Raw genomic sequence first — 42023 nt, forward strand, 5'->3', positions numbered from 1 at the left:
TATCCGAACCATCATGCAATTTATTGGTGTCGTTGATATACAAGCCCTTTTTGTTGAAGGAATGGCAGAAATGCCAAGCCGGGCTGATGCTATTAAACAGGAAGCTATTATGAAGGCAAGGGAATTGACTAAGCAATTCTAATTCACTTCTTATCGAATTCGTAGCTTTGTGAACGATCACCTGTTATCACGGAGGGTGGAGACGGATCGGGTGCCGATCGCGTTTTGAAACGCGCAGAACTGGACGGCACGAAACCAGAAACCGCCGCAAAGCCCTGTAGATGTGCGGATGTGCAGGGCTTTTTTTGCCTTTTTGACATGCAATTCATGCAATTTCCATAGGTCGGACCGGGCAGAGATTTCGTAAATTTAAATCCGGGTCACGGCCCCGCGGCAGTGGCACCTCCTAGACGCAGGGCCTCCATGCCCGGCTGGGGCACCACAGACAATGAAAATTGTGTTTCAGACGATATATTTTACCCCAAGGGAACCGTTTAATCTGCACATCGAGAGGAAGGAGGGCATCTTACATGGTATTTGGTCACCCTCAATTCGGGCCGACGAAGGAGTGCCATGCGTATAACCATCCCGAGTGGGACCGTTAGGCCGTCCAGCGGCCGTGAACTTGAACCGCCAACGCCGATTGAGGTGCGATTCTCTTGTGTTCAGAAATTTTTCGATTGCCGTGATATACGAAAGCAAATCGGCGCAAACTTGTATAAAACGCCAATTCCGTGAGGTGTATATCCTGGTGAACGAAGAACTCATCCTGCAATGCATTCGCAAACTAGCCCAAAAGTATACGGGAGCGGAAGACGCTAACGCGTTAATCGATCGAGCCAGCAGTGCCAAATTCGTGCTTCTTGGAGAAGCATCACATGGGACTTCAGAGTTTTATACCGACCGATCGGCTCTGTCAAAGCGGCTTATAACTGAATATGGATTTCGATTTATTGCTGTAGAGGGCGATTGGCCGTCTTGTTACGCCCTAAATCGTTATGTAAAAGGTTACTCGGATGCAGGAAAGGACGTACGTGAGGCATTGCAGGATTTTTCCCGATGGCCTTCTTGGATGTGGTCGAATCGCGAAATCGCGGAGCTGGCAGAATGGCTTCGACGATATAACGCCGATAAATCGGATACGGAAAAGGTCGGATTCTATGGGATCGATATTTACAGCTTATGGGAGTCAATGGACGAAATCCTGAAATACCTGGGGACAAAAGAGGGGGCGGATTTAGAGGCGGCTAAACGGGCTCTCGAATGCTTCGAGCCGTATGACGGAGACGAGCAGCGCTACGGAGTCTCGGCAGCCCTATATGGAGAAGGCTGCGAAGAAGAAGTGGTTGACCTGCTGCGCAAGCTCCAGGAAAAGTGGAAAAAGCGAAACCGGACGATCGAGAAAATACGTTAAGCGCGGAGATGAACGCCATGGCGGTCAAAGGTGGGGAAGCTTATTATCGCACTATGATCCGCCACGACGCCGAATCTTGGAACGTTCGAGACCGTCACATGGTCCAAGCGATTGAGAAATTGGCCGAATTTCATGGGCCGAAAGCGCGTGCGATCATCTGGGAACATAACACTCATATCGGAGATGCGCGGTATACGGATATGGCGGCGGACGGCATGATCAACGTGGGACAGTTACTGCGCGAAAAGTACGGCAAAGATGTATATGCCATCGGCTACGGCACTTACCAAGGAACCGTTATCGCCGGGCGATCCTGGGGGGCGCCTTCCCAAGAGATGAAGGTGCCGAAGGCGATGGTAGGTAGTTGGGAAGAGTTGCTTCATCGCAGCGGAGGGGAAAACAAATTGATCTTATTCGAAGAAGAACAGCAGGCACTGGACGATGCCATTCTAGGAAACAGAGCGATAGGAGTTGTGTATCATCCGGAGCGTGAACGTGGCAATTACGTGCCGACAGCAGTTTCCAAACGTTACGATGCATTTATTTTCATCGATGAAACAAAGGCGCTTTCTCCATTGGAATCAGCGTTCGTCCAATAAGTCGCCCGAAAGGGCGGCTATTTTTATCGTTTGTTTCGTTTCCTTTTATCTTTGCGCTCGCCATCATCACCGAGCGAGCAGCTGCGGACGATAACAAGCCGAACACGAAGCGGAGGATGTGATGGAAGAGCCAACGCACAGTCTTCAAGGTTGGCAGATAATAGAGCTTATTGCCCATTTAAACTACTCTAGAGCTGCAATCGGGAAGGAACGAGTCTATGTCAGATGTAGAAATCTCGGACCACTCAATTTGGAATTCGAGACCCCTGAAACTTATTATCTTTTGTGCGTAACGGGACGATCGGGCCGAAACTGAATGTATGAAAATGCGTTGTCGTCTCCTCCCTAGTTCATGGGGAGGAAGCCTTAGCGTGCGTCGTTGAAAAATGGGCACCGCAAAGGAATGATAGATCTTCCATACGTTTTGGAGCTAATGGTCTTCTTCTGATGCTACACGATTAAAGTCTCGCCAAGAAGAAGTGTGTGTAGTCTGTCAGCTTGAAGATCGAGTCTCCTCCATTCTTGATGCAGACGCGAAAGCGCCTCGTCTGCTGTATCGTCAGCCAGCCTGAAAGCCCCATAGTGCATGGGGATGAAGACTTCCCCCTTAACATCCAAAAATGCTTGTATGGCCTCCTCGGGTGTTACATGTTGCATGGACATGAACCACTCCGGCTCATAAGCGCCAATCGGCATCAGCACATACTGCAGCTTGCCGTAACGCTCGCCTATCTGCTTGAAGCCGTCAAAGTAGCCGCTGTCGCCGGCGAAATAAATGCTGCCGCCTTTGTCCGCGGCGGAGCTTCTCCCGTCTTCCGCGCCTTCAATGATCCACCCGCCCCAGTGAGAGGTGTTGGTGTCCCAGAGCGTACGGCGCGTCCAGTGCTGTGCGGGCACAAAATGAAACACTGCTCCACCGACCACAATGCTTCCCCACCAGGGAAGCTCTGTTACGGTCGTAAAGCCCTTGCGCCGCATCATGCCTCCGAGTCCCTCGGGCACTAGCAATTGCGGGCGGCCCGGCATGGCCCGCAAGGAACTGACATGCAGGTGATCGTAATGGCCGTGCGACAACAGGATTACGTCAATCTCCGGCAACTGGCTGATCGAGAGGCCCGGGTCCGTGAGCCGCTTGGCAAAGCCCATGCGCGAAGCCCAGACAGGATCGGTCACGATATTGAGACCTGCCCTCTGCAGCAGGAAGGTCGAATGTCCGATCCAGGTAATCGTCGTTTCTTCACGGTTCGTTCGCAACAAATCAAGCTGCTTGCCCGGGCTTTGCGATACAGCAAAGCTGAGATCCTTTACCTTCGTCTTCCGCTCCTTTTGCCACTTGCGCACATCTTGCAAAGAATTAACCTTCGCCGCGGCATTCATATTGACATATCTTTTTCTGGCCACGCTCCGAGCCTCCCAAATAAGTATATACAACAGTATATAAAAGCATCATAACATGACCTTCTCTTGGAGGAAAATTCGGTATACGCGCCTGCTGCACGCCTTGAATTGCGAAGGATCCGGACATGCCGACAGCGAATTGAAACTGCTTCTGCGTTGAGAGGAACTAGAATAGGATGGAAACGTATTGATCAAGGGCCAGGGGGATCAATCGACTTAGAACTACCTGAAGCTTGAGCTCAGCAGAATAGCTTCGGTTACGTGTACGACTCTCCAGCCCTTCATATCCATAGAGCTTGTACCGACGCTGCCATTTCATCAGAGTCGTTTTATTAATCCCATATTTCTTCGCTGCGGCAAGAAAACCAATCTCCCCGCTTGATACTTCATCGAGAATTGTAAGTTTCTCCAAAGCACTATATTTTCCTCTAGACATGAAAAAATGCTCCCCTCGCAGTAGCAGGTTTTATTATTTCACCTGTCTACCGTATGGGGAGCATATCACATTTTGGGACAGCCCCTTCGATTTATTTCAATAGCGTCAGCGAGAAGCGAGTCGTCCCTTGCGCAATAGATTGGCTTGTCGGATTGGCAAGATAGAAGGAGATGACGCCCTTGCTCTTCACATATCCGACGGCTGTTAATCCTTGCAGCGCAATATCGGTGCCGATCGTAACCGCGTCGCCGGGCACAGCTTCCGGATGGGAAATGTCGGACGATGCTTGCGTACTGCCTGCAGAGATGGCCGGGACGTTCCATGTATGGTTTAACGTCAGCAGGGGGACGCCTTCGGACAAGTTCGTATGATCCGCGCTGTAGACATTGCTGAGGCCGTTCGGGTCAGAACCGTTTCCATAAAAGGTCGGATTCGGCATGCCGAGGAAGCTGTTCCCGATAAGCCTCGGCCTTTCTACCAAACCTTCGAACAAGACCGTCCAGCCCCATCGCCACGTCATCCCCGATCCATTTTTACCGACGAACCTGTTGTTGATGAGACGGATATTTGTAAAGCCGTCATTCACAGCTGTAGTCATGTTCTGGGACGGATGACAGTAAAACAATGTATGGCTGTGGCTCATGCTGCTGTTGCGCACCTCCAGTCCATCGATCGCATTGATTTGGAACACATGCGAAGAAGCAATGGTAGGATGCAATCGGACCGATTCTATCACCGAATCGTGAAACTTCATAACCCTGGCATGATACGAACGGACACCCTCAAATGATATTTTGCTCCACCAGCAATGGCTCATAACGTGACTCATCGAATCAATACCATAATGCTGCACGGAAGGGTCCGCCTTCAGTATCAGATCCTCAAATCGGCAATTAACGAGCGAGGCGGCATAATAAGACGTTCCGTCCGTATGGGTAAACGTTTTCAACTTTCCGCTGCTATTGACAAGATGGCTTGCCTTCATATCCGGCGGAATCAGCACTTTTATACAAGCTTGCGAAGCCGGCGATCCTGCGGCAATTTCCAACGTCGAACGTTGAAGTGTAACACCATTTGCCTGCGGCAAGTAGGAATGCTCAAAGTATCGCCATTGACTGATGCCCCCGCTTTGCACTTGTTGTTTCGAGTCGTAATCGCCGTCGTAGGTCCATCCTGCCGAGTTGGGAACCAGAGTCGTATCGTCGCTGCCTTCCCGATAAAGGATGTATGTCTTGCCGCTTTGGAAAACGACCGGTATTTGAGATACGATATGGCACCGGTCCACTACGGCATAACGGACCCGGTTGAATACTAAACCATTGGTCGTACCATGGAAATAACTGTCCACGACATGCAAATGCTCGCTATACTCGTATTCGTCGCTGCTCCTCAGCCAAATCCCGGTCAAGTAGCCGCGTACATCCGCCCGTTCGATTTGAATGTAACGGCTCCCGTAACCGACGTTGATCCCCCGGGCGCCGAGCACTCCGTCGCTTGTCACCCTTATGTCACGGATGCTGCACTTAACACCGTGTTTATATTCGAATCCAATCGTATTCACCTTGCCGATGCGGATTCTCCGATCGTGGATCGCATAGCTCCAGTAGACGAGTGCACCATAAGTCACATTTGCATTATCGTGAATGTGAACATTGTCCCAACTGCCGTCCGAGCAGAAAAAGGTGCGGATCGCATTGCCTGTAATCGGCAGCTGTCCGGCTGAGGTTTGAGCGAAAGTGATGCGAAGATTAGAGTTGGAAAATCCGTCTACTTTGCGCATCGTGATGACCGCTCCTGTCCTTCTGGCAAGGCAAATCTCGAGATTGGCTATACCGACATTCGCAATGCGGTAGTCGTCACCGCCGTACTGCCGAGGGTCGAAATAATCGATGTTCTCGTAGTAGGGAAGGTTGCTGGCGTTCGTCATCCCAAGCCCGCCCCGATTGTCCCATACATGAATACAGCTATCGCCCGCCCCCGGCTCCAGAAACAGCAGCTTGGAGTTGCCCTCGCCGCTCAAAAACACGTTGCTCCGCCGAATCGCCAATTGATTGCCGCGGATCGCATAGGTGCCTTCCGGAAAGACAACCGTTCCGCCATCGGACGTATACGCGGCATCGATTGCATTCTGAATGGCTGCCGTATCGTCAGCTATGCCATCCCCTTTGGCGCCGAACCAGCCGACACGGAGCGTCCCGTCATACTTTCTCTTGAATCGGGCTCCGGAAACGGACACGAGTACCGTGCCTGTATTATCCGTGGAAGTCGTATCCGCAGGATCGAAGCCGAAATGTCCTTCCTGGCCGTAATCCGTGACATAGTAGGTCGCGCCCGCTTCGGGCTCCGTTATCGCGCGAAGCCCGGAGATTGTAGATACCAAGACGCACTCGCAATCGCTCGGTGTCTCTCCATACACGGCCGAAGTTACGCTAAGCGCGTGAGACTGCTTCGTCATAGAGACGGGAAGCATGCTTCCCGCGGTGAATGCGGCACCGGCCCATCCGGCTGTGGCCAGCAATTGCCTTCTGCTTACTTTCTTTTCCGATTCAGACATCGTTTATCTCCTCCACAAAATAGGTTGTTGCACCCCATATCCGTTAACGGACCGTTCGGTGAATATACGGCAGCGGTGAACGGCTCACTTGTTCGCCGCCTCCAAAGCTTCGATCTGTTTGTTGGCCCGTTCTTCCGCCGCCTTCAACGCTGTATTGTAATCGCTTTTGCCCGTAACCATTTCGCTGAATGCGTTGTTCATTTCCGAGATGGAGATGCCGTTATACTTCGACATGTACGCAGGAGGGGCGAACGTTTCCGGTAGAAATGCCTGCAAATTTTTCCCTTTGTACTCCGGCGCATCTTGAGCGAAAGCTTGCCGAATTTCTTTGCTCTTCAGCACGGTCAAAATGCCGGCGCGCGACTTCTGCATCTGGAATTCGTCCGAAGCCAAGTAAGCCAACGCTTGAAACGCTTCCTCCTTATGCTCGCTCACGCTCGTCAAATAGAAAAACAGCGGCCATGATTGCGGTCCGACGCCGGGCGAATCTTTAAACGACGGGATTTGCGCGAAATCGTAGTTGATTCCTTCGAACGACAAATCCCCGATTCCGGTTCCGGATACCGGAAGCCACATCGCTAGCCGCTGCTCCTTATGGAACAAGGTCCTCGTCGTTCCGCCGCCCAATTGATTGACCGTCACTTGGTTGCCCGGTATTTCATAGAAACGGAGCATATTGCCGATGTAGTCTTTCCATTTGGGGCTTGTAAAGTCGGCTTTGCGCGTCGTCGGATGAATGAAGCCGAGCGAGAACGAATTGCGCAGCATGGCATCGACCGGCGAGATGATCGTGCCGTAATACTGGATACCGCCTTCGCTGCGAGATAACTTTTTGGTCGTCTCGTAGAGGTCGTCCCACGTCATCTTGTCGCTCGGATAGGCGACGCCGAACTTGTCGAACAAATCTTTGTTGTAAACGATCGGGGAAGCGGCGCCGTTGACGGGCATCCCGTACATCCCTCCACCGGCCAGCTGCTTGGCGAGGGCGACGGTCGTCGGATCGATGCGCTCCAGGTCGAACTGATGTTTTTTGATAAAAGGCGTCATATCGAATTGCAGCTTGTTGTCTTCGATATTCGCGTAGAAGCCGGACAACGCTACGATGACGACGTCGAGCCGGGATTTCGCGGCGATCATTTCCTTAATAGGCGCGGCGCTCTTGGGTACGAACGTAATTTTCATATGCGGATACTTTTTCTCGATCGCCTTGCCGTAGTTCTCCATGAAGTTTTCCGCGCTCCAGCCGAATGTCGCATCTTTAAATACTAGCTCGACCGGCTCCGGCGGTTTTGCGGCATCTTTGTTAACCGGGTCGGCACCGTCGCCGCTTCCTTTTACGTCCGCCTTTCCATTGTTTCCCCCACATGCGGATACCAGCATCGCCACCGCCAACGCGGTCGCCAGGGAGCTATGATTCCAAATGCGTTTCATTTCTTTGCCCCTTCCCATTCGTGATTGTTCACGCTTACATTGTCTATTATTAACGGGGACATGAACAGGGCAAATGTTTTGACAATTGTGCCGAATATTTGTCCGCGGGCTTTGTTCTTTTGCCGCTGTGCAAAGATATGGCCCGACGGTCTAAAAAACGGAATCCCGATAACAAATAAACGGTATCCATCATAACGATTTGGCATATTCAGGTCCAGCCTTGGGGTGGACAATGAAATAGCACCGCGTAAACGAAATGGGAAAGGGGGCGCGATCTATGAACTACGCGGAGAGATTGGATGATGCGGGAACGAAAAAAATGAAGAAAGGGGGAGTTGCGGCGAATGAACGATCAAGGGAACCTTTCCGAATCCGGATTGTGCTGCCACGGTACCCCCGTACAGGCTGACGAGGGGAGAACCGCTGCGATTTGTACGAATAATCGGGGAGATACGCGACTGGTAATCGCCGCGCGCGGATATGTAGTGATTGTCGATCCGCAGGAGGGGACCAGCAAGCAAGTCCACTTTCCGGCAAACAACAAAGATTATCCGTACACCAGCTTAAGCAGTCGCAGCGGCATGTTTTATGTGGGGGCGGGAAACTTGCTGATGGCGCTGGACCCGTTCGCAGGCCGCTTCGTTGATTGCTGCGAGACGGGGCATTCCGGAGAGGCAGTCGGATTCAGCCTGGCGGAAGATTCGAACGGTACCATCTATGCGGCTTCCTACCCGACATGCCGGTTGTTTGGATACGCGCCAAGCTCGCGGACTTTGACAGAGCTTGGTCGGCTCGACGTTCAAGAGGATTACCCGTTTCATCTGGCGGTGGATCGGGATGGATGGGTCTATGCCGGAATCGGCACGGAACGGTGCGTCATTTCCGCTCGCGACCCGGAGAATGGAGAAGTCCGCTCATTGGTTGTCGGCGAGGATCGCGTAAGCGGCAAGGGCATCGTGAGACTCGGGTCCGATGGCGAGGTATATGGTCGACTGGCGCCATCTTCGATTTCCGAGCCGCAGCCGTGGTTTCGCTTGAAGCGGGGGGCGACGATCCCGGTTCCGGATCACGAGATTGCCGATAGCGATTATACCGGCACGGGGTTCCAAACCGTGCATCGCCGTTTTCCCGCTCCATGGCGACTAATGCGCTATAGCTTGCCGAACAGGGAAGCGGTCGTGCTGAACGAAGCAAGCGACTGTGAACTTCTGATTCCGCTGTCTTATGAATCGGAAGGGGCGGACCTGTCCCCTCTTGCAGCCGGGCCGGACGGAAACATATACGGAACTTCCAATCATCCGCTCCATTTGTACCGTTACGATCCGCAAGCCGATGTCCTGCAAGATCTAGGGGGGAGATGGACCGAGAAAAACGGAAATATTTGTGCTTATGCGATTCAGGGAAATTTGATCGCAGGTGCTGCCTACGCAGGCGGGCATGTGTTTATCATCGATACGTCCCGCCCCTTTCATAAAGAACCCGGGAAAGCGGGAAACCCGAGGCTGGTCGCCTCCGTGCCTGAAATTTACCGTCCTCGCTGCGCGTTGGCTCATCCGGATGGGGAGCATGTGATTTTCGGCGGATTCGGGAATTATGGCGTGGTCGGAGGAGGACTATACATCCGCAACCTGGCTGACGGAACCGAACGAGTGCTGACGCCTGATCACCTTATTCAGCATCACAGCACGATGTGCATCGTCCCGTTGCCTGGCGGCGATCTTCTATGCGGTACGAGCGTCGAGGCACCGGGCGGCGGCAAACCGAAAGATACGGAAGGACGGCTTTACCGGTTGGACTGGCGAACCAAAGAAGTCGTTTATAGCGAAGCGCCTATCCCGGGAGCTCGCGAGATCGCTTTGATGGAGATAGACCCGGCTGGCCTGGTACATGCTTTTACCGAGAAACAGTATTTCGTCTATGACCCGCAGGCCCGTCGTGTACTCCGCCGGGAAGAAATCGCCGATTTGGGCGGATTGGTGCGGCAAGGACTCGTCAAGAGCGAGGCGGGTCGGATCTACGGAGTGCGCGGACAGGCGATCTTTACAATCGACACGGATACGTGCAGACCGGTCTGCTTGTTCAAGCCGCCACACAAGATTACTTCCGGGCTCGCCCTGCTGAACGACCGCTTGTATTTTGCCTGCGGGAAGCAATTATGGAGCATGCAGCTCGGGACGTCCGAGCACACCTGAATGGAGGGGAGGCGTGTATGGTATACGTATTACAGCAGTTAAATGACAACGGAGTGCCGCCATTGCTTCCAGACACTGCTTCTGTGGAGCAGTGGCAGATGAAGCGGGAAGGGATTCGGCGTATATGGATGGAGTATTTGGGATAGCATCCGAATCGGCTTCCTGCCGGCTATGAAGTGCTGTCGAAGGCGGAGTTTGCCGACCATTCCCGGCTTCATATCCGCTACGGAACCGCAAACGGAGATGAGGTCACTGCTTATCTGCTTCATCCAAGCGACCTGAGAGCCGAGCCTCTTCCGGCGGTGTTGGCGCTTCACCCGACGGTCGGGAACGGCAAGGAGGATACCGCGACAGTTCAAGGGCGGAACAATCGGCGATATGGGCTTGAACTGGCGCAGCGCGGATATGTCGTTCTTGCGCCGGATACGATTACTGCAGGCGAGCGGGCCTCTTCGCTATGCGCTTTGCCTGAGGTGGACCCGGGGCGCATCGGAGCGATCGGGCATTCGCTCGGCGGTTATAACAGCTTCTTTCTGGCCGGTCTGGACGATCGGGTCCGGGCCTTCGTCAGCAGCTGCGGTTTTTGCACCTTCGCGGGCGATCCGACGCCGAATCGATGGGGGCACCGGGATTGGTTCTCGCATATTCCCCGCCTGACCGAGGATTTGAACAGAGGCGAAGTCCCTTTCGAATTTCACGAGATTGCCGCACTAGCCGCGCCAATCCCGGCATTTTACTATAGCGGCCAGCAGGATCTGATTTTTCCGAATTGGCAGTCGTACTCGCAAGGAATGGAACGGTTGTTCGAGCTGTACCGGTTGTTGGACAAGGCCGATTCCTTTCATTATGTGATGACAAACGGCGGACATGATTTTCCCGACGCTGTTCGGCAGATGGCCTATGCCTTCTTGGACAGGCATCTGGGAAAAGAGTAATCCTACTAAATGGAAAGAGGGTCGATTCCGAATGTATAAGTATAAGAAGCTGTTCCATGGTCTGATCGGTTCGTCATTAGTCGTTCTGCTTGCCGCTTGCGGCGACGGAGGAAGTAGTCCAAACCAAACCGTCGGGCAGAAGCCCGCGGACAAAGCAGAGAAGCCTCCCGAACCGGTCGAATTGAAAATTCATGCCGCTGGAGTAGCGGAACAGGAGTTCAATACCCGCTTCAAAGACGTGCTACATAAAAAGTACCCGCACATCACGATCACCTGGCTGCCGTCCAGCGGAGCTTCGAACTCGGTTGCCGAGTACGTTGCCCGCGGCGAGATTCCCGATATTATACGCAATATTTCCAGCACGATCCGCACCAACTACTTGGATCTTGGGCTCGGATACGACCTGAACGAGATGGTCATGAAATACAAGTACGATTTGGCCCGCTTCAATCCGATCTTTATTGACGGCTTGAAAAATTTGACTTCTCCAAACGGAGAGCTGTATGGCCTCCCGGTGTCGCCGTTCTTTTCGCGTGTACTGTATTACAACAAAGATTTGTTCGACAAATTCGGCCAGCCTTACTTGAAAGACGGCATGACCTGGGAAGAAGTGTACGACGCGGCCCGCAAGATGACCCGTGTGGAGAACGGAGTCGTTTACCGCGGGTTCAGCGCCAATGTCAGCTCTTTATTGACGTACAATGAATATTCTCTTTCCACTTTGGACCCGGCCAAGGACGAGCTGTCCAGCTTCGAGACGTGGAAAAAAATATTTGACAACTATATGCGGTTCTATCAAATACCGAACAATACGATCGGCAAAACGGTAGCCGAGGAAAGCGCCATGTTCCAGAAAGGGACGGTCGCCATTCATTCCGACATTTACTCGCCGTATCTCAACTTGAGCATGCTTCCCAATTGGGACATGGCATCGATCCCGATCATCGACGGAGCGCCCAAAAAAATCGGCATATTCCCGCCTGGATATTTGCTCATTACGAAGCAAAGCAAGCACAAGGACGAAGCGTTCAAGGTCATCATGGAAATGCTCGACAACGACGTTCAAATGAACGATGCCCGCAACGGATTTTTGCCGACGTTGGCCGACAAAAGCGTGTTGAGCGTTTTGAGCCAGAACAGCGACGCGTTCAAGGGCAAGAATATGAAAGCAGTCAGCTACTACGAATTCGCTCCGCTTCGTCCGGCACGCGCGAAAGGGATGACCGTTATCGATACGAATACGGCGGACGCCATGCTGCGGGATGCTTTCATGAATTCGGCGCTCGGCAGCGAGGACGTTAATTCGGCATTAAGGAAAACGGACGAGCTGCTGCGCAAAGAAGTGGAGAAGGAGAAAAGCAAAACAAAGTGAACGGCGTTTCGGTTGGACGAAAATGAAGAGAGGGGCTGTCCCGATAAAGGGGCAGCCCCTTGTTCCGCGTCGATCGGGGTGTGGGCTTATGGCTCGGAGAAGGCCGACTCGGCGAAAGGCATTTTGCGATACTGCATCGGGGTTACGCCGAACTTGCTTTTGAAGCGGGCGCAAAAATAGCGGGCGTTGCTGTAACCGACCTTCTCCGCAATATCTTTGGTCGACAGGGCGGTATGGCGCAGCAGCTCGCAGGCGCTGTCCAAGCGGGCATTGGTCAAGTAATCGATAAAAGGAACTCCGATCCGTTCCCTGAACTGCCTGGATAAATAAGAAGTCGATAAGCCTGTCAGCGCGGCCAACTGATCGAGCGAAATATCTTCATGCAGATGGTCCCGAATATACGCCGTCAAGGTGGAGGCCAATTCGTGCTGGGATCGCCGCATGATGTGCTGCTCGATATGGCCCGTCACTTGAATGCTCAATGTGCGTATCGCCTCGAGCGAATCGTGCCAAGTATCCGCCCGAACCAATTGAGTCGACAGCGCTGCGGGGAAAAGACGTTCCTTCATGTTGACGTCGAGAACGACTTTCGATACGACCATCGCAAGCTGCATGAGACAAAACTGGACGGCCTCCAAAGGAACGGAGCGGCTGCCCGCAGCTATCGCGAATTGCTCGAGGAACCGCTCCACGGCGGCCCGGTCGCCTGCGCGCATCGCATTTTCCAGCGGCTCATATTGAATTTGCGGCATCTCGTCGCGCTCGCTCAATTCGTCATGATCCATAATCGTATTCATGCCGAACAGAAACGTATAGGCCAAAGCGGCTTCGGCCTGCTCGAACGACTTGGCGATTTCCCCGGGCGACCGAGCCGTGCCGCCCATGCCTGCGGCGAACGAAGCTGTTTCTCCCGCATCATGCAGCACGACATGAAGCTCTGCCAGTATTTGCTCTCTCAACGATGCGCAATCGTCGGCGTAATACAGAACGCTCCATTCGCCCGGGCGGTTCTCCACGGCTAGATGCGCGAGGGACAGCTTGTGAGTCGCCAGCACCGCCGTTTCCTTCGCTTTATCGCCGCGCCATATCACGTTGACCGCGATGTATGCGGAAGCGGCGGGAACCGCTTCGACGGCTTCATCTTCGGTCATTCGTCCGTGCAGCAAGTCGAGCAGCTTGCTGCCACTCAGCTTTTGGGACAAATATTGGATCGTATGATGCAATTCCGTCATGACGTAGTCCAAAGCCTGAAGCTCGTTGCGCTGCTGCTTCGGGTACAAGCCGGCGTTCCGTTCCTTCAAGCGCTGGATCAAATGCTGAACCGGCTTGTATGATTTGAAAGCGAGGAAGTAGGCGAGTACGATGCCGATTGCGATTGTCCCCAAACCGATCCATACGATGGTGCTCCTCATGTTGGTGGAGGCGGGCGCGGAAATGTCGGGCGGAACCATCGCCGCATACGCCCATTGTTCCCCTTCCCGCTGTAAGGAAAGAAAGTGTACGTCGCCATTCATTCGCCGATTCCAGCCGGCTTGCACCTCGGACCTATCCTCGGCAAACGCATTGCTCGATCCTGCCATATAGCCGTCCGGGATGGAATACATAAACAGTTTTTCCCGCGAGTCTGCGAGAAACCGGTCCATGACGGTGTGGAACAGGTCGGCGCGAATATCGATCAGCAGGTATCCTTGAATATCTTTGCCCGCAGCCCGCTCGGGGAATGATATGACATAGGTCATCAAACGATCGCGAACGCCGAGTCCGTAATCGACGTCCCGCAGTATCCAACGGTTCGTCCATGAATTGTCGGATTTCAGCAAACGAATCAACTCGGCTCCGGGAGTTCGGTCGCCTAACGGGAAGAAGGCGTGCTTGTCGACCATGAAATCCGTGTTTTTGAAATAAAAGGTTACATTTTCGGCTTCCGGATGATCGGCCACAATTTCTTTGAGATAGTTCGCCAGATGATAAATTTGATACATGCTTTGTCCGTATTCCTCGTAAAACACGGAAAACGGGTCGCGCTGAGACGTATCGACGGCAGACAGCAGCTTGCCGAAGAAGGCGTTTTTATAGACGCCCGGATACGTATGCTCCAACTGCTCCTTTAACGCGGTCAAACGGCTGTTGCTGTATTGCGCCTTCTCCTCGGCCGCGGCTCTTCCGGTCCGCTCGAGCATGAGAAAGACGCATACCGCGGAAATCAGCAGGGCGATCAACGTATAGGACAGGAACAACCGCCTGAAGTAAACGCTTTCCAAATAGCGGGCGGATGTTCGGACAAAAGCGAGCTTCATTGCGACCAACTCCTGAGGCGATGTCGGACTTATCGCCTCGATCATATCATGCGGCTGCGCCAAAAGTAAATGTATACCGGCAAGCAACAGCGGGGGTTTCCCTTTCTGTTTTGCCGATTTATTTGCATTTGCCATACACAACCGGTAAGGAAATCCGGGAATTATTTATACGATCGTATAATACCGGGAAACCGTATCCGATGGTAATTTATAGAAAGCGACAACAAAGTGAATAGAGAACAAGGCAGATGACCAGTTCAGGTCGGATCGGCTGCGCTGCGGGAGGCATTTTTAACAAAGGACCTTAAAGCAACAAACAACAAGAATGAAGGAGGCAATCATGGATGGCTAAGCTTGTCATCTTATTTGAAGAACCTACGGATCGGGATGGCTTTGAGGAGTATTACATGAACACCCATCTGCCGCTCAGCCGGCATGTGCCTTATGTAAGCAAAACGTCCGTCCATCAGGTGGTACAGATCGGGCAACTGCCTGAGTTTTACGGAATCCCTTACAAGATTGCAGAGCTTGAATTTGAAAGTGTCGAATTGCTGCAGCAGGCGTTGGCGAGCCCGGAATGGCAGAACGTACTGGCAGATGCCGTTCATCTGTTTGCTTTTCTGCCCAAGCCGCCGCTTGTCGTTGTCGTTGATTCTTGCCCATAGAAATTCAGGAGGATGAAAGTTAATGCATTATACGATTATTACAGGAACATCGCGTGGAATCGGGGAATCCATGGCCCGGCTGCTGCTGGAACAAGGTCAATGCGTGCTGGGGATAGCAAGGACATTCCATCCTTCGCTTGACGAGGAGTATCCGAAACATTATCACGGCTTCGAAGCCGATCTGACCGACAGTGAAAAACTGGAGCCGCTGATGGAGCGGATCTTCGGGCACATTTCAATCGCTGAAGCGGGAAGTATCCATCTGGTGAACAATGCGGCGGCGCTGCTCCCGCTTCGAGAAATTTCCTTGTGCGAACCGCAAGAGATTGCAAATCATGTCAAGGTAAATTTAATTGCGCCGATGATAATGACTTCCCTTTTCGCAAGACTTACCAAGCCGTACAAAGGCGACAAACGGATTCTGAATATCTCTTCCGCATCGGCCAATATTTTGCTTCCGGATATGAGCTGCTACAGCACAACCAAGGCCGGGCTGGATGTGTTCTCCAAATGCGCGGGTCTGGAGCAGCAGAAACAGGAGGACCCCGTCCGTATCGCATCCGTCTGGCCCGGCATGATTGAGACCCGGATGCAGGAAGAGCTGAGAAACCAGCAGAAAGAAGGTTTTTCGAGCGCCGACATATTCTTGCAGGCCAGGGATAAAGGGATGCTGATGAATCCAATGGATACAGCGAAAAAGCTGGTGGAATTGCTGCAGGGAGACAGCTTCCCACAGGGGCAGGTCGTGGAAAATCTGGATCCTTTGTAACAGGCTAATACGATTATTATACGAAGGTATAATATCCAATCAAAGTAATAAATGGTATTTTATTTCATGTAAATCAAACCCGGCAGTGCTAACTTACATGGTTACGTACTTCCCTGGTAATGAGGAGGTACGCACGAAAGGGGGTGATACAAGTGGAACAACTGACGAATGTAATCGATCATCTGTCTGATGAGGAATTAGCCGAAATCGCAGGCGGAATGAGATGTCAGGACTGCAGCATGACTCAATGCGGATCTGATTTTACCGGCAATGCCGTTTGTCATGGTTAATTGGATTAGTTAGCCGTCTGGCGACTTTGCCGGAAGATGGGTAGCGGGGACGTTTTTTTGACGAAAATGGCGAGCTTCCCTGGTAATGAGGAGGTACGCATGAAAGGGGGTGATACAAGTGGAACAACTGACGAATGTAATCGATCATCTGTCTGATGAGGAATTGGCCGAAATCGCAGGCGGAATGAGATGTCAGGACTGCAGCATGACTAAACAATGCGGAACTGATTTTACTGGAGATTGCGCGTGGAACAACTGACGAATGTAATCGATCATCTGTCTGATGAGGAATTAGCCGAAATCGCAGGCGGAATGAGATGCCAGGACTGCAGCATGACTAAACAATGCGGAACTGATTTTACTGGAGATTGCGCGTGGTCCTTCTAACAATATTAAAACGTAAAGAAGGCAGGGGGAAACCCCTGTCTGTCTTTTCAAATTGGTCATTAAAGGGAGAATTGGCATGATGATTAAAGATTGCAATATCATAAATGCCGCTTATCTGCATGAACGGGAGATCCAGGATACAAATGAGGGAATAGCAGCTGCCTCCGAGAATACAGAGCGGTGGCGCAAGCGTACAGGGCTTGTGTCGGACGATCTGTTCACGCTCCGATTGAATAAAGAGAATCTGAATGAAGCGGAATTTGCCGCCATTCTTGATCATACAAAGTATTTTACGCTCAAGCAGCAGCCCAAATGGGCTGCAACCCTTCAGGCCATTTTGAATGGGAAAGAGGTACAGGACGATGAGGCGGCAAGCTTGCCCATCCTTCCGTTCTCTTCTTTTATACAGCCATTCCTCTTATGGATGAGACGGACGCTGCTCGACCGGTTTCAGCAATGGGAAATGCAGGGTCAATCCGTTCCGGTCAACCGCAGCGCATTGTTGGAGGATGTAGTCTCGTCGCTCAGCCAGACCCTCACGCGGGTTGCGGACAGAACCCTCATTGCGGAGCTGCATCTTGCCAAACAAGCCCATGAGCTGAAGGGAAAGTCGCCCGAGGAGCGTTTTCAATATTTTGTTGCACATCGCTTAAGCGCTTATCCCGATATTCTTGTCATCCTTCATAAATACCCTGTGTTAGGGCGGCTGCTGACCGAGCTGACCGAGAAACATACGGCGCATATTATTGAATTGCTGGAACGTTTCCAGAAGGATAAAGAGGAGCTCGAACGGCTCTGGCAGAAGGATTTCTCATGGATTGTCGGGTGCAAACGATCCGGAGATACGCATCAAGGGGGAAAAAGCGTCACTATCCTGCATTTCGCTTCCGGCTCCCGTTTGCTGTACAAACCAAGATCGCTGGACCTCGATAAGAAATTCCAGGAGCTACTGCAATGGGTGAATCGGCATGGAGCGCAGCCTCGGCTGCCAGTGATGAAAGTGGTAAATAAACATGATTATGGATGGTCGGAATATATTCATCACCAGCCATGCAGCACAGACGATCAAATCAACCGTTTCTACCAGCGTCATGGTCAATATTTAGCATTATTGTATCTGCTGCAGGGAGCGGATTTTCATCATGAAAATGTCATTGCCTCGGGTGAATTTCCTTATCTCGTGGATCTGGAACTTTTATTTCACCGATACAGCGCTTCGCTAGAAAGCAGCGTCAATTCGGATACAGCGGTGCAGAAAGCATCGGATTGGATGGTGGAATCCGTATTGAGAACCGGCCTTCTTCCTTCCTACCGCTTGCGTTTCGGCTCTTTTGAGGGACTGGAGACAAGCGGGATCGGAGCTTATTCCGGCCAGCTGTTCAAGACGGCGACCATACAGTACCAGAATCCGGGAACCGATGAGATGCGGCTGGTTAGGGTCGAAAATGCGAATTTTCAAACCGGGAATAACCGCCCCATTCTGGAGGGAACCGAAGCCAAAGCAGAAGCGTACACCGGGGATATAATCGCTGGTTTTAACCATATGTACTATCTGTTAACCGCTCATCAGGAAAGTATGGGTTCACCCGACGGACCCATAGCCAATTTTGCGTTCTGCCCGGTAAGAGTTTTGCTGCGCAACACGGATGTGTATGGGCAAATGCTGCAGGCTTCGCTCCAACCGGGTCATTTGGCCAACGGCCTGGCGAGAGTCGAATTATTTGATTTTATGTGGAGGATCGTGGAAACGGTACCTGTCTTAGCCGCAGCAGTCCATTCCGAATGTGCCGATTTGCTGGAGCATGATATTCCTTATTTTTCATCTACCGTGAATTCGCGGGATGTATGGGACAGTAGAGGCAATAGAATCAGCGGCTTTTTCCCCAATGACGGCTTGTCGGTTTCCATGGATAGGATCAGGCGGCTGGGGGAAGAGGACAGGAAGAGGCAGGTCGCTATCATCCGCTCCTCCATGCTTACCTTGTTAAGAAGCTGGGAGAATCCTTCTTTTCATAGTCCAGCAGCTTCGGATGAGATTGCCGTATGCCGCCGCGATTCATTTAAAGCGGGAGCCATAGAAATTGCCGACCGGCTGGCGGCTTCGTCAATTTGGGGAGGCCATCGTGATTCCGTAACCTGGATTGGAACGGGCAGAGATTCATCCGGCATGCTGCGTTACGCGCCTATGGATTCGGGTATCTACAACGGGACGCTTGGTATGGCTCTTTTTTACGCTTATATGGCACAGGAAACAGGCGCGTTTCACTATCGTACATTGGCAGAAGGGGCGGTTCAGACAAGTTTGGAATTTCTGAGATTCCCCGGCGCAGTAGCGGGCGGCTCCGTATTTTACGGCCTGGCTTCCTACCTGTATGCTTTCTCGCATCTGGCGCCTCTCATGGGGGATCCATCCCTGCTGGAAACGGCTGTTCAACTATTACCTCGCTTCGACCGGCTTATCGAGGAAGACAAAAAGCTTGATTTGATGTCGGGCAGTGCCGGCATCCTGCTTGGGTGCCTGCGATTGCATGAACGAACCGGCGAGCCGGAGGCCCTGGCTGTCGCCAGGAAGTGCGCCGACCATCTGCTGACACATCAAGTTGCAGCAGCAACCGGAATCGGGTGGAGAACAAGTCTGACGAACCATCGGATGCTTGCCGGATTCTCGCATGGCGCGTCCGGTTATGCCGCTGCTTTGGCGCAGCTTGCCGCAGCGACAGGGGATGAGCGTTACATGGATGCAGCAGCAGGAGCAATCCGCTACGAACGCAGCTTATTTGACAAGCCGGAAGGAAACTGGAGGGATCTGCGTGCCGATGAGCCTTTGGCGGCGAATCCCGTCTATTGGTGCCACGGGGCACCGGGAGTTCTGTTGAGCCGGCTCCTGGTGAATCCCTATTGCCGCGATGCACAGTTCCATGATGAGATCCAGATTGCCCTTCAGACCACATTAAAACGTTGGCGGGGAACAAGCAACTGCCTCTGTCATGGGGATATGGGGAATCTCGATGTCCTGCTCGTCTGTGCGAAAGCCATGAATGATGCGAGCCTCTATGAACAGGTCTATCATCGGGCATCGCAGTCTCTTGATTATGCACGCAAGCACGGATGGCAATGCGATGTTCCAGCTCAGGCCGACGCGCCCGGGTTCATGGTGGGACTTGCGGGAATCGGCTACGCGCTGCTGCGTCTGTCCAATCCCGAACTGCCTTCCATTCTCGCCCTGCAGCAGGCCGAAGCGTCAGTTGCTACAGGAAGTGTCAGAAGATGAGAAAACGGAGACGAGTCCCGTTCATTGAACAGATGGAGCATTCGGAATGTGGGATCTGCTGCCTGGCGATGATTCTGGATTATTATTATTGTTATGTTCCCCTGCTTGAGCTGCGCGAGAAGGGCGGTGCGGGAAGGGACGGGGTAAATCTTCTTTCCCTGCGCAATATTGCCCGCGGTTATGGTCTTGAAGCTTATGGTCAAAGGACCGGAGTGGATGAACGGTCCAAGCTTGCCGAACCGTGCATTCTCCACTGGGAGAACAATCATTTCGTCGTGCTGGAACGACTGACGGGCAGCAGAGCCATTATTGTGGATCCGGCAATCGGCAGGCGCAGCGTTCCGCTAACGGAGTTCAAGGAAAAATACAGCGGTGTGCTTCTGGTGCTTCGTCCGACGGAGAAGCTGGCTAACCGCAAAAAAAGACCGCTGTGGATCGATTACATGAAGCTCCTCAGAGAGCATACCCCGATCGTGACCAAAATCATCGTCTGGTCCTTGTGGATCCAGATGCTTGCGCTTGTCGCACCCATTTCCATCCGGTTTCTGATCGATGAGGTGATTGTCCCCCGGGAAACCGGAATTCTGACTGCGATCGGGATCGGCTTTGCCAGCCTGTCCGTCATTCATGTTGCTTTTCTGCTTCTGCGCAGCAGGACGCTTGTCACCCTGCAAAATCATCTGGACTGGAATTTAATGAGCACTTTTTTTCATCGCATGCTGAGCCTGCCTTACAAGTTTTTTCAGCTGCGTTCCACCGGGGATCTGATTGTCAGGGCGAACAGCAATATGATGCTCCGGGATATCCTATCGACCCGAACCGTAACCGCGCTGCTTGACGGTGGAATGGTCGTGCTTTTTCTGCTGTTTATGCTGGACCGCTCTCCCTCATTAACGGGATGGGTTGTTCTGGCAGGCCTGATCCAAGTCATCATACTCCTTGTGACGAGGGGGAAAATCAAGCAGCTTGCACAGGAACAAATTTTAAAGCAGACGCTCGCATCCAATTCGTTTGTGGAAACGATCCGGGGCATTACGGATGTCAAAGCGGGCGGCATGGAGAAGCTTGCTTATGCCAGGTGGGAACAGCTTTATCAGGAGCAGCTGGCGAGCGTGCGGAAGAGGGGAATTCTGGAAGCGAATGTGGAAAGCCTTGTCGGTGGATTGCGGTTCGCGGCGCCTCTCGTTCTCCTGTGGATCGGGACGAAGCTGGTTATTTCCTATCAAATGACGCTTGGCGAGCTGTTCGCCTTCTTCACGCTGGCAGCAGCGTTCCTTACCCCGCTTACGACGCTTGTCACGACATTGAATCAAATGATAGTCATGGGCGCCTATCTGAACCGCATTCTGGATATTCATGAATCCAAAGCCGAGCAGGATGACAGCGAAGTTCAGAAGCCGCCGGCTCTGAGGGGCAAGGTGGAGCTGCGCAATGTCAGTTTCGGTTATCATGCCGAGAGCCCCGAGGTTATCCGGAAGGTATCGGTTACGATTCATCCCGGTCAAAAAATAGCGATCGTAGGAGCATCCGGCAGCGGCAAAAGCACATTGGCAGGGCTGTTGCTGGGGCTTTATCTGCCTACGGAGGGCGAGGTTTTTTTCGATGACCGGAACCTGACCCTGCTGGATAAACCTGCGCTGCGCAGTCAGATTGGCGTCGTCATGCAAAATACGTTTATTTTCAACCGTTCCATTGCCGAAAATATCGCCATTCATGATCCGCTGCTGATGATGAAGCAGATCGTGGAGGTTGCCAAAATGGCAGGCATTCATGATGAGATTTTGCAAATGCCTTTAAACTATCAGACGCTTATTTCCGAAGGGGGAACGAATCTGTCGGGCGGGCAGAGACAGCGGATCGCGCTGGCCAGAGCTCTCACCAGAAATCCCGCCATTATCCTGCTGGATGAAGCGACAAGTGCGCTGGATACGTTGACCGAAAGAACCATCGAGCAGAATCTTTCCCGGCTGCAGTGTACACGAATTGTTATTGCGCACCGCCACAGCACCATAGTTAATGCCGATCTGATCCTGGTGCTGGAAGGCGGGAGCATCAAGGAGGCGGGCAGCCATCAGGAGCTTCTGGCAGGTGAAGGCTATTATGCTGCATTATACAAACAATTGCAGCCTACCTAGGAGGAGGTTAAAGAAATGCGGAAAGTTGTGATCAAGCTGCTTTTTGTTCTCGCCGCTCTCATTCCATTAGCCGGCGTATATGTTCTGAATAACGCTTCGCTGGTCACGGAATGGTTTACGGATACAGGTGGAATCAAGCAGGGGGAGATGATTCCCTTGGTTTCCGGAGAAGAGGTCAATGGCGGGCAGGTGGATATGAAGCAATACAAAGGAAAGAAATTCATTGCCATGATTGCCAAAATCGATTGTGAATCCTGCAAAAGCTCCTATCCCACCATCAAGAAGTGGAATGAATTATATCCGGACATTCCGCTTGTAATGGTGGGGGTGGGAGGAAAAGAAGAATACAGTCGGGTCAAGCATGAGCTGCAGTTTCCGTTTCCGATCCTCTCGGCCGATCAGTCGATGCAGAATCAATTCCTGATGAAAATCACGCCTGTCTTCTATGCCGTGGATGAAGAGGGCAGGGTAATAGAGCGGATGAACGGGTACCGGGTGAGGGACTTCAAAACATTCATGGAAAAGGCAGAAAGGATATGACCCGCCAGCGGAATACCCTCATCATCAGCATGGCAGCGGCGGGGATGCTGGTCTCTTTGTATTTATTCTGGTCGAAAATCACCAGCCAGTTTTATTGTCCGATTGGCGATTGCAGTGTCGTGAACAACAGCAGGTATGCCTATATCGGGCCATTCCCGGTTTCCTTGATGGGGATCTCCTATTATTGTATCCTCATCCTGCTGATGGCCGCATCCCGAAGAGGAGAGTATGCTTTAAAACCCGTAATTCTGAGACTGTATATTTGGGCAGGCTTCGGCTATTCGACTTATTTAACCGGAGTTGAAGCGTTTGTGCTAAGAACGGTCTGCATATGGTGTGTCATTTCCTATGTTCTGATGATCGGCATTACCGTTGTTTCAAGTTTGAAACGTCCTTTATTTTTTTCATTTACGGAGCATGAAGCCAACCGCTGATTGAACGAATGGTTTCACTTCTGCCGAAGCGAAGACCACACGAGCAGCTTTCGCCGTCCATTGGAGGGTGAAAGCTGTTTTGTGGTTTGGAGCACTTCTTGGCTGTTACATCAGTAATACTCGGTGAACCGTATCACAAGTGAGGCGAAAGGTCTGCAGAATAAGTGCAGGAAGGTGCTAGGGTACAAGGAGTTTTGTTAAAGTAAATTGAAGTGGCGAAAAGCTAAAATTGACGATAAAATGAATCATATGAAGTAGTAGGATGGGGCGGGCGATCCATTTTGTTGAAATATACGGGTGGAACTCATTTAAATGTGAGTATAAATCGATGAATATGACCATTTTAGCCACAAAACTGTTTATCCCCGTGCCACGGACTAAAGTTGTCAAAAGGCCGCGCCTGATCGATCGGCTAAACGAGGGTCTGGACCGCAAGCTGACCCTCATCTCTGCCTCTGCCGGCTTTGGCAAAACTACGCTGGTCAGCGAATGGGTCTCTGGTTGCGATCGACCTGTCGCATGGTTGTCGCTGGACGAAGGGGATATCGACTCTGCGCGCTTACTGTCTCACCTTGTCGCAGCTCTGCAGACGATTGAGGATAATATTGGAGGTGGCACGGTTACTGCACTCAAATCCCCGAATCCGCTATCAATCGAATCGATTCTAACGATCTTGCTGAATGAAATCTCAGCTCTCCCATACAAATTCGTCCTCGTCCTGGACGACTGCCATGTTATTGATGCCGAATGGATCGACGATGCTCTCAACTTCCTACTCGAGCATCTCCCTCCACAAATGCACCTTGTCATCGCCACACGCGAAAATCCGCAGCTTCCCCTGGGCCGATTACGCGCCCGGGGCCACTTGACTGAGCTGCGCGACACCGACCTGCGTTTTACTCCCGGCGAAGCGGCCGCATTCCTCGACCAGGTCATGGGTCTGAGTCTTACGGCCGACGAAATTATGGCGATAGAAACCCGTACCGAAGGCTGGATCGCTGGGCTTCAGCTGGCGGCGCTCTCGATGCAGGGGTGCAAGGATATCCCTACGTTCATTCAGGAATTTGCCGGAGACAATCGGTACATTATGGACTATTTGGTCGAAGAGGTCCTTCAGCGCCAGTCCGACCCGACCCGGAACTTTTTGCTTCAGACCTCCATTCTCGACCGGTTGCATGGACCGTTATGTGATGCCATCACCGGCCAGTTGGATGGCATCGCGCGGCTCCAATCCCTGGAGCGAGGCAACTTCTTTGTCGTCGCGCTGGATGACAGGCGCCAATGGTATCGTTATCATCACCTCTTCGCTGAGGTTCTCTCTGCCCATTTAAGGTCGGATCAGCCCGATCAGGTGGCTGCATTACATCAGCGCGCAAGCATCTGGTTCGAGCAGCATGGCTTGGCGGACGATGCGATCCGGCACACGCTGGCCGCCAATGATTTCGAGCGGGCGGCAGACTTGATCGAGCTGGCAATACCAGCCTTGCGCAGGAGCAGACAAGAGGCCGCGATGTTGAAATGGCTGAAGGCGCTCCCCGACGAGCTGATCCGTTGCAGACCTGTGCTCAGCGTCTGGTATGCAGGGGCGCTGCTGGCCGGAGGCAAATTAGATGCCGTTGAGGTCCGACTGCGAGACGCCGAGCAATGGCTGGAGACAGTGGCAGATCCGGGTGAACGACAGCAAGGCCGTCCGGTCAAGATGGTCGTTGTGGACGAAGAGGAATTTCTCCGTCTCCCGGGTTTGATCACCGTGTATCGGGCCGGACTAGCCTTGGTTCTCGGTGATGTGCCCGCCGCCATGAATTACGCGCGGCGAGCGCTCGACCTCGTGTCCGAGGATGACCATCTTCCGCGCGGAGCGGCGACTGCGCTCCTGGGACTCGTATTATGGAGGAACGGGGATCTCGAGGAGGCGCGTCGGATGTTTGCCGGTGGCATAGCCAGCGTACAGCGGGCTGGGGCTATCTCCGACGCGATCAATGGCTCCATCGCTTTGGCCGAAATACGGATCGCACAAGGCCGACTCCGCGAGGCGATGCACATCTGTGAGCGGGGATTGCAGCTTGCGGCGGATCATGGCGAGCCTGATCTGCGGGGGACGGCAGACATTTACGTAGGAATGAGCGAACTCTGCAGCGAGCATGACGATCTGGAAGCTGCCACACGGAACCTGTTAAGAAGCAAGGAGCAGGGTGAGCACACTGGGTTCCCGCAATACCGGTATCGCTGGCGAGTCGCAATGGCTCGAATACGAGAGGCCGAAGGGGATTTGAACGACGCGCACGATCTTCTCTGCGAGGCGGAGTCCCTGTACGTGGACGATTTCTTCCTAAATGTACGTCCTATAGCGGCGTTGAAGGCGCGGGTGCGGGTTAAACAGGGGAGGTTAAGTGAAGCCCTCGATTGGGCACGGGAGCAGGGCCTGTCCGCCAAGGACGATCTTTGCTACCTGCGCGAATTCGAGCACATCATCCTGGCAAGGGTGATTCTAGCCCAATATAGAAGTGACCGTGCGGATCGAACCGTACTTGAGGCGATCGGTCTCCTGGAGCGCCTCCTTCAAGCAGCCGAAGAAGGAGGAAGGACGGGAAGCGCGATCGAAATTCTGGTGTTGCAGGCAATTGCTCGCCAAATGCAAGGCGACATCCCTGCAGCGCTTTTGCTTCTGGAACGAGCCTTAACGCTTGCCGAGCCGGAAGACTACGTCCGAATCTTTGCGGACGAAGGCCGGCCAATGGAGGTCCTGCTGGAAGCGGCTGCGAAAGAGGGGATAACCCCGAACTATGTCGGGCGCCTCCTGACGGCATTTGGGAAAGAAGAGGGCAGAATGCTTGCCAAACCGGTTATTCGCGAACCACTGAGCGAACCGCTAAGCGGACGAGAGCGCGACGTGCTTCGACTGCTCGGAACCGACTTGAGCGGCCCGGATATGGCCCGCGAACTCAGGGTGTCCCTGAACACCTTACGGACCCATACCAAGAACATTTACGAGAAGCTTAAGGTAAATAACCGTCGGGCAGCCGTCCGCCGCGCTGAGGAACTCGATCTATTAAAGTGAGCTTGAATAATTCATCCCCCACGCCCTGGCAAAATTGTCGGGGTTTTTTTCATTTTCAGCAAGTCCTTTGTTGAAAAAATCACCACGTCAATCACCACATGTGGTGATGCGGTCTCACCCTATGTACGTGTATTTTTGATTATGCAAGGAACACATTTATTCCTTTGCGTTATGTGTTTGCCAACTACGTGAAGAAGCAAGGAAGTCGGAGGCGATAGTTAAGAAACGACGTGGAGATGCTTCCGCGGGAGGAACATGAAGGAGGTAAAAAATGAGTGAAACAACACACGGTTCCAGAGAGGAATATCACAATCCCGATCTGTATGAAATTCGACTCAAGGGTTACCTTGATGACCGGTGGACTTATTGGTTCGAGGGGCTAAGCCTCACCCACGAAAGCGACGGAACTACCATCCTCACTGTTCAAGTGGTCGATCAGCCCGCATTGCACGGCGTGCTTAGGAAAGTTCGCGATCTCGGCTTACCTTTGGTCTCGGTCCTCCAGCTTGATCCCAATCAGGCGAATGGTCCGAATGACAACAAGAACAAAGATCCTAATCATTCGAAAAAAAAGGAGACAAACATATGACAACGAATCAACCTACCGCAGTTCTAAAGGGGAGCGAGCACATACAAACCAATCGGCGAGCCGCTATTACAGCTCCGAATCTTATCCGTTTCGCAGGTATAGCCGCTATGCTGGCAGGGATCCTGTTTATTGTCGTTCAGTTGATCCATCCTGCCGATATTCTTTCGTCAGTCAACACCGGTCGATGGGCCATTGTTCACTACTTGGGCGTCGCCATGTGCTTTCTAGGCATGCTCGGCGTAACGGGGATCTACGCTAGGCAAGTGGAGAAGGCCGGTTGGCTCGGTTTGGCCGGTTATCTCCTGATGAGCAACTTCTATGCGCTCACATTGGCTTTTCAATTCATCGAAGCCTTTGTCTCGCCACCGCTCGCTGCCGAATCGCCAATCTTTGTCGAGGGCATGTTGGGAATTCCAAGCGGCAATGTCGGCGATATCAATGTCGGATACCTCGAAACGATCTATTCGGTAACAGGGGGCTTGTATCTGCTCGGCGGTCTGCTGTTCGGCATCGCTACGCTCCGTGCAGGTATTCTGTCGCGCTGGGCTGCCGGTCTGCTTGCCATCGGGACCCTTCTGCCCCTCCCGCTGTCTTCGCTGATCCATCACCCGTACGATCGGATACTGGCGGTGCCGGTAGGGTTGGGTCTGGCTTGGTTGGGGTACTCGGTCTGGTCAAAACGGCGTGAGAAAGCCTGATATGAGAATAAAAGAACGCTCGGCCAGGCGGCTTGTCGCCGCATTGCTCTTACTGAGCGTCATTCCGCTCGCCGCCGGAGTCTTCCGACTTGCTTCGCTAGCCGGCGGCGCGGAAATAACGCCGGCCAACGCACGGTTCTTTGAGGCGCCTCTGCCGGTGGTGCTGCATATCCTAAGCACCAGCGTGTATGCCATCCTTGGCGCATTCCAGTTCGCACCCGGTTTGCGGCGGCACAAGCCGGGCTGGCACCGCGCGGTCGGGCGCCTCCTGGTTCTATGCGGCCTGCTGGCAGGACTTACTGGGCTGTGGATGACCCTGTTTTATCCCATCCCGTACGGCGGCAAGTTGCTGTTTTCATTGCGGCTCCTATTTGGGTCGTCCATGGTCGTGTCCATCCTGCTCGGCTTTACCGCGATCCTGCGGGGGGACGTGACGCGGCACTTTGCCTGGATGACGCGCGGCTATGCGATTGGGCTAGGCGCGGGCACGCAAGTGCTGACCGAGATGGCTGGGACGTTAATCATCGGCCCTCCGGGCGATTTAAGTAAGGCGCTGTTCATGGGTGCGGGCTGGGTCATCAACCTCGCCGTGGTTGAATGGGCCATCCGCAGAGGTCGCGCCCGTAACAACTCGAAGATACAAAAAGATAAAAGGAAAAATGCATTACACCCGCACGGAACTGGGACCTTAGAAAGGTAGGGTAAGGATGAAAGCAATCGTATACGAGCGGTATGGGCCACCGGATGTCTTGCAGCTGCGGGAGGTCGCCAAGCCGGTAACACAAGACGACGAGATCTTGATTAAGGTTTATGCGGCAACTGCCGCAGCGGGGGATTGGCGATTACGTAAGGCAGATCCTTTCCTGGCAAGGCTGTTCAACGGTTTATGGAGACCGAAACGAATCAAGATTCTTGGATTCGAATTAGCGGGTGTAGTCGAATCGACGGGCAGAAGCGTTACTCGATTCAAGCCAGGAGATGCCGTATATGCCGCCTGTGGTGCCAGTTTCGGTGCGTATGCCGAATACAAATGCCTGCCGGAGACGGGAAGTGTCGCACCGATGCCGGTGAACATGACGTTCGAGGAGGCGGCCGCGGTTCCGGTCGGCGCCTGTACGGCCTTGCATTTTCTCCGAAAGGGCAACATCCGGCGCGGCAGCAGAGTGCTCGTCTATGGCGCTTCAGGCAGCGTCGGGACATATGCGGTGCAGCTGGCCAAGCATTTCGGCGCGGAAGTGACCGGAGTATGCAGCACATCGAATGTGGAGTTGGTAAGATCGCTCGGTGCCGACCGTATCATCGATTATAAGAAAGAACGGTTCTCGGATGGCGGTTCCGCTTACGATATTATTTTCGATACGGTTGGGAAGAGTCCATTCAAGGTTTGCATCAAGCTTCTGACACCTGACGGGTTCTACTTGCAAGCGGTCCAAGTAAGCCCATTGCTAATCGTTCGAGGTTTATGGATCAACTTGACGAGCGGCAAGAAGGTGATTGGCGAAACAATGAAGGAAAGCGCCGAAGACTTGACTTATTTGAAGGAACTGATCGAGGCCGGCACGTTGCGTGCGGTCGTTGACCGCCGTTATTCGTTGGAGCAAGCAGCGGAAGCACACCGCTACGTGGAGCAGGGCCATAAAAAAGGCAACGTGGTTTTAAGCGTTCGGCAGAATATTATAGATGATTTCTAAGTCGCCAAGCTTCCACGATATAAATAAGATTTAACGAAGGGCATTACGAAGGGCACCCTACTGTCGGGTGCCTTTCGATTTCGCTCTATAGATGATACGGTGAACCGTATCACAAATAAGGGCAAGTTTTATTAAAAAGCACACCGTGGAATGGAGTGAAGAGTATGATGCAAGAGGAACGTAATTGGGCGGGGAATTACAGATACGGCGCCGCGGAGTTGTTCGAGCCTGGGCGAATGGAGCAGCTCCAGGAATGGGTGGCGAAACGCCATAAAATCAGAGCTCTTGGTTCACGCCACTCGTTCAACAACATTGCCGATACGCTGGGAAGCCTGGTTTCACTGAAGAAGATGAATCAAGTATTGGAGCTTGACCATTCCCGCGGGACCGTCACAGTGGAAGGTGGCATTCGGTACGGAGAGTTGGCCAGTTATTTGCATGCAAACAAATATGCGCTGCATAATTTGGCCACCCTTCCACACATTACAATCGCTGGCGGTTGTGCAACGCGCACGTGGTTCGGGGGACCGGATTGGTAATCTCGCTACCGCCGTACGCTCCGTTGAGATTGTTACTTCAAGTGGGGAAACGGTCGTTTATACACGTGGTGAACAGCTGGAAGCGGACGGAGCCATCGTCGATCTCGGAGCGCTAGGTGTCGTGTCGAAGCTGAGACTAGTTTCGGGTGACAAGAACATTATCTCATTAGAAGCCGCGTAAATCGCGGCTTCATGTTTTTATGGGATATAGTTCTTGTCAAAACTCAATGACAAGAATTTTATCCCATTCCCGAAATTGACAAGAACATTATCCCATTCCCCACAGATCTCCATAAACGAAATTGGATGGGGTTTAATAAATTGCGTCCCTAGCCAGTTGATTGAACTACCCTGAAAATCAAAATGCACGGAGCAGCTAAAATGGCAATACGAAACAAAGCGCGGCTCGTGTGTTTTTTAAAAAGCTGCGCCCTCATTATAGAGCGCCTGTTTGTCTTAAATAGTTGAAGGCAGAGCAGGAGCATCAGAAGAACCGGCCTAGGCGAGTTGCACGGGAAGATGGCGTACATTTGAAGGCCAAGGAAGGAGATCGGTAATCCTTTATCCAGAAGTACCGGGAGTGGAAGGCTGGTCATATAAAGGCAACCGAAGCCATGCAGAAAATAAAAGTAATCCCTATCGGTGCGTCAGAAGCCAGGTTCCCGCAGCTGCCATTCGCGACGATAAGCCATAGGGCCTTTTCCTTCGGCTTTACGGAACGCCCGACTGAACTGACTTTGACCGTCGTAACCGACGCGCGCCGAAATTTCGCCGATCGGAAGTGACGTTCGGATCAGCAGTTCCTTGGCATGCTGAATGCGGTAATGGCGTAAATATTCCGCCGGAGGCAAGCCGAGAGCCCGCCTGAACAAATAGTTGAAATGACTCGGGCTCAAATAAACGTGCGCCGCCAAATCGTCCAAGCGAATCATCTCGTGTACATGCTCGCGGATATAGACGCAGGCCCGTAATACACGTTGGTCCAGCGTGCGTGTATGCTCGGGAATATGACTTTGCAGTAGCGCTAACACTTTAGCGAACCAGCCGTACAGCGCCTCCTGTAATTTAAGCAGCAGAATCGACGTCGCGGGATCGGGCAGCAAATCGGACACCGCTACTCCTTCTCGGATCGGAATCGATTCGCCTAACCGTTCGAATCGGTCCAGCAGTTGTCTCCATTCGCATGCAAGCGCCTCCAACTCGCATCGTTCCATATCGGACGTAATGGCGGGAAGCGGGTATACTTCATGCAGGCCAAACGGCCCGATCTTCGCTTCGCATCCGAGCGACATGTAATGGAATAGCCCGCCGGCAGTGGCGGGCACTAGTCTATACGGAATGCCGGGCGTAAAGACGACGATATCGCCCTTGGCCACCCGGTACCGTTTCTCGGCGATCTCAATTTCCCGCGAGCCGTCCAGCACCAGCCAAAAGACGGGGAAGGGGTTGATAACTGGGCCGAACGTGAAATCGCGGGGCTTAAGCATATTCCGAACCCACCGGATGTGCAGTTGAAATTTCAAACCTTCCGCGTTCGAATCCAGTTCGAACATAGTGGACGTACCCTCCGTTTTGTCTGCTCCATAATCGTCGAAACGGTTTAAAAGAACGTCAGCCGGGTCATGCCCAGACTGTGCAGACCGTGTTAGTCTCATTATAGCACCCTAGACGATGACTCGATACAAGAATCAAACACACATGTTCACGAAGGGGGAATGGAAGAAGATGAGCTTGCGATTTCGAAGGGCAATACCCGTTCTTCTCCTGGCGGCCTTTGGAGCCGCAGGTTGCGGGACGGCCAAGCCGGCAGACGACGGCGGCAAAAGTGTAGGGGAAGCGAACGGGAAGGAACGGGAGCCGAGAACGGTTACGGTCAGCAGTCCGTTAAATTGGGTTGAAGAACCGTTCCAGAAAGCGATTGAAGAAGTAATCAAAAAACAGCATCCGTACATTTCCGTAAACTGGGTCATGGAGGATAAGGACAATACGCTGGACAAACAGATTACGGCGGGGAAAGTCCCCGATATCGTATTGGTTAGCTTGGACAGAATTCCGCTTTTGACTGACCTGAAGCTGGATTACAATATGGAGCCGCTCATCAAACAGTCTCAGATGAACCTCGGTTTATTCGAGCCGAGTGGACTCGAAATGATCAAAAACGCGTATGGCAAGCCGGAGCAAATTGCACTTCCATACACGCTCGGTTTTCAGCGATGTACTATAACAAGGACATTTTCGATAAATTCGGCGTCGCATACCCGAAAGACGGGATGACCTGGGAGGAAGCGCGGGAGCTGGCTGTTAAGGTGTCCCGAACGGATGGAGGAGTTCAGTACCGGGCGATCGGATTCAATGGTGACCCAACACAATTTTTGGCGCCGCATCTCTCGCTGCCTTACATGGACGCCAAGACGGGTAAAGCCGTCGTAAGCACCGATTCTTGGAAAAAAGTGCTCGATACGGCAAAGCGACTATTCGACGTCCCCGGTTCTGAACTCGCCGTGTTTAAAGCGGGAAATTCTGCTTTTGTGAAAGATAAAACGCTGGCGATGTACGTCGCGAACAACGAAATCCGCAACTTTAGCGGCGATCTGAACTGGGATATGGTTACGGTTCCGTCATTCGACGAACGGCCGGCGACCGCAAGGTCGTCCCTCGGTATCAGCGTCGCCATTACGTCCCAGAGCAAACATAAGGAAGAGGCGTTTCGAGTTGTCGAAGCGTTCTTGTCCGAGAAGGCTCAGTTGGAGATGGTTCGAAACGGCCGCCCGTCCTCGCTCAAGTCGGATCTGTTGAAGCAGGAGTATGGCAAGAGCTTGCCCGGATCCCAAAATAAAAACTTGCTATCGATTTTTAAGCATAAGCCTGCGCCTTCGGCGTATCAGAACCAATACGACCCGATTGTCAAATCGGCGATCATGAAAGTGTTCGACGCCGTGATGGACGGGAGCAAAGATGCGAACACTGGTCTAAGGGAAGCCGAAGAGACTGCCAATCAGGCGATCGCCGCAGTAACGGCAAAATGAGTGTTTACATCCAGAGAACATGTACTTCAGCATGAAATCACAGGGAGTGGATCGCATGAATGCAATGAAATCTGGAGCAAAACCGAATATCGTCTTCATCCTCGCAGACGACCATGGCGCTTGGGCGTTAGGCAGCGCAGGCAACGACGAAATCCAGACGCCTCATCTGGACCGGTTGGCGCAAGCAGGCACGCGGTTCTCCAACTTTTTCTGCGCCTCGCCAGTATGCTCACCTGCGCGTGCAACGATATTGACCGGGCGAATTCCGTCCCAGCACGGCGTTCACGACTGGATTCGTTCGGGTAACATCGACCGGGGGAAGCTAGACGAGAACGTATCCAGAGACGGAGTTTTCCGGGATGAGGGCAGTGCTGCTGATTATATGCATGGATTGACGACGTATACGGAGCTTCTAGCAGCCCACGGATACAACTGCGCGTTAAGCGGAAAATGGCATCTTGGAAACAGCACTATGCCGCAGAAAGGGTTCGATAAATGGTTTACGATCGCGAGGGGCGGCTGCTCGTACATGAGGCCGGACATTGTCAGGAACGGTCAGGTTCAAATAGCGGACCGCTATATTACCGATTTGATTACAGAGCATGCGCTTCAATATTTAGAGGAACTAAGCGCAGAGGAAGCTCCGTTTTATTTGGCCGTTCATTACACGGCTCCCCATTCGCCGTGGGAACGATCGGAGCATCCCGAACGGTACGTAAAGCTATACGACGACTGCCCGTTTCACGCTACCCCCGAATTACCGCCGCATCCGGATCAATCGCCGACATGTCCGACGGGGCAGGGCGAGCAGCGTAAAGAGCTGTTGAGGGGTTATTATGCCTCTATAACGGCGATGGATGCGGGAATCGGCGAGTTGATCGGGAAGCTCACGCAACTCGGTTTGCGCGATAATACGCTTGTCGTTTACTTGGGCGATAACGGGATGAATATGGGGCATCACGGCATTTGGGGCAAAGGCAACGGCACGTTCCCGCTTAATATGTACGACACGTCCGTCAAAGTTCCGGCTATCTTTAGTCATCCCGGCATAATCCCTTCCGGCAGGGTAAGCGATGATATGCTCAGTCAATATGATCTGTTTCCGACTCTATTGGAATATGCGGGCTTGGCGCTTCCGGTCGAGGAAGGTTTACCGGGGCAAAGCTTCGCACTGTTGTTAAAAGGAGAAGGGGACGGTGCGCAGCGCAAAGTCGTCGTCTTCGACGAATACGGACCTGTTCGAATGATTCGTTCGAAAGATTGGAAGTACGTTCACCGATATCCGTATGGACCACACGAGCTGTATGATCTGCGCAACGATCCCGGCGAAACCGTGAACCGTATCGGCGATTCGTTATACAAGGAGGTGATTACCGCCCTGCGTTCCGAAATGTCCGAATGGTTCCGACGTTTTGTCGTTCCTGAGCGCGACGGGGTTTACGCCCCGGTTATGGGGGTTGGGCAAATGCAGCCGTACGATCGCGGCAATGCCGTGGACGGTATGTTCAAGCCGCTTATCAAACCGGGTTCGACGATTCCATGAAATAGCCGAGCCACGGGAATATGATGGTTAAAATCAGTATTACCGATCAATGGGAACGAAAAGGGCTGCTTCAGCTGTCGGGTGACAAGAACATTATCTCAATAATGGCCGCGTAGATCGCGGCTTTTTGCGTTATGGGATAAAGTTCTTGTCAAATTTCATTGAAAAGAACTTTATCCCATTCCTGCTGTATGTTTGCACGGCTGTCGCCTTTTATCACTTTAACCCACTACTTCTCACAAAAGTTTTATTTTTGTACATGTGTCTATAAAACGGCATGAGCCCTTGTACCATGTGGTTTTGTCAGAAACCGCCTTAGTTGTGGTATCTACCTGGGGCGGCTGGGGGATCCGCCTGAAACCGGGAAAGCAAGCTGCACAATGTTGCCGGCGACGGCGGCGTAGCAGCGCGGGTAAACTTGGCAAATGGCCGGCGCACTATGTTTTCTTCCACGGACCCGGATGCCGTCTGCCGCACTTTGCTACACATTTTGGCGGCGGCTTAATGATTATTAGTGAGGCTGTTGCCGAACACGAACATCTGGTTATGTTATACTTATCCTAAGAGGTGATGATCATGAAGAATCCGCCTATGAGTCTTGATGAAGCTGCTCGTCGTTATGCTGATGGTCATTATGTTATGCAAACAATGCCAGGCCCAAGTCCAGAACGTGATAAGAGAGTCACTGAGGCGCTTGCTCAATTGAAGCAGAGTCGTCCTGTTACCAAAGCTCGCCAATAAGGCGGGCTTTTTTTAACGCTTCAGAATCAATTTCGCTACAGCGATAAAGCCCTAATGTCGTTCGGAATCGTGCCGCTGCTCGGCATCCCGCTTCCTTTCGTTAGACGTATGCCTTAGCAGGGCACGTACGGTTCGATAAGGGGGGAGCCACGAGAGTGGTTCCCCTACTTTATTCGCCGATAGACCCGTTAAGGTGAACCGTATCACAAATAATGGTAAAATTGGCCTGGTGTTTTCCTCCTTCCTAAAGACGACAGGCTTCTTGAGACTCTTTTGAAAGTAATTATTTGATACGTGAGCGTATCCGTGGGATTGATGATACGCTCTTGGATTTTGACGACAAATACAAAGCCGAATGGTTCGCCCTCCTTTTCCTTGAACAGTTATCACATCCTTTCACTTTTGAGTGCATGTATTATTAGCAATAAAGGTGTTAAACTGGTGATAAGTGTAATACCTGTAAGGGTGATAAATCGTGATTTGTAGAATCAAAATAGACAGGATGGGATCATTTGGTTAACGATGAATTGAAAAATGAATTGCCTTCAAACTACGATCAATTAAAAACGTCTGCGAATCGCATGTCTAATTGGAGAGTACGTTTAGATGCAGTGGAAGAGTTAGGTCTGTGGAAAAACAAAAAAACCATCAATGTACTGATGCATATAATGAATAATGATGCCGTGTACAAAGTTCAAGAGGCTGCTTTCCATAAACTCAAAGAATTTGGCGAAGATATTCAACTGCCGCCAAGGAAAAAGGAGACCTGATTAAAGGAACGACTAAAATCTTGGTAAGAATTAAGAAAAGCTTGCCAGCAGGTCATTCCTTTGAAGAGTTTAAAGAGAAAATAAAAAAGATGAGACTCGATGTGTATGATACCTACGAAGGTGATAAAGGCGCTGACTTTGATAACTGGCTTGAAAATGAGTGGTCTTCGATATCGACAAGATAGGCTAGGATCCATAACACAGATTAAGGGGTGGTAGTTTGAAAAAGCATAAGCTAATATCATTTGACGAGTTGTTGAAGGAATTACAAGGCCAGAAAACGATTGAAGAAGATCCGAATCATATTTCTTTAGAAAAGTTGTTTAGTGAATCGTTCATGAGTAAGCACTCCAGTTTTAAGAGCTTTGGAGAGTTTTTAGATAAAGGCAATTTTCAAGCAAAGACACATGAAGATGTCAATAATATTTCCGGCGAACTTTTTGACCGGCATGTGGTGAGGGAGACGGATTTTTCCAATTGGGAATCGATGCTGGCTACAGCGACAATGGAATATGCCGGTAAATAATGAGCAAAGTTCCGAGTACTGCCGTAAGACAAGAAGCCTGCTTCGCGGCAGGCTTCGTACGTTTTCAAACTTAGATTGATAAATACTATTCCTTGTTTTCCCCTGAATAAGTGTTATAATTACGTTATCATATAACTGAGACCTAAATTCACATATTGCAAAAGGTGTTCATTTGTGCGATGAAACCTTTGCAATGTGTGAATTTTAATTTTTTTGTTAACAATAAAGTTGCATGTTAATTTATAACTTCTGGAGGTTCTTTAATGGCAACTGGCACAGTAAAATGGTTTAACGCAGAAAAGGGCTTTGGTTTCATCGAAGTGGAAGGCGGTAGCGACGTTTTCGTGCACTTCAGTGCGATCGTCAGTGACGGCTTCAAATCGCTGGACGAAGGACAACGCGTTGAATTTAACATAGTGCAAGGTAACCGCGGTCCACAAGCTGAAAACGTTGTGAAGTTGTAAGAGAAATCAAGAACAGCTGCCCTTCATTCATTGAGTTGAGGGTGGCTGTTCTATTTCTTAACGGGGCCGGATAACAGCGGCATATGAGATTAAGTAAGTTATTGGCAAAGAATAAGAGGGGTTGAAATTTATGATTGAATTCGAAGATTGGAATCTAAAAGTGAAGAAAACCTTTAATGCCACAAGTAACGAGGTTGTTTTAACAGTTACAGAAGCAGGGAGTTTGTTAGGTTATTCTAAAGATCAAATGAAATCTTATGTAGACAAAAGCACGCTAACCAAGGTTCCGATCATGAGAAGTGTTCACAGGTACCTGTTATTGAAAAGTGAAATTGATGAGATATTAAAAAATTCATAGGTGGTTCAACAAAGGGGTCTTTTAATGAGTGAACAAAGTTTTAAGGACTATAAATTAAGTGAGCAACGATACACGATCAACAAGATCAAAATTGGAAAAATGAAACTCTAATTGTCCAGAAGCTAGATGATACTATGATTCAATCATAATGCGCTTGGGAATGGAAAGAGATAACGAATAAGCAAACGGTTTTTTGGAAATTGCACGATTACATGAAAAAGTTCGTGGTTGGGGACGGGACTTTAGCTCTAGATATTTCTCTAGACGATAGGCAACGTGCCGACTATATCTCCTTAGGCGAGAAGCTGCGTTCTAAAGGGTGGTCATTTAAGAGTGGATTTATTGATACAAGCTGGGATATTTTTTCATCAAAGTTAGAAGAACTCGTAAGAGAGTCATAGCAATATATGATCGGCAGCCGGCCAACTGACCGGCTGCTTTGCTCGTTCAATTGTTACGAGTATTTGCCTAATCACTTAAAGCGTAAGATTCCGGAGGATGTGCGATTGGCATTTGAGGAGACTCTGAGCAAGTGAGGAGTAGTTATAGATGGAGTAAGAATCCATGATCGAACAATCCTGATTTTGAATACATCCGGAAAATCCACAATGGAATACGTATTTCCCGGTTTCGTTAAAGTTTCGGCTTTTAGCGATGTGAAGGTTTGAGAAGCTTTATAGACTAAAGCGCGAATATCTACTGCATCCTCAAATTCATACCCAAGACTTTTGATTTATTGTACCGTTGGGACTGTAAAATTAGCTGTTTGCGTAATATTTACGAACCCGACGATCGTCGATCAGCGCTGGATCGGCATAACCAGTCTAGTACTTTGTTTTTACCAGACAGTAAAACCGTTGGTCTACCAACGGGTTTTACTGTTTGTACGCCCAGTCATCAGGAAGTTGGTACACACCGTAAGTGAGCTCGAGTCACAGCTACCACTAGAGGAACCCGTAGGACCTGGTTAACCGGGTGGAGGCGGCTCGACGCCACATAGGAATACACCTTCGTTCTCCTTTTAGCCAATCTTTCCATGTCTTTCATAAACACCAAGTTGTTTAGCTCTTTTAAGAATCTCCAACAAGCTCTGATAGTCTTCTGCTTGTAAATGATGTGGTTTCTCATCTTCGAGTTCGATTTTGAGGGGAGAAATTTCGTTGTCTTCTTCGTGTTGCTCATTTTAAGATGTTGTTTGTGATTTTTAGCTTTTAGTATCCTCTCTCTGTACTGCTCTCTTACGGTCGAATTCCATCTAAAACCGCATGCTCCTGAAGACGGCCAAGTTTCTCACCAACCTCCTTGAAAGCGATCAGTTGTGATTGCCCTGATTGAATATGCTCCAGTATAAAATAATGTAAAACTACAACAGAGCATGACAAGAACAATATCTCATTAATTGCCGCGAAAATCGCGGCTTTTGTGTTTTATAGGTTTGACTTTCATACGTGTTAACTATTATATTGATTTAATGAAAATTGTTTAAGACTGGGTAAGGACAACAAGCATGGGAGTGTAGTAATTGAAATGTAACACAAAAGCAAAGCGATTCGTCTCCATTATTATGGCGGCGATTGTGGGGGTGCAACTGTTCATCCATAGTCCGGAACCGGTTCAGGCTAATGAGGCAACGGATTTAACGCTCGACGTAAAATCGGCCGTATTAATGGATGCGGAATCCGGTCAAATCTTATTTGAGTTAAATGCGGATACTGCGTTGCCACCTGCAAGCATGACCAAGATGATGACGGAGTATATCGTGATGGAGCATATCAAGTCCGGAAAGCTGAAATGGGACGATCCCGTCACGACAAGCAAATATGCGTCCGAAGTTCCCGGCTCCGGAGTTTTGCTAGCGAATGGGGAGCAGCTTTCTGTTCGTAAGATGTTTCAAGCGATGTCGATTTACTCGGCCAACGATGCCTCCGTAGCTTTGGCCGAGCGAATAGGTGGGACCGAGGAAGATTTCACCAAGCTGATGAACGAAAAAGCGAAGAAGCTTGGCATGACTGCGGCCCATTTTGCGACAGCGACAGGACTAAATAGAAACGACCTGAAAGATTTAAGCGGAGCCCCTGTTTTCGACGCCGAGGGTGAGACGGTGATGTCCGCCAAGGATGCGGCGATGCTGGCATACCGGATCCTGAAAGATCATCCGGAAGTGCTCGAATACGCCAAAATCCCATCCTTGAAGCTTCGGGAAAGAGACAAGAGTCCGATGATCAATAAGAACTGGATGCTGGATGGAAATGGTACAGCAGCCAGTTTCAAAAAATATGCTTATCCCGGATTGGATGGACTGAAGACGGGTTATACCGATGAAGCGGGCTATTGCTTCACCGGAACCGCGGTCCGTAACGGGATGCGATTGATAAGTGTCGTAATGGGCACCCGGACGGAGCCGAAACGGTTTGAGGAAACCCGCAAGCTGCTGGACTACGGTTTTAATAACTTCGAGCTGAGAAAGGTCGTAGCCGCCAAAAGCGAGATCGACTCAATGAAATCGGTGGAGCTCAGAAAAGGTGTACGAACGGCTGTACCTGTCGTGACGGAGAGTGGGCTAACTCTAGTTGTCAAGAAAGGGACAACTGCCGAGCAATTCGTGCATAAAACGGAGCGGATCGATCAGGATAAGCGTATCGCACCAATCAAGCAAGGCGACGAGATGGGAACATTAATGGTTACGTATAACGGAAAAGATCATATCATTAAAATGGTCGCGGCAGAGGATGTTGGCAGAGGTAGCTGGATCCGGCTGTTATTCCGGTCGATCAAAAATTTCCATGTCGGGTTATACAAAGGGATTGTTCGTCTGTTTGGCTAATAATGGACTGCTCTCCGAAACGAGCCTTCTGTTTTTTTGATGATAAAGAAAGTCACACAAATAGATTAATAAGATCCTTTAAAAAATCCTATTTTTACACTTCCACATGCGATTGCAAGCCTACCTGACTGCGTCTGTAATGCGAAAGCTTGCGGCATGGAACTCACTGGCATGTGGAATAGCTCGTTTTTAAAGTATTCATTGAACTCTAACGGAGAACGATAGCTCCGTTGTTATACGACGGCAGCCGGTTGCGATCGGCTGCCTTTCTCAACTCCCTCGGTGAGGGTAGTTTAACGGACTACCTAACGAAGCTGTCGTGGAATATAAGAGGGTACCAGTACGAATGGTGCTGACAGCCCCTTTGGCTGGATTGTAATGTTTATGGGGTATATATATTTCAACAATATGGGAACGAGAGTTGAATAGTCGCCAAGCAAAGCTAGGAATAATTTGTTGGTGATAGTCCAACATTCAGTGGAACTAGATCATGGCCGGTGGGCACTCCTTCTGAATCCGAGCAGTCCGGGGGCCGAAGGCGAGGGCTGTTTAGCATATATTGCAGAGGGGTTTAGTTGTTGCTCAGTGGGGCGATGTTTACGTCGATTTCCGCATAATGAGTGCTTAACAAATTGAACAAAACGATCGGCTACCGCCGCACTTTGGGCGAAACCTCCTGCAGCCCAAGAATGTCCGGCTACGCATTCCATAAACACACCCGCCAAATTGTCGTCGCGGTTAGCGATGGCTTATCTCCGCAATTCCCCCAATTATTGAAGGTCATGATTCGAATTTTTGGGTGTACCCCGATGCCACTAGACGCGTATTCATAGGGTGTTCAATCTTGTTCATATTTCGCCAAAATGCCGCGAACGTAGGCCCGAAAGCCCAATCTTATGTCCGCCGGCTCCACCACCTCACATTTGTCGCCAAATGCAAGCAATTTGTCATACCCGAAAGAGTTGCGAATAATCGGATAGATCGCTAGACAAGTCCGTTCATCGACGCGTACAATATGTCCCGGCCCGAAACGTTCGATCACTTTGTCCATAACGGAAAGATCGATACGAATGGTCACCCGCACCCAATCCTCGCTCATCCAGCCGTTTCCATTCATCGGTAGCGGCGAAAAATCCCGTTGTTCAAATTCTTCCGGCAGCACCTGCAAGCCGCTCATCCGCGCCAGCTTGAAAACACGGTAGTCCTCTTTTTCCTCACAAAAAGCTTGCAAATACCAACTGCCTTCTTTAAAAACTACCTGATACGGTTCTACTTTTCGATTGCTCTTTTGTCCGTTGCGATCCGTATAAGCAAAAGTCAAATAGTGTTGTTCATTTATCGCCATCTCTATGAAGCTAAGCAAAGTCCGAAGCGAGTCATTTCCCTGATTCAGCGATAAATCAATCACAAACTTGCCATGCTCGGCGGTTTCCCCTTTCTCCAAACGGATGGCATTCAATTTCTCTAAGGCATGCACCGTTTCCTTTTGTCCAAACAGCTGTTTGTAGCTTTGCAGACCGGTTAGCATGGCTTGGATTTCTTGGGGAGTAAACAGTGTTTTTCCCACTTTATAAGATTTCATCAGCCCCACGCCGCCCATTGCTCCCTGATGGGTAAAGATAGGCAACCCGGCCAGATTTAACGTATCGATGTCTCGGTAAATCGTTCTTCGGCTGACTTCCAGCCGTTCGGCCAGTTCGCCGGCACTGACCATCTCTTGCTCCAATAAAATCATAATCAACGCGACTAAGCGATCGATTTTCATCATGCCCACCCCTTTTTAAGTATGCCACACTGTTGTCATAGTTGATAGGATATGATGAATTTGTATTACCATCAACCATTCGGGAGGCAAGAGAGCATGGATAATTTTAAGATTGGAAAGAAAGAAGCTTTTCGCATCATTGGTTTTAAAACGCCCTTAACCGAGAGGGCGAGCATTCACGATTCGCAATATTCCGCTTCAAAAACAAGTTTTTTCAAAAGCATGATTGAAAATGGACAAATGGCAACGCTTCGTCCTTTGGCTGAAAGTCCTTACGGCTATGCTGCCGTTGTCCATGAGAACGGAGCGGTC

Annotated in this window: 35 protein-coding genes and 2 pseudogenes; 30 read left to right on the forward strand and 7 right to left on the reverse strand. The window is 51.1% G+C overall.

Features of this window, described 5'->3' with window-relative positions; genetic code table 11:
- Positions 1-856: 856 nt before the first annotated feature.
- Positions 857-2013 (forward strand): annotated as a pseudogene (locus D7M11_RS34120) (erythromycin esterase family protein).
- A 450-nt stretch (positions 2014-2463) separates the two neighbouring features.
- On the opposite strand, the gene D7M11_RS34125 reads toward D7M11_RS34120, so the two are convergent.
- The 4 genes from D7M11_RS34125 to D7M11_RS34140 form a co-directional block, all read right to left on the reverse strand.
- Entirely contained in the window at positions 2464-3390 is a 927-nt protein-coding gene (locus D7M11_RS34125) for an MBL fold metallo-hydrolase (protein ID WP_120751772.1), read from the reverse strand.
- 187 nt (positions 3391-3577) lie between these two features.
- Entirely contained in the window at positions 3578-3847 is a 270-nt protein-coding gene (locus tag D7M11_RS34130) for a helix-turn-helix domain-containing protein (protein WP_120751749.1), read from the reverse strand.
- Between the two features lie 91 nt (positions 3848-3938).
- Positions 3939-6401 carry a glycosyl hydrolase family 28-related protein gene (locus D7M11_RS34135; RefSeq protein WP_120751750.1) on the reverse strand — a complete coding sequence of 821 codons (2463 nt, stop codon included), beginning with the start codon at positions 6399-6401 and terminating at the stop codon, positions 3939-3941.
- A gap of 84 nt (positions 6402-6485) precedes the next feature.
- Positions 6486-7832 carry an ABC transporter substrate-binding protein gene (locus D7M11_RS34140; protein ID WP_158606982.1) on the reverse strand — a complete coding sequence of 449 codons (1347 nt, stop codon included), beginning with the start codon at positions 7830-7832 and terminating at the stop codon, positions 6486-6488.
- Between the two features lie 344 nt (positions 7833-8176).
- Here D7M11_RS34140 and D7M11_RS34145 point away from each other — a divergent pair, with 344 nt between their 5' ends.
- From D7M11_RS34145 to D7M11_RS34155, 4 genes are read left to right on the forward strand one after another with little or no spacing between them, the layout of a single operon-like run.
- Entirely contained in the window at positions 8177-10024 is a 1848-nt protein-coding gene (locus tag D7M11_RS34145; RefSeq protein ID WP_120751752.1) for a ligand-binding sensor domain-containing protein, read from the forward strand.
- Positions 10025-10041: 17 nt separating this feature from the next.
- On the forward strand, positions 10042-10170 hold the full coding sequence (locus D7M11_RS37850) for a hypothetical protein (RefSeq protein WP_275671762.1): 129 nt from the start codon (positions 10042-10044) through the stop codon (positions 10168-10170).
- Between the two features lie 30 nt (positions 10171-10200).
- The gene (locus D7M11_RS34150; RefSeq protein ID WP_120751753.1) at positions 10201-10959 is read left to right on the forward strand and encodes an alpha/beta hydrolase family protein; all 759 of its coding nucleotides are present in this window, start codon (positions 10201-10203) and stop codon (positions 10957-10959) included.
- 31 nt (positions 10960-10990) lie between these two features.
- On the forward strand, positions 10991-12331 hold the full coding sequence (locus tag D7M11_RS34155) for an ABC transporter substrate-binding protein (protein ID WP_158606983.1): 1341 nt from the start codon (positions 10991-10993) through the stop codon (positions 12329-12331).
- An 86-nt stretch (positions 12332-12417) separates the two neighbouring features.
- Here the strand turns inward: D7M11_RS34155 and D7M11_RS34160 are convergent, their stop codons facing one another.
- Positions 12418-14691, reverse strand: a complete 2274-nt coding sequence (locus tag D7M11_RS34160; RefSeq protein WP_205127153.1) for a helix-turn-helix transcriptional regulator — start codon at positions 14689-14691, stop codon at positions 12418-12420.
- 281 nt (positions 14692-14972) lie between these two features.
- On the opposite strand from D7M11_RS34160, the gene D7M11_RS34165 reads away from it, so the two are divergent.
- The 14 genes from D7M11_RS34165 (at position 14973) to D7M11_RS34220 (ending at position 29694) form a co-directional block, all read left to right on the forward strand.
- Positions 14973-15293: an EthD family reductase gene (locus D7M11_RS34165; protein ID WP_120751756.1), complete on the forward strand. Its 321-nt coding sequence runs from the start codon at positions 14973-14975 to the stop codon at positions 15291-15293.
- A 22-nt stretch (positions 15294-15315) separates the two neighbouring features.
- Entirely contained in the window at positions 15316-16062 is a 747-nt protein-coding gene (locus D7M11_RS34170; RefSeq protein ID WP_120751757.1) for an SDR family NAD(P)-dependent oxidoreductase, read from the forward strand.
- Positions 16063-16214: 152 nt separating this feature from the next.
- The gene (locus D7M11_RS36630; protein ID WP_158606986.1) at positions 16215-16352 is read left to right on the forward strand and encodes a hypothetical protein; all 138 of its coding nucleotides are present in this window, start codon (positions 16215-16217) and stop codon (positions 16350-16352) included.
- A 118-nt stretch (positions 16353-16470) separates the two neighbouring features.
- A complete protein-coding gene (locus D7M11_RS36635) occupies positions 16471-16611 on the forward strand; it encodes a hypothetical protein (RefSeq protein WP_158606987.1) in 141 nt (46 codons plus the stop codon).
- 204 nt (positions 16612-16815) lie between these two features.
- A complete protein-coding gene (locus tag D7M11_RS34175; protein WP_120751758.1) occupies positions 16816-20010 on the forward strand; it encodes a type 2 lanthipeptide synthetase LanM family protein in 3195 nt (1064 codons plus the stop codon).
- Entirely contained in the window at positions 20007-22145 is a 2139-nt protein-coding gene (locus D7M11_RS34180) for a peptidase domain-containing ABC transporter (protein WP_158606988.1), read from the forward strand. The genes D7M11_RS34175 and D7M11_RS34180 overlap by 4 nt, the downstream gene beginning before the upstream one ends.
- Positions 22146-22160: 15 nt before the next feature.
- Complete coding sequence (locus D7M11_RS34185) at positions 22161-22685, forward strand: TlpA family protein disulfide reductase (RefSeq protein ID WP_120751760.1); 525 nt, start codon at positions 22161-22163, stop codon at positions 22683-22685.
- The gene (locus D7M11_RS34190) at positions 22682-23119 is read left to right on the forward strand and encodes a vitamin K epoxide reductase family protein (protein WP_120751761.1); all 438 of its coding nucleotides are present in this window, start codon (positions 22682-22684) and stop codon (positions 23117-23119) included. Before D7M11_RS34185 ends, D7M11_RS34190 begins: the two co-directional genes overlap by 4 nt.
- Before the next feature lie 262 nt (positions 23120-23381).
- Complete coding sequence (locus tag D7M11_RS34195) at positions 23382-26177, forward strand: winged helix-turn-helix domain-containing protein (RefSeq protein WP_205127154.1); 2796 nt, start codon at positions 23382-23384, stop codon at positions 26175-26177.
- 271 nt (positions 26178-26448) lie between these two features.
- Positions 26449-26766 carry a hypothetical protein gene (locus D7M11_RS34200; RefSeq protein WP_205127155.1) on the forward strand — a complete coding sequence of 106 codons (318 nt, stop codon included), beginning with the start codon at positions 26449-26451 and terminating at the stop codon, positions 26764-26766.
- Positions 26763-27464, forward strand: a complete 702-nt coding sequence (locus tag D7M11_RS34205) for a hypothetical protein (protein WP_240041430.1) — start codon at positions 26763-26765, stop codon at positions 27462-27464. The genes D7M11_RS34200 and D7M11_RS34205 overlap by 4 nt, the downstream gene beginning before the upstream one ends.
- A 1-nt stretch (position 27465) precedes the next feature.
- Positions 27466-28164: a DUF2306 domain-containing protein gene (locus D7M11_RS34210; RefSeq protein ID WP_120751762.1), complete on the forward strand. Its 699-nt coding sequence runs from the start codon at positions 27466-27468 to the stop codon at positions 28162-28164.
- A 7-nt stretch (positions 28165-28171) separates the two neighbouring features.
- Positions 28172-29155 (forward strand): NAD(P)-dependent alcohol dehydrogenase, encoded by a 984-nt coding sequence (locus D7M11_RS34215; protein WP_120751763.1) that lies wholly within the window; start codon positions 28172-28174, stop codon positions 29153-29155.
- A gap of 164 nt (positions 29156-29319) precedes the next feature.
- Positions 29320-29694: an FAD-binding protein gene (locus D7M11_RS34220; protein ID WP_120751764.1), complete on the forward strand. Its 375-nt coding sequence runs from the start codon at positions 29320-29322 to the stop codon at positions 29692-29694.
- Between the two features lie 647 nt (positions 29695-30341).
- Here the strand turns inward: D7M11_RS34220 and D7M11_RS34225 are convergent.
- Positions 30342-31247: an AraC family transcriptional regulator gene (locus D7M11_RS34225; RefSeq protein WP_158606989.1), complete on the reverse strand. Its 906-nt coding sequence runs from the start codon at positions 31245-31247 to the stop codon at positions 30342-30344.
- A gap of 172 nt (positions 31248-31419) precedes the next feature.
- On the opposite strand from D7M11_RS34225, the gene D7M11_RS34230 reads away from it, so the two are divergent.
- The 10 genes and pseudogenes from D7M11_RS34230 to D7M11_RS34270 all read left to right on the forward strand — a co-directional run bounded on the left by D7M11_RS34230 (position 31420) and on the right by D7M11_RS34270 (position 39946).
- On the forward strand, positions 31420-31968 hold the full coding sequence (locus D7M11_RS34230; RefSeq protein WP_120751766.1) for a hypothetical protein: 549 nt from the start codon (positions 31420-31422) through the stop codon (positions 31966-31968).
- Complete coding sequence (locus D7M11_RS34235) at positions 31908-32720, forward strand: extracellular solute-binding protein (protein ID WP_120751767.1); 813 nt, start codon at positions 31908-31910, stop codon at positions 32718-32720. The genes D7M11_RS34230 and D7M11_RS34235 overlap by 61 nt, the downstream gene beginning before the upstream one ends.
- 55 nt (positions 32721-32775) lie before the next feature.
- Positions 32776-34263: a sulfatase family protein gene (locus D7M11_RS34240; RefSeq protein ID WP_205127156.1), complete on the forward strand. Its 1488-nt coding sequence runs from the start codon at positions 32776-32778 to the stop codon at positions 34261-34263.
- Between the two features lie 576 nt (positions 34264-34839).
- Positions 34840-35004 (forward strand): hypothetical protein, encoded by a 165-nt coding sequence (locus D7M11_RS36640; RefSeq protein ID WP_158606990.1) that lies wholly within the window; start codon positions 34840-34842, stop codon positions 35002-35004.
- A gap of 512 nt (positions 35005-35516) precedes the next feature.
- Positions 35517-35959: pseudogene (locus D7M11_RS34250) on the forward strand (HEAT repeat domain-containing protein).
- A 53-nt stretch (positions 35960-36012) separates the two neighbouring features.
- On the forward strand, positions 36013-36300 hold the full coding sequence (locus tag D7M11_RS34255) for a hypothetical protein (RefSeq protein WP_193556353.1): 288 nt from the start codon (positions 36013-36015) through the stop codon (positions 36298-36300).
- A gap of 263 nt (positions 36301-36563) precedes the next feature.
- Positions 36564-36764 (forward strand): cold-shock protein, encoded by a 201-nt coding sequence (locus tag D7M11_RS34260; protein WP_120751769.1) that lies wholly within the window; start codon positions 36564-36566, stop codon positions 36762-36764.
- A gap of 130 nt (positions 36765-36894) precedes the next feature.
- Positions 36895-37122, forward strand: a complete 228-nt coding sequence (locus tag D7M11_RS34265) for a DNA-binding protein (protein ID WP_120751770.1) — start codon at positions 36895-36897, stop codon at positions 37120-37122.
- Positions 37123-37334: 212 nt separating this feature from the next.
- Positions 37335-37523, forward strand: a complete 189-nt coding sequence (locus D7M11_RS37030; RefSeq protein ID WP_193556352.1) for a hypothetical protein — start codon at positions 37335-37337, stop codon at positions 37521-37523.
- Between the two features lie 1163 nt (positions 37524-38686).
- Positions 38687-39946 (forward strand): D-alanyl-D-alanine carboxypeptidase family protein, encoded by a 1260-nt coding sequence (locus tag D7M11_RS34270; protein ID WP_120751776.1) that lies wholly within the window; start codon positions 38687-38689, stop codon positions 39944-39946.
- Between the two features lie 838 nt (positions 39947-40784).
- Here the strand turns inward: D7M11_RS34270 and D7M11_RS34275 are convergent.
- Positions 40785-41714 carry a helix-turn-helix transcriptional regulator gene (locus tag D7M11_RS34275; RefSeq protein ID WP_205127157.1) on the reverse strand — a complete coding sequence of 310 codons (930 nt, stop codon included), beginning with the start codon at positions 41712-41714 and terminating at the stop codon, positions 40785-40787.
- 93 nt (positions 41715-41807) lie between these two features.
- Between D7M11_RS34275 and D7M11_RS34280 the strand changes: the two genes are divergently transcribed.
- On the forward strand, positions 41808-42023 hold a 216-nt coding region (locus tag D7M11_RS34280), incomplete at its 3' end, for a hypothetical protein (protein WP_205127158.1).

This window comes from Paenibacillus ginsengarvi, assembly GCF_003626695.1.
Classification (GTDB): Bacteria; Bacillota; Bacilli; order Paenibacillales; family NBRC-103111; genus Paenibacillus_AB; species Paenibacillus_AB ginsengarvi.

Coding starts and splice junctions, on each gene's coding strand:
- D7M11_RS34240 (WP_205127156.1), top strand. CDS start 32,776: ATGAATGCAATGAAATCTGGAGCAAAACCGAATATCGTCTTCATCCTC.
- D7M11_RS34145 (WP_120751752.1), top strand. CDS start 8,177: ATGAACGATCAAGGGAACCTTTCCGAATCCGGATTGTGCTGCCACGGT.
- D7M11_RS34265 (WP_120751770.1), top strand. CDS start 36,895: ATGATTGAATTCGAAGATTGGAATCTAAAAGTGAAGAAAACCTTTAAT.
- D7M11_RS34235 (WP_120751767.1), top strand. CDS start 31,908: ATGTACTATAACAAGGACATTTTCGATAAATTCGGCGTCGCATACCCG.
- D7M11_RS34275 (WP_205127157.1), bottom strand. CDS start 41,714: ATGATGAAAATCGATCGCTTAGTCGCGTTGATTATGATTTTATTGGAG.
- D7M11_RS34175 (WP_120751758.1), top strand. CDS start 16,816: ATGATGATTAAAGATTGCAATATCATAAATGCCGCTTATCTGCATGAA.
- D7M11_RS34225 (WP_158606989.1), bottom strand. CDS start 31,247: ATGTTCGAACTGGATTCGAACGCGGAAGGTTTGAAATTTCAACTGCAC.
- D7M11_RS37030 (WP_193556352.1), top strand. CDS start 37,335: ATGAAAAAGTTCGTGGTTGGGGACGGGACTTTAGCTCTAGATATTTCT.
- D7M11_RS34185 (WP_120751760.1), top strand. CDS start 22,161: ATGCGGAAAGTTGTGATCAAGCTGCTTTTTGTTCTCGCCGCTCTCATT.
- D7M11_RS34200 (WP_205127155.1), top strand. CDS start 26,449: ATGAGTGAAACAACACACGGTTCCAGAGAGGAATATCACAATCCCGAT.
- D7M11_RS34125 (WP_120751772.1), bottom strand. CDS start 3,390: ATGAATGCCGCGGCGAAGGTTAATTCTTTGCAAGATGTGCGCAAGTGG.
- D7M11_RS34155 (WP_158606983.1), top strand. CDS start 10,991: ATGTATAAGTATAAGAAGCTGTTCCATGGTCTGATCGGTTCGTCATTA.
- D7M11_RS34130 (WP_120751749.1), bottom strand. CDS start 3,847: ATGTCTAGAGGAAAATATAGTGCTTTGGAGAAACTTACAATTCTCGAT.
- D7M11_RS34140 (WP_158606982.1), bottom strand. CDS start 7,832: ATGAAACGCATTTGGAATCATAGCTCCCTGGCGACCGCGTTGGCGGTG.
- D7M11_RS34220 (WP_120751764.1), top strand. CDS start 29,320: ATGATGCAAGAGGAACGTAATTGGGCGGGGAATTACAGATACGGCGCC.
- D7M11_RS34180 (WP_158606988.1), top strand. CDS start 20,007: ATGAGAAAACGGAGACGAGTCCCGTTCATTGAACAGATGGAGCATTCG.
- D7M11_RS34165 (WP_120751756.1), top strand. CDS start 14,973: ATGGCTAAGCTTGTCATCTTATTTGAAGAACCTACGGATCGGGATGGC.
- D7M11_RS34215 (WP_120751763.1), top strand. CDS start 28,172: ATGAAAGCAATCGTATACGAGCGGTATGGGCCACCGGATGTCTTGCAG.
- D7M11_RS34205 (WP_240041430.1), top strand. CDS start 26,763: ATGACAACGAATCAACCTACCGCAGTTCTAAAGGGGAGCGAGCACATA.
- D7M11_RS34210 (WP_120751762.1), top strand. CDS start 27,466: ATGAGAATAAAAGAACGCTCGGCCAGGCGGCTTGTCGCCGCATTGCTC.
- D7M11_RS34260 (WP_120751769.1), top strand. CDS start 36,564: ATGGCAACTGGCACAGTAAAATGGTTTAACGCAGAAAAGGGCTTTGGT.
- D7M11_RS34195 (WP_205127154.1), top strand. CDS start 23,382: ATGGGGCGGGCGATCCATTTTGTTGAAATATACGGGTGGAACTCATTT.
- D7M11_RS36640 (WP_158606990.1), top strand. CDS start 34,840: ATGAAGAATCCGCCTATGAGTCTTGATGAAGCTGCTCGTCGTTATGCT.
- D7M11_RS34170 (WP_120751757.1), top strand. CDS start 15,316: ATGCATTATACGATTATTACAGGAACATCGCGTGGAATCGGGGAATCC.
- D7M11_RS34190 (WP_120751761.1), top strand. CDS start 22,682: ATGACCCGCCAGCGGAATACCCTCATCATCAGCATGGCAGCGGCGGGG.
- D7M11_RS34270 (WP_120751776.1), top strand. CDS start 38,687: ATGGCGGCGATTGTGGGGGTGCAACTGTTCATCCATAGTCCGGAACCG.
- D7M11_RS34230 (WP_120751766.1), top strand. CDS start 31,420: ATGAGCTTGCGATTTCGAAGGGCAATACCCGTTCTTCTCCTGGCGGCC.
- D7M11_RS37850 (WP_275671762.1), top strand. CDS start 10,042: ATGGTATACGTATTACAGCAGTTAAATGACAACGGAGTGCCGCCATTG.
- D7M11_RS34135 (WP_120751750.1), bottom strand. CDS start 6,401: ATGTCTGAATCGGAAAAGAAAGTAAGCAGAAGGCAATTGCTGGCCACA.